Origin of the sequence: Fischerella major NIES-592 (assembly GCF_001904645.1) — a bacterium.
Classification (GTDB): domain Bacteria; phylum Cyanobacteriota; class Cyanobacteriia; order Cyanobacteriales; family Nostocaceae; genus Fischerella; species Fischerella thermalis.
Genome location: NZ_MRCA01000014.1, coordinates 1 through 57,671, shown reverse-complemented (window position 1 = coordinate 57,671; position 57,671 = coordinate 1). Strand labels below are relative to the sequence as shown.

Below are 57,671 nucleotides of genomic sequence, written 5' to 3'. Positions count from 1 at the left end.
AAGCCGCACGTTTAGCCAATGCACTTGAATTTATCGAAGAAATGCCCGAAGGTTTTGATACAGTGTTAGGCGATCGCGGTGTGCGGTTATCTGGAGGACAAAGACAACGAATTGCCATTGCTAGAGCTTTATTACGCAATCCCCAAATCCTTATTTTAGATGAAGCCACAAGCGCTTTAGATTCAGTAACAGAGAGGTTAATTCAAGAATCTCTGGAAAAACTTTCTGCGGGTCGAACAGTGATTGCGATCGCTCACCGCCTTTCTACAATTGCCAAAGCAGATAAAGTAGTCGTGCTAGAACATGGTCGAATTGTAGAACAAGGCAAGTATCAAGATTTACTCGAGCAACGTGGTAAACTCTGGAAATATCACCAGGCTCAGTACGAGTCTAATCAGGGTAGCTCTACAACTTAGTCTGAATTTAGTAAATCGCTGCTATTTATATGAATCCCTATATGGAGCAACTATCTACAACTCAAACTTCTCAATTAGAAAATCCTGGCTCCCAAACACAAACTCTCCTGCAAACCAGTATCGCTGCTGGACATTTGGGAGCAAATGCGATCGAATACAGCAAGGAGATGTCTGATGAGGAAGAACACGAACAATTTGAATGGGCTAGTCAAAAAATCTCCTTACTGATCGAAACACTCAAGCAAATACCCAACCGCAAACGGGTAGCAGACATTGGGTGTCGTACCGGCGGTCAAGCAGCCTACTACAAAGCCCAAGCTGGCGAGATTACCGAAATGCACGGCTTTGACATTTCCGAAGCACCCTTAGAGGTAGCGAAAAGAGCCGGTATCCTTACCCATGTTTGGGTGAGTGGAGAGTCTGCTTGTCCTGTAGAAGATAACTTCTTTGATGTGATCATTGCTGGTGACATTATTGAACACTTAATGGACACTGACGTATTTTTACAAGAATTGCGGCGTGTACTTCGTCCAGGTGGATATTTGTTGATTACTACTCCTAACATCGCTTGGTGGTGGAATCGTCTTCGTCTGTTATTTGGTAAAGTTCCTGCTAATATTGCTTCAGTTTCTTTTCGGACTTCTCTTGACCCAGCAGTAGACTGCAAGCATCTACGCGTCAGCGTGAATCGTGAATGGTTGTATCTATTCGCACAGCATAATTATGAGTGTGTATCAATCACTGGATACAACTATCCCAAATTATTGCGCTGGCCTTTTAACTTCTTTGATCATTTGCTTAAGCGCGTTCCCTCGCTAGCACACAGCAATCTTTTTGTGTTGAGAAAACCGCTTTCCCAAAGCTGCTAAAACAGGAGTTGCTCAAACCTCCTGTAAATTTTAGGAGGCTTGATGTAAAAAAGAAGTGCCTATATTGACATTTGCTCAAGAAAGTAGAGTTGGCTAGATACTGACTCTACTGATAAGTTAAAGCTTCACTGCTCCTGAAAATTTTGCTAACAAATTAACCCATCCATAAACTTTAAACCCTAAATTTATACAACTAAAATGTTAGTTTCCGTAATTATCTCTAACTACAACTATGCTCGTTACCTATCTGCGGCCATAGAATCGGTTTTGGCACAAACTTACACAAACTTTGAAATTATCGTGGTTGATGACGGTTCTCAAGATAATAGCCGTGATGTCATCAACCAATACGAACAGCGATCGCCACATCAAGTCAAAGGTATTTTTCAAGAAAACCAAGGACAAGGTGCTGCATTTAACACGGGATTTGCAGCAGCAAGAGGTGAGATCATTGCCTTTTTAGATGCTGACGATGTTTGGAAGCCCAACAAATTACAACGCATCGTCGAAGCATTCCAAGACTCAAATACAGTTGGTGTCATGCATCAATTGGAAAGTATCGATGCTCAAGACAAATTACTAGATACAAATTATACTAGAGGTCGAGTACCCAACATAGAATTAGCAAAATTGATCCTGGATACAGGTAATGCTTGGTTCTATCCTCCCACTTCTGCCTTAGCTTACCGCCGCAGTGCTTTAACAAAAGTAATGCCAATCGATACAAAAACTTGGCGATTGTGGGCTGATGGCTGTCTTGTTTATTGCACTGCTTTTTTGGGTAAAATTCAATACCTTAAAGAAGTATTGGGTAGTTACCGCCTACATGGTAAAAACTATCACGCCAGCCAGCAAAATCCGGTGTTAACTAGTGAAGAACAAGCAAGTTGGCAAGCGGCGATGGAGACCACAAACCAAGGGGTAAATGCCTTTTTAGAGCGTATAAATTACCCTGCTAGAGTAGACCTAATGCGGAATCTTGACTACCGACGTAGCCTCTATTACTGGCGAGGCAAATGGAGTACACAGGAAATGCTGGCAATTTCTGGTATAATAATACGCTATCCTTTCTACACTCCCACAGAGCGAGTGTACTTTCTTTTCAGATTTCTACTCAAAAGTATGGGCTTTTTAATGCGTCCGCAATCCCAGTTAGAAAATTTATCAGCTTAGTAGTTCAAGATACTGTATAAACAGCACAGGTAAAACTAACATCAGACTATTCACGAAACATACTTCAGTAATATTTACCAGGGACATCAGTAGTTCGTAGTTTGCTCACACACCACCCTTCAGCAAATCTTCACATTCTATGTCCAACGAACCAAATCCCTATCGTCCCAGAATCTTACCGCTCGCAACCAATCTCACACGCCCCCTCTGGTCAGTAATGGTTCCAACATACAAGTGATCGCTCAAATCAAAGCAGCCCTCACCTATAGTCACTCTTTTCGTGTTGTGCGATCGGCTTCTCGCTTATTCTTATTAAATAGCACACTTTTATTATTACGAAAAACCACACCTGATACTTAATTGCATACATAGTAAAAACAATGAATATCAATTCTCAATCACAAACTCCCTTGGTAAGCATTATTACCCCAACCTACAACCGTCCAGATTACTTAAAACAAGCTCTCAAAAGTGCTATCAGCCAAACCTATCAAAATATTGAAATCATTGTTTCTGACAATTGCAGTCCCGAAAATCCCCAAGCAATTGTGGAATCATTTAATGACCCACGCATTCGTTTCTCCCGCAATGAAACCAACTTAGGTATGCTCCCGAACACCATTAAAGCTTTTAAAATGGCACGGGGAAAGTATGTCGCAGCTTTGCTTGATGACGATTTATGGGAAGAAGATTTCTTAGCAAAACTTGTTCCTCCATTAGAAGCAAATCCTAATTTAGTCCTAGCTTTTTGCGACCATTATGTGATTAATGCTGATGGCACCATTGATTATGAACTGACAGAACATTGTTCGCAATTATTTAAACGGGCGGAGCTATCCGAAGGTATTTACCAACCTTTTTATAAACTTGGTTTAGTAGATCAAGCAGTAGCTTCAGCAATGGCTGCTGTCATTCGTAATGATGTCATAAATTGGGATAGTATTCCTCCAGAAGTAGGTGGCTCATGGGATGTTTATTTAACTTATTTGTGTTGCCGTACAGGTATGGGAGCCTATTATTATCCTCAAAAATTAACCAGATACCGCAGGCATGATCAAACAGAAACAATGCAAAGCGGTAGACTCAATTACCAAGCAAAAATCCGTAAATCTCAGGCAGACATGTTTTGCTTAGAGATATTTATGCAAGATGAAAATCTCCAAGAATTTAAAACCTATTTTCAACAGCAATGGGTAAAAGTCAGCACAAGTTTAGGAATTGGCTTAATGCGAGCTGAACAAACTAAACAAGCACGTCCATATCTTTGGCGTTCCTTGCGCCAACAGCTAAATTTACGGACTATAGCTGCATTAATGCTGAGTTTTACTCCTCCGAAAATAGCCGCTAAATTTTAAAATAATACGGAAATATATTCAGCTATTTGTATATCTAAAACATCCAGCTACTTACTATATATAGAGGTAAAATAAATGCGAGTTTCCGCTTGCGTCACAACTAGAAATCGCACAGAATCATTGGATATTTGCCTACAAGCACTGTGGAATTCTCAAATCAAACCCCATATAGTAGTCGTTTCTGACGATTCTACTGATCCTGAAGTACAACAGGCAAATTACCAAGTAGTGCAGAAATATCCAGGTACAACTTATATCCAAGGGCCTCGTCGTGGTGTCTGTGCCAACCGCAACAATGCAGTGAATGCCATTCCAGAATCGGAAACTGACTTTGTTGCTTTTGTTGATGATGATATTTTGGTACAACCAGACTTTTTTAGTTTGGCGATCGCAAGATATTCCCAAATGCCAACAGAAGAGAAAAATCTAGCTATCTTAACAGGTACTAGTAAAAACGAATACGTTCAATTTTTCCCAGCTAGACTCACATTCCAAGGGCATTTTTTACCCACCCATGATACTCCTCAAACCGTAGTTATTCACGCAACTTTATTCCCCAGACAATTTTTTACCCAAGAACAGTGGGATGAAAATATCTTTTTTGGTTACGAAGATGCTGAACTTGCTTTGCGAGCAATTAAGCGTGGTTACAAGATTTTATATTGTCCAGAGTTACAGGCAGATATTAATCCAGTAGAAAGCGTTTTAGCAAGCGGTACAATTGCTGCTGGTATTGGTGGAATTAACAATTATGATTTACATGTCGAAGCGGCTCGACTTTATATTGGCATCAAACGCTATAAAGATTTGTTCCCCAACCCTTTGAAATTAATAGCTTTTCTATTTATATACTTTTTACAAATGTCAAAGTACTTGTTAGAACATAAAGCTATTCATGCTTGGCCAGAAATTGTGCGTCGTTCTCATATCCAAAGATTATTACTACCGTCTGGAACTTAAAAATTATCAAGAAGGCAGTCCTAATGAACAAAATTTTATCGCCATCATGAAAAACCTCACCCCTTGCCCCTCTCCTTACTAAGGAGAGGGGTGGCGTAGCTGGGGTGAAGTGACTTTCAACTCATAAGGCATAAGGACAATCCTAAATATATTTCTGAGTTTCAAAAAAAGAAAAAATTGATGCATTGATATATTTTTCTAACTCAATTTTAGAGGATAGTTAAACATCGTGAAACTTTGCATTGTTACCCACAATGTTGTTAAAGGTAATGGTCAAGGTCGGGTCAACTATGAAGTTGTCTGGGAAGCAATTCGTCGGGGTTATCATGTGACTCTAGTAGCCAGTGAAGTGGCATCATCGTTACAGCAGCATAGCCAAGTGAGATGGATTTGTGTTCCAGTCAAAGGCTGGCCGACAGAAATTCTTCGCAATATGATTTTCTCTTGGCGGAGTGGTAATTGGCTGCGTCAACATCGGTCTGAGTTTGATTTAGTCAAAGCCAATGGTGCGATTACAACGGTTCCCGCTGATGTGAATGCAGTGCATTTTGTGCATAGTTCTTGGCTGAAATTCTCCAGTATGGGAACTATGCCTAAGTCTGCGAAGAATATATTAAATCCACGTTCAGTTGTATACGATTTTTACCAATGGCTATACACAGCGATGAATGCACGTTGGGAAAAATCAGCTTTCCAGCAAGCGCAGGTAGTTGTAGCAGTCTCTGATAAAGTCGGCAAGGATTTGTTGGAAATTGGTGTACCACCAGAACGCTTGCAAGTCATCGTCAATGGCGTTGATCTGCAAGAATTTTCACCCGGAGTAAGCGATCGCCAAAAATGGAACCTCCCCCAAGATGTGCCTTTGGCGCTGTTTGCTGGGGATATTAGAATTCCTCGTAAAAATCTGGATACGGTCTTACATGCCTTAGTCAAAGTACCAAATTTACATTTGGCCGTTGCGGGAATTACTGAAGGTAGCCCCTATTTGCAACTAGCGGCATCTCTGGGGTTAAATGAGCGAGTGCATTTTCTGGGACTTTGCCGTGATGTCCCGGAGTTGATGAGAGCAGTAGATTTTCTGGTCTTTCCTTCCCGCTATGATCCTTTTGGACTAGTAGTGATTGAGGCTATGGCTTGCGGTTTACCTGTAATTACTGCCGTGACTACAGGTGCAGCAGAATTGGTACAGCCAGAAGCGGGCATTGTACTATCAGACCCTAATGATACCGAAGCTTTAATACAGGCACTGTCATCTTTAACGAGCGATCGCACCTTGCGGAGTCAAATGGGTAAGGCAGCCCGGACTATTGCTGAACAACATAGTTGGCAGTTAATGGCAAAGAGTTACGTAGATTTATTTGAAGAGTTAGTTAAATCAATTTAAAGATCAAAAAAAGTAGTGCGAAATAGCACTGTTGAACATGAATATTAACTTGATATATTTCTAACAACAAGATATCTATATTAATGAACCATAAAAGGTACAAAAACGAAGGATTTAACAGTTGATTTTTGATTATTAAGGGGGTAGACAGTTATTTTCACCCTCTTTACTTTTAGCTAATACACTTCTACTTTTTAAAACATATTGCAATGCCAGAATTACCATCAGTTGCGATCTGTATACCTACCTATAACCAAGCTCAATATCTGCTAGAGTCTGTAGGTACTGCCGTAGCCCAAACCTATCCAAATGTAGAAGTTTGGGTTGCTGATAACGCTAGTACTGATAATACACCAGAGGTAATGGCACAGTTATGTCAACAATTTCCTCAAATTCGATATCATCGTCATTCAGAAAATCTGGGAATGACCCCGAACTGTAATTGGGTTTTGAGTCAGCCCAAAACTGATTATGTCATCCGCCTCGATTCCGATGACGCGATCGCACCTCGTTATGTAGAGACTTTAGTAGCTCTCATGCAGAAATATCCAGAAGCGGGCTGGGGTCATGTCGCCACTCAGGAAATTGACGAACGGGGACAGAAACGAACCATCCGCAGAGTCGCCAGAAAGCATGAATTTCAAAGTGCGGATGAAGCACTACAAGCATCAGTTTCGGGTCTGCGGACTGCTTCTAGCATTTTTATATTTAAAGCGCAAGCTTTGCGAGAAGTAGGGTTTTATGGCGATGGTAGCCTCAAGTACAGCGAAGACTATGATTTAGCCGTGAGAATGTCCGATGCTGGCTATGGTAATGTCTACTCGGATGATATCTTAGCTGAGTACCGCGTCTGGACAGATACCCAAAAAATACGTCCAAAGCGCAAAGGTGATCAACTACAAGCTTATATTTGGATTTACAACAAAAGCTTCATGCCTGCCTTTCAAAGAAGAGGTTGGGAGACCAAAGTTATTGATAAATGCCGGCAAAAGATGGCATTGATTCATGCTGCTGCTTGTTTTTCTCCAATTTTCACCACCGCAGAACGAGCAGAACTGATTGCTTTGTTAAAAGAATTGGGTGATTCACCAGCATTGCGGTTGCGTCTTTTAGCTTGCTCCTTTGGTCTTGGCCCGATGTTTGATTGGCAACATCACATGGAATTAAAGTTAAAAGGTATGATCAAAGGCTGGTTAAGTTGGCTCAAGAATTCTTCAAAAGTTAGCGCAGGTGTCAGCCCATGATGACAATCAGCGTCATGATTCCTACCTACCGTCGTCCCCAGGATTTGGCGCGGTGTCTGAAAGCACTAGAGCAACAAACTCGTAAACCCGAACAAGTTGTGGTAGTTGTGCGTGATACAGATACCGATAGTTGGTCTTTTCTCCAGGATTATCATCCCCAAGGCTTCAGCTTAGAAGCAGCAACAGTCAAAGTCCCTGGTGTAGTTGCCGCGATGAATGTAGGTTTAGATGCAGCCAGGGGAGATATAATCGCCATCACCGATGACGATGCTGCACCCCATCCAGATTGGTTGGCACGGATAGAAGCCCACTTTTTGTCTGATACTTGCATTGGTGGTGTTGGTGGTCGGGATTTAGTGTACGTAGGTAATGAACTCATCTACAAGGGCGAGTCAGAAGTAGTAGGGAAATTACAGTGGTATGGACGTGTAATCGGCGACCACCACAAAGGTATCGGTGCAGCGCGAGAAGTAGACGTACTCAAAGGTGTGAACATGGCCTATCGTCGTAGTGCGATCGCTCATTTACACTTTGATGAACGTATGCTTGGTACAGGAGCGCAGGTACACTTTGAATTAGCATTTAGCCTAGCATTGCGGAGTCAAGGCTGGAAACTCATCTACGACCCCCTAATCATCGTAGATCACTACCCAGCCCAGCGCTTTGATGAAGATCAGCGCAATAACTTTAATCACCTTGCCTGGAAAAACGCCGTCCACAATGAAACCCTAGCCCTATTAGAATACTTACCACCTTTGAGGCAAGTAGTATTCATACTTTGGGCTACACTTATTGGTACACGTAAGGCTTTTGGTTTGCTACAGCTATTGCGATTTTTGCCCAAAGAAAAAACCCTAGCATGGCAGAAATGGCTAGCATCTATGCAAGGACGCATCCAGGCTTGGCAGACTTGGCAGTCTCATCACAGCCTCACATCATCAGCTAAAACCCAGCAAGCTTCATGAAAGCAGAAGGCAGAAGGCAAAGAAGGCAGTGAAAAAACCTCACCCCCAGCCCCTCTCCTTAGCAAGGAGAGGGGGTGAGGTGCTTTCAACTCATAAAGCAGAAGGGAACCCCACCTTCCCCCTTTACCGACTTCTGTAAGAAGTCTATTATGTTGGAGAACCCCGGTGACTTACAGGCAGGCTAATTTGACTAGTTACGCAACAACAAGCTCAGAGCAACAACAACCACCACTACTGGGTTGGTTAGCAATTGTGGGGCTAGTGCTGGTTGTAGTAGTATCTACTTTCGCTGCTGGTGCGGCTGCTCGCCCAATTTATATTGTGGGTACTTTAGGTGTGGGGATTTTCCTGTATCTGCGGTATCCCCTCCTCTATATTGGCTTGGTTTGGTGGATGTGGTTTCTTACACCCTTTATTAGTCGCCTCATAGATTATCGCAGTGGTTTTGATGCTAGTCGCTTTATATTAGTATCACAATATTTAGTAACCCTCCTCACCTTACATACCACCTTAAAAAACCTGCCCCAATCTTCTCGTAAAGGTGGAATGCCCTTTGTACTAGCTTTTTTGGGTGTATTTTATGGCTTCTTAATCGGATTTGTTAAAACTACACCCTTCACCGCAGCTAGGGGTATGTTGGATTGGTTAACCCCGATTAGTTTTGCCTTCTTCATATTTATCAAGTGGCGAGAATATCCCCAGTATCGTCAAAGCATGATCCGTATATTTCTCTGGGGAGTTTTGGTGACAGGGATTTATGGCGTCTTCCAGTTTGTGACTGCTCCAGAGTGGGATCGATTTTGGCTAGAAAGCACAAAGCTGAAAAGTTTTGGAGATCCTGAACCTTTGAAAATTCGTGTTTGGAGTACGATGGCCTCGCCAGGGCCTTTTGCCAGCATGATGATGACAGGCTTGTTATTGCTATTTACTAGCACTGAATTTATGCGTATTCCAGCCGCAGCAGCTGGTTACTTGGCGTTTTTGCTGACAATGGTGCGGACTTTGTGGGGATGCTGGTTTGTAGGAGTCTTAACCCTGCTGTCTTCACTCAAACCAAAAATTCAAATGCGTCTGATGGTAACTGTTTTGGTTATGGCTATTTGTGTTGTGCCATTGACCACTATGGAACCATTCTCTGAAGCAATTGCTACCCGCTTAGAAACTCTTAGTAATCTCGAAAAAGACAACAGCGCTCAAGTCAGACAAGAGATTTATCGAGACGGTTTCACCAAAGCAATGACTAATATTCTGGGGAATGGCATCGGTAATACTTTCATTGTGAATGAAAAAGGTGTCTTAGAACCGATTGTCATTGATAGCGGTATTTTGGATATGTTTTTTACGCTGGGTTGGTTTGGCGCTATCTTTTATTTGGGTGGATTAATTTTGCTGTTGTTTCAGGTGTTTCAATTTACAGAACCAAGTTTTGATCCTTTTATGGCTGCTGCGCGTGCCATTGCTCTTGCTAGTTTTGCGAGTCTCCCACTTGGTAGTGCGATGCTCGGAGTTTCCGGTATGATGCTTTGGGGATTTTTAGCTATTGTCTTGGCAGGACACAAGTATTATGTGAAGCAACGAAATCCTCGGATAAATTAATCGCCTTTAACAGTGATTAGTGATCAGTTGGGAGCATCCCAAAATGTTTGAGTTTATTTGTAAACGCAGAGGGTCGCAGAGTGTTAATCGGAGCTACTTCGTTTTGTATTTGGAAAAATTTAGGATGCTCCCGATCAATGATCAATGACTGACAGGACTTACGCAAAATTGACAAAAAGCTTAATTTATTAAACCGCCAAGACGCCAAGAGCGCCAAGGGTTAGTAGACTGTGCGTAAGTCTTGACTGATCACTGATCATTGTTAACTGATAACTGATTGAAGCGGTTTACTTGTGGGCGATTTTTTGCCTACCACTATCATCGGTACACCACCAGCAGGTGTGGTAGCAACGCCACGACGAACGGGGTGTACAGGACGATGATCTACCAAATCTAGTTGCCAGTGTGACAAAATATTTGCCAAGACAAGCTTCATTTCAAACAGCGCAAAAGCCATACCTATACAGCGACGGCTACCACCCCCAAAAGGTAAATATTCGTAGGGTGAATATTGCCTTTCTAAAAAGCGTTCTGGTTGAAACTGCTTTGGTTGTGGATATATATCCTCACGATGATGGACTAAATAAATACAAGGCGCGAAACACGTACCAGGTTCAAAGTTGTAACCCATTAGCTGCAATGGTGATTTTAAAATGCGAGTAAAAGTAAACAGACCAATGGGATATATACGTAGTGTTTCTTGACAAACTGCTGTGAGATAGGGTAACTTAGCGACCTCGCTAGGATCTGGATGAGTACCGATGCTTTCCAGTTCTTGTAAAAGTTTTTCCTTGACTGTCGGTTGCTTGTGAATCCAATACAATGCCCATGCTAAAGCAGAAGCGGTAGTTTCATGACCTGCCAACAGCAGTGTCATCAATTCGTCGCGCAATTGTTGATCTGTCATTGTTTGTCCAGATGCATCATGCGCCGACATCATTAAACTCAAGATATCTTCACTAGATGAGTGGGATTGCTGGCGACGTTCTTGAATTTCTGCGTAGATAAGTTTGTCCACTTGCTCTCGCTGGCACAGAAAACGTCCCCAAGGACTCCAAGAACCCAAATCTTTTTGCAGTATCTTCAGAAACAAGAAACTCGATTTAATTGGTGAGTCAAAAGTATCGAGTATTTTGCTCACAAGTCGCCGCAACTCCTCGAAACGTTGTCCTTCATCCACACCAAAAACCGCGCGGAGAATAACTCGCAGGGAAATTTCTTGCAGGATGGAACGGGCGACGAAAGTCTTACCGATAGTCCAGTGATCAGTAACTTTCTCGGTGATGTCACAAATTAACTGACCGTAAGTTCGCATTCTCTCCCCATGAAAAGGGGGAGTCAATAAACGTCGCTGGCTTTGGTGGCGATCGCCATCCATTAATAACAGCGAGTAATCACCTACTAAAGGATGTAAAATCTGATTAGTTTGCCCAGCATCAAACAATTTAGAGTCAGCAGTCAAAATTTCTTGAATTGCCTGGGGATGACTCACAACAACTAATGGTGGAAATCCAGTTATCCTAGTTGTAAACCAGTCTCCATAAAGCTTGGCATTTTCTTCTAGAGTTTCTAAAGGACGAAGCAGTACATTGATGAGTTGTACTAGGGGTGGTATATGCGGGCCATCAGGGAGTTTCATAATAGCTTTTTAAAAAAGTTAAGATTTAGACAGTTTTACAACTGCCTAAACCTAAACTATCAAAGTTTATCCAGAAATAGCTTCTGGTATGCGAGACTCGACTTGACGCTGATTGCTCACAACCATTTGAATGGGGCGATCTGGCCCTGTTACCAAACCCCGACGCTTTGGTTTGACATCAGAGTTATCTAGCAATGCTAATTCTAAACGTGAAAGAATTGTTGCTAGTATTAATTTCATTTCAAATTGAGCAAAAGCCGCACCGATACAACGCTTTGCACCACCGCCAAATGGTAAAAATTCGTAGGGTGAAAACTGTCTCTCTAAAAAGCGTTCTGGTTTAAATTGCTTAGGTTGTGGGTATAAATCTTCACGTTGATGAGTGAGATAAATAGATCCCATCACTGCTGTACCTGGTTCTAATTCGTATCCACATAAAGATAGGGGTTGTTGAACTACACGGGCAAAAGTCAGCATTCCTACAGGGTAGATACGCAAGCTTTCGTTACACACAGCATTGAGATAGGGTAACTTTACAATACTACTAGAGTCAGAGCGATCGCTAACAGTATCAAGTTCTTGCAATAGCTTTTCACGTACCGCTGGCGATTTGTGAATCCAATATAAAGCCCAGGTCACCGCTGTAGCAGTAGTTTCGTGGCCTGCCACTAATAAAGTCATTAACTCATCACTCAACTCTGCATCGGTCATGGGTTGACCTGCTTCATCCCGTGCTGCAATCAATAAACTCAACACATCTGTGCGTGATGAGTCAGCTTGTTCTCGCCGTGCTTGAATTTCTTCCTGTAGAAGTTGATAAACTCGCGATCGCCGACGTAGGAACGTTCTCCACGGAGTTAATGGGCCTAAATCTTTTTGTAAAGCCGGAAAATAAATCATTAAAGCCCGTAAAGGCGAACTACCGGCGCGATTGAGCATTAAAGTCAAAAGTTCTTCTAATTCTTGGGCACGGGGACTATCATACAACCCGAATACTGCTTGCATGATGATCCGCATAGTGATCGCCTGCATGGCAGGATGGACAGTAAAAGGCAGACCTATTTGCCACTGGCTAATAATTTCTTCTGTAACCTTGGTAATTACCTGAGCATAGGTTCGCATTCTCTCACCATGAAAAGGAGGCATCAATAACTGACGTTGACGCCGATGCACTTCACCGCTGATAGTAATTACAGAATGTTTACCAAGAAAAGATTCAAATAACGGTTCACCAGGGGCTGCAAATTCTTTAGTATCGCTAGTCAACATCTGCTGTAGCGCTTGGGGATTGCTCACAAAAACTACAGGGCCTGTTAACTGTAATGTAAAAATATCGCCATAACGCTGAGTACAGTCTTCCATATACTTCATGGGACTACTAATCCACTGAAGCATTTGTACTAGCCGAGGGGTTTTTGGGCCATTTGGTAGTTTCATACGCTGTTTTTGCTGCATTGCTGCTTTATGCCACTGCTATCAAGTGTAGTAAATTCAGGGCTAATGCGAGTTTGGCAGATTCAGGTGTATGAGCAAGCGATCGCAAGCTAATAAAACATCACACTAGGCTTGATCGTGTAATGTAAATTTGCACTCAAATTAGACATTTTGCCACCCTAATGATTTCTAGAAAAAATACTTAAAACCGAGTGTAAATAGCTTCGTCATTCTCCCACCCAACCCCTTGACAAAAGCCATCTATCCAAGAAGTGAGCCTGGATTTTTGCTTAGCAGGTGCAGAATGGACATTATCTATAAGGTCTTGTTGTGGTATCTTTGCTAACTTGGGTTTGCTGTCCACCCTACTGGTAGCAATTGCTGTTCAACTATTAAAGGTACTTCACTGGGACGAACGCTACTGTACCAAACCATATCTGGCAATACCAACACCATTGGCCCATTGCCGCATTGTCCCAAACAACTGCTACCCATTACCGTTACATCAGAAGTAGATATAGCCTCAAAAGCCGCTAATACTTTGGCAGATCCTTGCTTACGACAAGTACGATTTTGGCAGACGCGAATACATTTCATTTTTAATAATTGGTTGTTGTTTGTTGATAGTTATTTGTTGATAGTTGGTTGTTGATTGTTCCAAACAACTACTGTAGGGTAGCTATCCTACCCACCAACAACCAACCACTACCTACTAACTATTCTGGTAAAAGTCCCTTTGATTGTAACCATTCACGGTTAAATATGCGTGACTGATAGCGGGAACCACTGTCACACAAAATGGTAACTATGGTATGTCCTGGCCCCATCTGTTTTGCTAAGGCCACAGCTGCGGCTACATTGATACCTGTAGAACCACCCATAAATAAACCATCTTTTCGTAGCAATTGATAAACAACCCGTAGGGCTTCTTGGTCATGGATTTGAATGGCATCATCAGCTGGTGCGCCTTCCATGTTAGCAGTGATGCGACTATTACCAATACCTTCTGTGATGGAATTGCCTTCCATCTTGATTTCGCCTGTTTTGATGTAGCTGTAAAGTCCGCTACCCATCGGATCAGCAACTACACATTTAATATCTGGATTTTTTTCCTTGAGAAACAGCGAGACACCTGCATAAGTGCCGCCAGTTCCAGTTGCTGCCACCCAGCCGTCTATTGTACCGTCTGTTTGTGTCCAAATTTCTGGACCTGTGGTTTCGTAATGGGCGCGACGGTTGGCTAAGTTATCAAACTGATTTGCCCAAATGGCATTTTCCATTTCACTGGCGACTCTACCAGATAATTTGACATAGTTATTAGGGTCTTTGTAAGGTACAGCAGGGACAGGACGAACTTCTGCACCTAACACCCTCAAAGCATCCATCTTTTCTTGTGACTGGGTATCAGGAATGATAATCAGGCATTTGTAGCCTTTGGCATTACATATGTGTGCCAATCCAATACCAGTATTGCCTGCTGTTCCTTCTACAACAGTACCACCGGGTTTCAGTAAGCCTTTTTCTTCGGCATCTTGAATAATATAAAGCGCAGCGCGGTCTTTCACAGAACCACCAGGATTGAGAAATTCGGCCTTACCAAGAATTTCACAGCCAGTTTCTTCACAAAAGCTATTCAGCCGAATCAGTGGTGTATTGCCAACAGTTCCTACAAAGCCGTTTTTAATATCCATATCTGAAATTTACCTGAGTTCTTCTTATAAAAATTTTTACTTATAGTGGTGCTGCTTCTAAGATACATTCTTCTTTTTGACTAAGTACTGTTGACTTTCTAATCCGGAATTTAAATACAAGCTGTTGAATCTACGTTCAGAAATAAACTGCAAGTACAAATAGTAATTGTACTGTTGACTTAGTTAATTTAGTAACTTAATTTACAATTAATCTACTGAAGAGAATCGACATAATGTTACTATTGTAAATGGAGTAAGTTAAGTGGAAAATCCAGAAGATAAATATAAACATCTTGAACGCATAGAGAGTCAACTTCAAGAAAAAGAAGTAAAACTACAACTCAGAAAATCAGATAACGAAGTTCATAATAGATAATTTGCTCAAACAAAAAGAAACTAGAGAAATTAATCGCGATGCAGAACTTAAGCGTTTGCAAACTCTAGAAGAAAATGTCTTTGAGCATTTGCAGAATGTTGAGTCTGCATTTAGTAATTTATTAACTTACTACAGCTAGGTTTAACCAATAATTTTACTTAGTGTCTTGGCGTCTTGGTGGTGAAGCAGTTATTTTTTAACCACAAAGACACTAAGACACTAAGGTAATAATTTATTTTCCTACTCAGCCAGGGAATGAGGAAAAGATAGATGAAAGATGATTATAAACTATTTGTAAACATTCTTAAATCTGCTGCTAAGTTATTAGATTTGCATCCAGGATCGCAACTAAATACTGATTAACGAAGCCTACAAAATCTTATTGGAAATTACGCCTAATGTGAATTAGTTTTTAAATTCGTAAACGCGCAAGCAACTTCCCACAGGGTACACAGTGCAAGGCGTAGACAACACAAACCCAACGCCAAAAACATCTATGTTCCATGAGTGTTCGTTAAACAAAATCAAAATCTGGACAATTGCCAAAAACCCGCGCCTTCTCAATGAAGGCGAGGTTCTTTCAATCAGTCCAATTATTTATTTGGTTGAGGAGTCATCCGCAGATAAGGCTTAATTTCCTGATAACCTTTGGGGAACTTTTCCTTCAAGACTTCTGGATCTTTAAGTGAAGGAACAATTACGCAATCATCACCATCTTTCCAGTCAGCTGGAGTAGCGACACTGTAGTTATCAGTTAGTTGCAGCGAATCAATCACTCGCAAAATTTCATCAAAATTGCGTCCGGTACTGGGAGGATAAGTCAGGGTAAGCCGCAACTTTTTGTTAGGGTCAATGATAAATACTGTCCTTACCGTCACGCTAGGGTTAGCGTTGGGGTGAATCATATCGTAAAGATCAGAAACCTTACGATCAGCATCTGCCAGGATTGGGTAGTTGAGTTTAGTGTTCTGTGTTTCTTCGATGTCTCCTACCCAGCCTTTATGGGACTCAACATCATCAACACTCAGGGCGATTACTTTCACATTGCGCCGATCAAACTCTGGTTTGAGTTTGGCAACGGTTCCTAATTCAGTGGTACAAACTGGTGTGTAGTCTGCGGGGTGGGAGAACAGCACTACCCAGCTGTCACCCGCCCACTCATAAAAGTCAATATCGCCATCTGTGGAGGCTTGGGTAAAGTTCGGTACTGTATCACCTAGACGGAGAGCCATGCTTGATTTCCTAGTGGATAAAAAAGGATACGTGTTCTATTTTGCCATGATGACATACAACACCGGTTCTCCGATAGGGCTATTGTTGTTCGCAACAAAATTTTAGGTAACTAAATAAAAATTTAGTCAAACTTTAAGTATAAATGTAAGTAATTTTAATATCCTTAATAGTCTCTGAGAAGATAAAATTTTAATTACCAAGTAATACCAATCTTTAAAAATCTTACTACACATCATTAATCCGCTTCACCGTGTCTAGTACTCTGTTAATCTAACTTTGAGGAATTAAATAAAAAACCACAGAGGCACACAGAGCCCAGAGTAAGAGAAAGCAGCTAGTTTAGCAATGTTTGCCAAGAAAAATGCTGATGGTAGCGATCGCACGCCAACCCTTGCTGAATAACAAGCTTCACTAAATAACGGTAATTTTGCTGATCCAAGAGATAAAACACCTACGCCTCCCAATACTACAACAGACCAGTGGAGGTAGATTTGATTTATCCACCAGACTCTACACCACCACAGGTATTGACGGTGAGAACACCGAATCAGTGAACAGTTACCAGTTATCAGTGATCACAACTTACTAATAACTGGTCACTGACTATCTACTACCTAGTTGATGTCATAATTTGAAATTGATTTACAATCAGGGCTAATGTCAACATACCTAAAACTGTCATCAACCCCGCAGGCATAAACTTACGTGTTTTAGCTAGTCTAAATGCAAAAACAACTATTAATATAGCTGTAACAATAGCTGCTAATGTCAAACCCCAGCTTTGACCTTGAAGTTGTACAAAAGCCGAAAAGATGAGTATTAGACCACTGATACTACCACTAAAAAGTGAAATATTACTACCAGCTGTTATGTAACCCAAAAAACCACCTAATATTGACAAGATGCCGTAAGCAAGGGCGGCAATAATACCTAAATTCATATACCTATGTAGATTTTGATTTTCCTACAAGCCTCGGCAGACAATTTAGCATAGCTGTTTAGCCAAATAACCCAATTGATTGATGGATAATCAAGTGATGTCTACGGCAAGCAATTCGTCTTACGCAAAGGTTCAATTTCTCCAACGTCAAGCAGCTTCTCTTTTACTCTACCAATCTGTCCTGCAAACAGAAGTAGGTGTAGCATTTGTTGATCTATTGCAAGCGATTCGTTACAGTGAAGCGGATGCTAGGAGTTGTCTGCAAGCTTACGGCATTTACTTTAGAGCCTTAGCGACAAAAAATCAAAACTGGGAAGAATATCTGATTACTCAAATTCTCAAAGCTGAGAATCCTTTTACCAAACAAGCTCAACAGCAAGAGTTTGAGAATTTACCGATTGCTTTGGTCGCAGCAGCAAAACATGATTTACTAGCACTACAACATTTGTACGAATGTAGCAGCGCTGTTTTGAGTGAATGGGTACAGAATATTGCTCATTTACCTGTCTCACCCGTAGTCTGGTATCTGGAAGAGGCTAGTACAGCAGCTGTAGAAACGCAATTTATTACTTATCTACAACAGTTAGAAAATTGGGCAGATGCTGTAGAAGATTTGGCGGCATACTATCGGCAGTATGGCACGGGATTATTCGCCCAGTACAAGGCCCTACGTTGGCAAAATGGGCAGTTTTTGGGAATACCTTATCCCGATCCAGTTAAATTAAGTGAACTTGTGGGCTATGAGTCGCAAAAAGAAGCTTTGTTGAAAAATACAGAATTTTTATTGTCAGGACAGTTAGCACTGCACGTATTACTATATGGTAGTCGTGGTTCTGGTAAATCCTCTTTAGTTAAAGCTTTACTGAATGAGTATGGAGAACGTAACCTGCGATTGGTGGAAGTGGCAAAATCTCAACTGCAAGATTTGCCAATGATCGTGGAACATTTACGAGGAGAACCACATAAATTTATTATCTTTGTTGATGATCTCTCTTTTGAAGAAGATGATGATGCTTTTAAGGCATTAAAAGTGGTGTTAGAAGGGAATTTAACGGCACGTCCCCAAAATATCGTGGTGTATGCGACTTCTAACCGCCGCCACTTAGTACGGGAGTTTTTCGCTGATCGACCTGCTCCGCGCGATCATGATGAAGTTCATGCCTGGGATACAATGCAGGAAAAACTTTCCTTTAGCGATCGCTTTGGTTTGACACTCACTTTTGAGGGAGCTGATCAGAAAACTTATTTAAAAATTATCCGGCATCTTGCCGATTTAGTAGGAATTAATATCAGTCAGTCAGATTTAGAATACAAAGCTTTACAATGGGCAACTCGTCATAATGGTCGTTCTGGAAGAACAGCACGACAATTTGTAGATTTTTTGAAAGCAGAGATGACTGTTAGCGCACTCCAAGTTAAAAATAAAAAAGAAAAATAAAGAAAAATGCTCAAAACCAGCAATATGCAATCAGCAATAGTAAGTAATCGACTTATTCTCGGTTTAGTTGCCTTTGGTGCGAGTTTTGGTCTTGGTTTAGTCTTTAGTTGGGATCTCAAAAACGCCTTTCTCACAGGCATCATCACCATATTTTCCACTTATCTCGCAGCTTTATTTATAGATAAGCGACGCCGAGCTAGTGAAATGTTAGTTCTAGATTCTCTCCACAGACGTATTAAAGAATTGGAGGGTTTGAAATCTCGTATCATTGCAGAGGTAAATCAACTAGAGTCTCATCACTCCTTATTGTATCAAGAATCTAATAAATTACAGAATCAAATAGTTGAACGCCGCAATCAAAGAGATAGTCTTAACCGAGAGTTAAGCAGTTGCGTGATCGAAAAAAAACAGTTGGAAGCACAAATCAGCCAATTGCATAATGAAATTCAAGAATTAGAAAAAGCAAAATTAGAACACAATAATTCTCTGTCCGCTATTAATGCCGAAAAACGTCGTTTGGAATTGATCTGTAGTGTATCTAAGGCTGAAATTAATCAGTTAAATAATCAACTGTGTGAACTTTTGCAGCAAAGGCAAGATTTAGAAAGTAATATCACTCTTCTAGAAAGGCTTAAACCCCAACTAGAAGAAAAATTATATGAGATGAGACTTCAAGTTCAAGAACTAGAAGCAGCAAATCAACAACAAAATCAATTGTTGATAGATAAAAAGCTAGAAGCAGAAAATATAGAAATTAATCTAAATTCCTTAAAAGCAGAAGTAACAGAACAGCAAAACCAAATTCAACAATTACAAAGTCAAATTTCCTTATTACAAGATGAGCGCGATCATTTACAAAGCCAAGTATGGCAATTATTACAACAAATAGAAAATTTAGATTCAAATAAAGTATTAGAAAAGAATCAAGAAGAAGATGTAGATGTATTTCCTTTTGCTGATTTACTGGACACAGTAAATGATATAGATGGGTCTAACATTTTAGAGGGATTATCATCAGAATGGACTAACTTTATAGCTCAAATGTCTGACTCTGAAATCCAGGCATTAAAAGCGATGATCGAAGATGAAAACCCTCACAGTGTTATTAAAAAAATAGCTGAAGCTAATATTACTATGCCAAATTTGTTAATTGATTCTATCAATGAAAAGGCTAATAATACGATTGGTGAATTAATCATTGATCCAAACGCGGCAACTCCAGAGATTTATCCAGAATATCAAAGTGATGTGAAAAGAGCGATCGCAACTTACAAAACCATTAACTAGGAGTGAAGTATTTGGGTGAGAATTATAGTGATTTTCTGAAAAAATTACTCAATAAAACCCTTACATAGCTGCTTTTTCCCAACACCCCTATTTCTTGACGTTACTCCAAATGAAAGCAAAGCTCACCTTCAAGCTAAAATACATGGAGGTGAGGTGAATTCACATGGCAAAGCTCAAAATCTCGAAAAAAGTCTCCACTGCTATCATCAATTCTCTTGGTGCGGGGGTTGTACCAAGGGTAGGACTAGAACATATAGCAGTAGGTCGGGAAAAAGAACTACAAAGCCTATTACAAAACCTCAATGACATTGCAGAAGGGGTAGCAGCTTTTCGCTTCATAATTGGGAACTATGGTTCAGGTAAAAGCTTCATGCTACAGTTACTTCGCAATCATGCTATGGAGCAAGGTTTTGTAGTTACTGATGCTGACTTGTGTTCAGAACGTCGGCTCGCAGGAACCAACAACGAAGGTTTAGCAACTTATCGAGAATTAATGAGTCGTCTCGCTACAAAAACTCGCCCTGATGGCGGTGCTTTAGTCGCAATTTTAGAAGGATGGATTAATAAAATTCAACAAGAAGTTGCCAAAGAAACTGGAATGCGTCCTAATGATCATGGTTTTGATGACCAAGTAGAAGAAAAAATTAGGGAAGTAATTAAGTATATAGAAGACTTAGTTCACGGTTTTGATTTTGGCAATGTGATCATTGCTTATTGGCGCAGTTATCGTCTAGATGATGATGATTTAAAAAATGCTGCATTGCGTTGGCTGCGAGGAGAATACAGCACTAAAACAGAAGCCAAAGCTGCTTTAGGAGTGCGAGTCATTATTGATGATGATAGTTGGTATGACTACATTAAGCTCATAGCTAAATTTACTGCTGAAATTGGCTATAAAGGACTTTTAGTAGTATTGGATGAAGCCGCAAATTTATATCAAATTCCGACAACTGTAACTCGCGAAAAAAATTACAACAGGTTGTTAGGAATATTCAACGACACCATGCAATGCAAAGCTGAACACTTAGGTATTTTTATAGGCGGAACAACAAAATTTTTAGAAGATCCAAATCGTGGACTGTTTGCAGATCCTGCTTGGCGAAGACGCACAAAAGAAAGTCGTTTTGTCACTCAAGCTGGCGTACAAGAATTTTTAGGTCCTGTGATGCGGCTCAATCCCTTAAGCCAAGAAGAAATTTTGTTGCTTTTGCAAAAAATAACAGAAATTCATGCCCTGAATTTTGGTTATACACAGAATTTAAAAAATGCTGATTTAAAAGCATTTGTACAAGAGATTGTCAGTCGCTTGGGTGCAGCAGCGTTACTAACTCCAGGCGAAATAGTTCGGGACTTTATCAGCGTATTGAATATTCTGTATCAAAATCCCGGCAAATCTTTCCATGAATTAATTCATGGTGCTGAATTTAAACCCACTGTTGTGGGTAAAGACTCCGATACAGATGATGACGTTGCAGAGTTTAGTCTCTAATGTAGAGATAGTGCGATCGCACTTTCAGTTTCAGCTGTCTGTGGGTTTGTTGGTTGGCGATCACCTACAACTTGAGTGATCTGCACTCATTGATTCAAAGGTTATGTAGACTACGTTTTTTATTTATAAATTATGCCAGAATATACAAGGTAAATAATAGTACACTATACACCCTATTGCTAAATTTAAAGTCTTGACGCCTCAATAGCTTTTAGTTTAGCCTTGATCCCTGAATGTTTTTAGCTAAGAACAAGCCTGAGTCAAGTTTTATTGCTGTGTATCACATTGTTAACAAAATAATTGAAAAAGATAACACGAAAATAAAAAAAATCTAAAGCAAAATCCTTCTTGGGGATCGCCATAACCTATATATAAATATGCTTTTTGGTACAAAACAGCATTGATATGTGTATGCAAAATTAGATCATGTGAATAAGCCTTAGAAGGCAACTATATATGAAAAACATTAAATACTTAACTTCTGCTTGTAAATATTGTCGGTATTACCAGCCTGAAGGACGTCGCGGTGGTATGTGTCAACAATTGGGAGCCCCAGTACAAGCTTCTTGGAAAGCTTGCTCTCTAGCATTACCACCCTTTGCTCCTTCTTGGGAGAGATTGGAAGATGTTTGGAGTTTACCAGATGCTACACCAGTCTTAATATCAGAAATAAATAAAACTGTGACTCTTGCAGAGGAAGTAGTTAATTGTACTTCTGAACAACCAAAAGTCAAGGTAATGATACATTAGCTTTTTGCGTTGAACTGGAAGTAGTCAAGTAGTAGAAGCACAACTTATTAATATATTCATCAAGGAAGAACAAAACTGAGACCCTTTCAAATTCGACTTTTCGGATTGTGGTGTAGAAAAAGTGAGTGGCTGCGGTGGAATTTTGGTAAGTCCAAATAAAATTTGCTTTTAATTGATTATGGGTCTAAAAATAACCTTGATATTGAAAAATCGCTCCTCTATCAAAGGAGCGATTTTGTGTAGTTTTAAAGAGTATATTTTGGGTTAGTGGTTGTTTGTTGATTGTTGATTGTTGATGGTTAGTAGTTAGTGGTCAGTGGTTATTCTATACTTCTCACACCCCCTAAACTCCCCATCACCCCATCACCCCACCTCCCCATCATTTACTGCTCCAGCTTTCTAATCTGAATGAGCGTATCCTCATAATAATTATTGTTGTTTTGTTGTCGATAAAGCTCTGCGGCTTGTTTAAAATCAGCCAGAGCGCCTTTTTTATCTCCTAAATCACGACGCGTCAGCGCTCTATTGTAGTAAGCATTGGCATACTTAGAATTAATTTTGATAGCTTGATTGAAATCGGCAAGAGCTTGTTGCAAATTCTTCAAGTCAAAGTAGGCTATACCCCGGTTATAATAAGCTTTGTCATAGTCGGGTTTATATTTGAGTGCCTGGTTGTAGTCAGCGATCGCTCCTTGTCTATCTCCCAAGTCAGCGCGAGTTAAACCCCGGTTGAGGTAGGCGTTGGCATATTTCGGATTAATCTTAAGTGCTTGATTGTAATCAGTTATAGCTCCTTGCTTGTCTCCTAATTCATAGCGGGTTAATCCCCGATTGTAGTAAGCTTTATCATAATTAGGACTAAGCTTAATCGCCTGGTTAAAGTCATTGAATGCCCCTTGTTTATTCCCCAAATCATAAAGGGTTAAACCCCGGTAAATATAGGCATCAGTGTAATCAGGTCTAAGCTTAATAGTTTGATTGAAATCATCTAGCGCCTTTTGCGTGTCTCCTTTTTCAGAAAGGGCTATTCCCCGATTGTAGTAAGCAAGGGCATAATTGGGATTAATCTTAATAGCTTGGTTGTAATCATCTATTTCTCCTTGTTTATCTCCTAATTCGTAGCGAATTAACCCCCGATTGTAATAGGCTTTGTCATAATTGGGATTGAACTTGATAGCTTGGTTATAATCAGCGAGCGCCCCTTGTTTATCACCTAATGCAGAGCGTGCCAATCCCCGATTATAGTAACCTTTGTCATAGTTGGGATTGATCTTAAGGGCTTGATTATAATCCGTCATTGCGCCCTGTCTGTCTTTTAATTCGTAGCGTGCTAAACCTCGGTTGAGGTAAGCATCTTCAGCGTTAGGATTAATTTTGAGTGACTCGTTATAATCAGCGATCGCTGCTTGGTAGTTTTTTAATTCATAGTAGACTAAGCCCCGGTTGTAGTACGCATCGTCATGTCTGGGGTTAATCTTGACTGTTTGAGTATAGTCAGCGATCGCCCCTTGTTTATCTCCAATATCAGAGCGGGCTATACCGCGGTTATAGTAGGCATTAGCATATCTAGGATTGAGACGAATTGCTTGAGTATAGTTTGTGATCGCTCCTTGATAATCTTTATTGCGATAACTATCGTAAGCTTTGATAAAGAAATCATCAGCTTTTGGCGCAGTGGGAAGAGTACTATTTCTGGTGTATGAACGCCCTCCTACATCTACCCCAACTGCTACCATTTTTTGCAAAGCCACGTTGATGGTTGTACCTATACCAATTTCTTGTTCGTCAGCCCTACCGTGAACACCTACCAATTCCCCTTTCTCATTTAGTACAGGACCACCACTCATACCATTGAGAGTCTTGTTTTCATAAATCAAGTTATAACCATCACGCTGGGCTGCACCGTTAGCGTTTACCTGTCCTTTGTTGAAAGAAAAGTAAGGGTTAGAAATAGCTGCTGTTTTGGCTGGAAACCCACCTACATATACAGTTGTGGTTGCTGTAGCTAAATCAGAGTCACCGATTTTGGCAACATTGTAAGGCTTGCTACTACTAAACTCGACTAGTGCTAAATCTAATCCTTGTAGGTGTTTGACGTTATTAACTGTATAACTTTGTTGATCAGGTGTAATTACTTGGTATTTTTTACCCTCCTTGACCACATGATAAGCAGTCAGGACTGTGTAACTGTTACCAGAACGTCTAATAATCACTCCTGAACCAGTAGCAGGGGGAGTTTGATCATCCACAATCTGCACTGTAATCTCTTTGCCTATCCTTTCTATTTCTTGAGAAGATTGGGCGGCTGCAATGTGTGGCTGCATCAACACGATAGATGCACCAATTAACATGGACGGAACTGTGTAAAAATACTTAAGATTCATAACCTAATGAATTTAAAGGTCTTTTTATTTACATATTCGCATTAAATAAAATTCTCGTGGTATAGGCAAGATATCTGTCTATAGTCAGTAGAAAATTCAAAATCTAAAACTGCGATCGCTTATTGATTCCTGTAGGTGCGATCCAAGAACCTCAAATCAATTTAATCTGAGTCTCAACTGCTCTTTAGCTTTAGCATTTATCGTAGCGATAAGTGACGCAATCTCTATCGAAGCTAGACGGTTTGCCTCATTGTTAAATTAATAAAACTTCATAAATAATAGAAGATGAAAAGAAGACTGCTTTTAGAAACAGGTGGCGTCATCATTGGGGCGCTGTGGTTGTCAAATTATTTAACCAGGAGACCAGAATTTATGGCTACTTCAAATAGTGAAAAATTTGAAATCAATAAAACCGAGGAAGAATGGCGCAAAACCTTAACACCGGAACAGTTTCGTGTGCTGCGTAAGCACGGTACAGAAAGGGCTGGTACAAGTCCCCTAGATAAAAATTATGCTGATGGCACATATGTATGTGCTGGTTGCGGACAGCCACTATTTACATCAGAAACCAAATTCAATAGCGGTACTGGCTGGCCAAGTTTTTACGCACCTATTGAAGGCGCAATTAGCACAACCGTAGACAGGTCATTTTTTATGACTAGGATAGAAGTGCATTGTAGCCGTTGTGGTGGACATTTGGGTCACGTGTTTGAAGATGGTCCTGCACCAACTGGTCTGCGCTACTGTATAAATGGTGTGGCGATGGAATTTGTTCCAGAAGCCTAAAATCTTGGTGTTTTTAAACGCAGAGTCACGCAGAATAGGCGCAGAGGCACGCAGAGTTTTTTGAAGTTCTGCAATTACACTTCAGCGCCCATGAATAATCTATCTGCGTCCATCGGTGTTCATCTGTGTACCTTGCGGGAAGCCGCCCTTAAGGGCGTCTACATCGGTGTTCGACATATAAAAACGATTTTTGTCACAGCTTTGCTTGTAGTAAGAATACTTATTACAAGCATTTTTTGCTCAAAGCTAATTCCAGATTAAGTTTTGAAAAACTTGCTTTTTCTTACAATTTTCATCGTTTTAAAGTTATATAAAAATTAAGTTGCAAAACTAAATCATGATTAATGGTTTAGTCAGCAAATTATCTCAGAGGGGAAAAAGAACGCGATTATGCAATTCATGTATCAATTCCAACTTGTAATTAATGATTGCCAAAGCAATTTAATTTGGTTGTCATCTGTCAAAAATAAGGAGGCAGATTATGCGGATTATGATGATTCAACCCAACTATCACTCTGGTGGTGCTGAAATTGCGGGAAACTGGCCACCTAGTTGGGTTCCGTATGTTGGTGGGGCGTTAAAGACAGCCGGCTTTAGCGATATTCGTTTTGTGGATGCTATGACAGATTACATTGCTGATGATGCTTTAGCTGAAATCATCGCCCAGCACCAGCCGGATGTTGTCCTAGCAACGGCGATTACACCGATGATTTACCAATCCCAAAAAACCCTGAAGATAGTTAAAGAAGTTTGTCCCCAAGCTAAGACAATCATGGGTGGGGTTCACCCTACCTATATGTACAATGAAGTTCTCAACGAAGCACCTTGGGTAGATTATATCATCCGAGGAGAAGGGGAAGAGATTACAGTTAACCTGCTGCAAGCCATAGCTAATGGTACAGATGAGCGCGATCGCCGTAATATCTTAGGTATTGCTTTCCTCGAAAATGGGCAAGTCGTCGCCACACCAGCCCATCCCCCCATCGCCGATTTGGATAGCCTCACCCCAGATTGGAATTTATTAGATTGGAGTAAATATATTTATACCCCTCTCAACGTACGGGTTGCTGTTCCTAACTATGCCAGAGGATGTCCCTTCACCTGCCGTTTTTGTTCTCAATGGAAATTCTGGCGTAAATATCGTTCCGCGACTCCCAAGAGATTCGTCGATGAAATTGAAACCTTGGTGAAAAAACACAAAGTCGGCTTTTTCATTCTTGCGGATGAAGAACCAACCATCAACAAGTCGAAATTTATCGCTTTGTGTAACGAACTAATAGAACGCAACTTAGGCGTTTACTGGGGAATCAATACACGGGTGACAGATATTTTGCGGGATGAGCAAGAACTACCACTGTACCGCAAAGCCGGACTGGTGCATGTTTCCTTAGGGACAGAAGCCGCAGCACAGTTAAAGTTGAATTTGTTCCGCAAAGAAACAACCATTGAACAAAACAAGCGTGCCATCAAACTGTTAAATCAAAACGGCATCGTTACAGAAGCTCAATTTATCATGGGTTTGGAAAACGAAACCCCAGAAACAATCGAACAAACCTATCAAATGGCCTTAGATTGGAAAGCAGACATGGTGAACTGGAATATGTTTACACCTTGGCCATTTTCCGAATTATTTCAAGATTTAGGCGATCGCGTTGAAGTTCGTGACTATTCTCAATATAACTTTGTCACCCCGATTATGAAACCAGAGGCAATGGAACGGGAGGATGTCCTCAAAGGAGTACTGCAGAACTACGCCCGTTTTTACCTACGCAAAACCTTTGAATACTGGTTTGTCAAAGATCCATTTAAACGCAAGTATCTTTTAGGTTGCTTAAAGGCATTTGTGCAAACAACTCTCAACAAACGCTTCTACAACCTCAAGCGAGTCAAGTATAATGGACTACAAACCAAGATAGAACTAGGCTTTGATGAGTCGAAAATACTCACCCGCGAACAAATTGCTCAGCGTCAGCAACAACATCCAGAACTGATGGCGGATGTCAATTTCACAGGTAACATTTCCGCGTGCGGCGCACCCAACGACCTGCCGAAGTATGATGAGTAATACCACTTAGCTACCAACGCATAATCCATCTGTGTCCATCGGTGTGTATCGGTGTTCGACTACTAAAAAATCTAGCGGTTGGCGATGTCATAAAGTAAAGGAAAAAAACGAACACAGATGAACACAGATGAACACCGATTCATTGCTAACGCATAATCCATCTGTGTGTATCTGTGTGTATCGGTGTTCGATTACTAAAAACGACTGTTGTCAAGACCATAACTCACATCAAAACCTAATTTGTAAAGGACTTGATTGTTTGTTTAATTGAGTTTCTGTGGCTGTGGAAGGGAGCGATCGCCTGCCACGATGGTATAGTGCACACCAGGATCGGGATTTTGGGTTAGTTGTTTGAGAATTTCCGAGTCTGGATGCATTTGCTCAAGAGAATGATTGTTGGTTTCGAGATATTCCAATAAATTCGCTACTACTTTTGCAGGCCAAGCGATCGCTGCTAGTTGATTTAAGCCAAACACCAAAATTGTGAACACTAAATCTTGTACGGCGGGCCAAGGAGAACCTGGGTTGGGTGTAACTACAATTTCCATACCTCCCCATCTCCCCAACTAACATCCAATTAAATTCCAAAAATACCCATCTGGTGCAACAAAGGAAAAACTAGGTTCTCCAAATTCGTTTTCGGCAATATTTGTAAATTTTTGTACATCACTAGCTTTAATGCGATCGCAAAACTGATGAAGTTCTCGTACTCTGTAGGTGTACAAACACATTCCCAAACTGCCTGGTTGTGCTGCTTCATAGCGAGAATCTAGATTTATAGAACCAGGAAAGCGAATAATATAAAGTCTGCCACTACGCGCTGCCATCATGTTAGTTATGGAAGAGCGCGGATCATCAAAGGCGGTGACAAAAAACCTTTCACCTGGCTGGAGATCAAAAATTTCTCGACTAGCTAGGGATGATTCATAGCTAGTCTCGACATCATCACGCACCCGCAACAAACCCAAAACTTCCTCATAAAACTTCAATGTTTCTTTGCTGTCATCTTGAATTACCATTCCCATGTGGGTAAACTGACTGGTCTTGAGAGGAGAATTGAGATCAATGCTGCCGTAATCAGGGAGTGTATAACCAAACCTTTGAAAAAAAACTTGTCGTGTGAATGGTTGTAGCAGCAGCATTTCTCGTACTCCCACCATCGTGTCAACAAAAGGACGGGTTTTCCTTTCCTTGTGATAAATAACTTCCCAATGGGGACGGGTGAACCAGAGCGGCCAACCAGCTGCTTTTGCCTCTTCTACGTGATTTAAGATATTTATAATGTCGGCGGTTAAAGTTGTTGCCCAACGATTACCCTTCACTTTCATTGATCCCATCTTTAACCCGTTATTTGTAGGGTTTTGCCAAATCATCAGACGAATCAAACCATGATCTGCATTCTGGTGGTAAAGGCGAATTGATCGTAAAGCTGAGTCAACACCATACAATTGCTGAGCTATCGTTGCTGATAATTTACCTTCTTCACCAATGCGATAACCAAATTGCTGCCAATACTGAATCGCCGAGATGGGTTCTGGGACGCCAATACATACTTCATAGATGCCTTCGATTATATTTTGTTGTCCCTGATTCATATTTTTATATACGTATGCAACAAATAGTTAAGTTGAATCAACCTTGAGCAAAGATACCTAGGTTTTTTTTAAAAGTTGGGCTATTTTGAGCTTTGAGGTGTCATTCTGATTGTCGCTGTTATCGACCACCAGCGAATTTTGAGGCAATGTGTTTTCCTTAGTTTCTCCATTTTCCCTTAGTATCTTCAACCTACGATTGTAAACATTAAATTTTTCTTATGCTAACTACTGGATTTTCCCTAAAGAAAAGGTTAAAAAAATTACAGATATGTTTTTCACAAGGATAAAATTTACGCATCTACCCTAAGAATGATGTTTTGGCTACTGAGTTCTCAACTATTTTTCTAACTATTATGAAAAAAGGTGGTTGCGGTGTATCAGGAATGTGGACATTACTATCTATGTCAACTAAAACTGGCCTGGCTGGATGCTACATCCAACTCTGCGATCGCCTTTGCGTATAACTTGATTCCGATCATAGTTGTTTATTCTGCTCGTAAGCGGCAAGATTTACCCTTTCAGTGGATATACCGTTTAATTACAACACTAGCTGTAATTGGTAGTACCATTTATCTGATAGAGGCTTGGATGTTCTGGCGCTCGCAGTATTGGTTGCTGGGATTACTCAAAGCGATCACGGCTTTTGGTTTATTGTGTGCAATGATCCTACTAGTGCGATCGCTTCCCAAAGTTCTGACTATTCCTAATTTAACAGAACTAAAGCAAGCCAATCACCAGCTTGAGTTGGAAATCAAAGAACGCCATTTTGCAGAAGAAGCGTTACGGGAAAGTAAAGAGCGCTTTCATAACGCCTTTGACCATGCAGCTATTGGCATGGCATTGGTAGGGTTAAATGGTAGTTGGCTACAAGTTAATCATTCTTTGTGTGAAATTGTTGGTTATTCAGAAGCAGAATTACTTTCTAAGACTTGCCAAGAAATCACCCATCCAGACGATTTAGATACTGACTTTGAATACGTGCGTCAACTACTGACTGGTGAAATTCGCTGTTACCACATGTCCAAGCGGTACATACACAAGCTTGGACACGTGGTATGGATTATGTTAAGTGTATCGCTAGTGTGCGACATCCATGGTCAACCCCTATACTTTATCACTCAGATTCAAGATATCACTGAGCGCAAACGGGTTGAACAAACTTTACAGCAGCAGGCTTATATTTTTGAAAATATCTCTGATGGCGTGATTGTAACTGATTTATCGGGTCGCGTGATAGACTGGAACCGAGCTGCCGAAAAGATGTTTGGCTACAGCAAAGCAGAAGTATTAGGTAAAAACCTCGGCATATTGCATAAACCAGAAGAGTCGGCTGTACTCACACAAAAAATCATAGACGAGTTGCACACTGCCAATCGTTGGGCTGGCGAAATAAATTTTGTTCGCAAGGATGGAACACAAGGGGTATGCGAAACAGTATTTGTACCACTGTATAACGCACATGGTCAGCCTACTGCCACCATTGGCGTCAACCACAACATTACAGAACGCAAACAAGCAGAAGCCGCTTTGCAACAAGCTAATGAGCAACTTACCTCTTGGGTACAGCAACTTGAACAACGCAACCATGAAATTGCTCTACTCAGTCAAATGAGTGATATTCTCCAAGCTTGTCTCACAGTTGAGGAAGCATATAAAGTAATTGCTCAGTTAATCCAGCCTTTGTTTCCCGAGACATCAGGTGGAGTGTTTATTATCAGTTCCTCCAAACACTTAGTCGAAGCTGTGACTACTTGGGGAGACTCAACTCTTGCGAGTAAAAAAGTATTTTCACCCAAGAACTGTTGGGCTTTACGACGGGGGCGATCGCATTTTGCCACAGCTGACGATCACAGTTTACACTGTAGCCACATTGAAGAAGACTTATTTGGAGGCGAAGCTCTTTGTGTACCAATGATGGCTCAGGGTGAGGCTTTAGGTATGCTACATTTCCATTCCCCACAAACAGGACAACTAACAGCAGCCAAACAACAATTAGCCTCTGCGGTTGCTGAACGTATCGCCTTAGCTTTAGCTAACTTAAGACTCACTGAAGCTCTACAACAGCAAAGTATCCGTGATCCTCTTACAGGTTTATTTAATCGCCGCTACTTAGAAGAATCTTTAGAACGAGAAATCAGCCGAGCCGAACGCAGCCAGAAACGAGTAGGCATCATTATGATGGATGTCGATCATTTTAAAAGCTTCAATGACAGATTTGGTCATGAAGCCGGTGATATCGTATTGCGCGAACTGGGTGGATTTTTAAGAAAACAAATTCGCAAAGCAGACATTGCTTGCCGCTACGGCGGCGAAGAAATTATGTTGATTTTACCAGAAACTTGTTTAGATGTTTGTCAAGAAAGAGCCGAGCGAATTCGGCAAACAGTGAAACATTTAGACATACAATATCAACGTCAGAAACTTGGCTGCATTAGTTTGTCATTGGGAGTAGCCATGTATCCAGAACATGGTTTAACAGGTACAGCAGTCATTGAAGCTGCCGATGCTGCTTTATATATCGCCAAAAAAACCGGACGCGATCGCGTCGTTATGGCTCAATCTCAGGTGAGTGTGTATTGAGTTCGTTCTTCCCAAAAACATCAAACTCACGAGTAAACCCCCACTCATCTAGATTCAATAAATCGAACACCGATAAACCATCCGTGTTCATCTGTGTGCATCTGTGTTCGTTCTTCCCAAAAACATCAAACTCACGAGTAAACCCCCACTCATCTAGATTCAATAAATCGAACACCGATAAACACCGATGCACACCGATAAACCATCTGCCGAGTTATCAATTTTTCATTGTTCACTGATAATTGATAACTATTTACTGATTTAAACCACCTCAAAAAGAATCTATTCAACAGAGAGTTTCTCTTGCAGTTTAAATTGTACTTAACCTCAGCGATGAGAAATTAAACAAACTCTGCGCCTTTTGGTGTTCCTGGAGGATAGGCTTTCCATTTGAGCTAAAAGTTTAGGATTGGTGGTGATACCCTTTACCCAACCCCTACGCTTGACAAAATGCCGTGACTTACACACCTACACCCTTTTTCTGTAATTGCAACTCTATGCGATCGCCTGATTTGGGTTCTATTACTTGGGTGGAAAGATTGTTTTTTGCTAGTAAAGAACGGAATTCTTCGATGCTTCCCTTGGTTTGCAAGAATTTTGTTAGGAATCCTATAAACTTCACATCACCTCCAGCTGCTGTAGGTAGCATAACTTGGGGTTGCAACCATTGAGCTAATTCTAAAGCGTTTTTACCACCCCTAATAAATGGCCCGACTATGGGCAAAGTTAAGTCAACAAGTGGAGTAATAACAACATCAATGGGGGCTACTGCTTTCAGCGAAGGGGAATGATATCCGTGTGGTTCGTAGTAAATAGTCAAGTTACTTGCTAATTCTTTGAGGAGATAACCATTTTCTACTAAAGTGGGGCCGATGGGCGAACCAGGAAATGCTTTGATTTCTACACTTGTATTTAAAGTAAAGGTTTCCCCATGAGTAAGCACTGTGATTTGGGTGTAACCTAGCTGCTGTACTATCTTGGCAGCGTTAGGAGAAGCTACCACTGGAATATTATGATCAAGTTGCTTAAGCGTTGGGGGATGGGCATGATCTTCTAGCCCCTGAGACAGCAATATTAGGTCTATATTCTCTGGTATGGGGTGATCTTGAGTTCGATAACCTTTAAAAAACCAATCTTGATTAGCGAAAGTTAACGTATCTACTAGCCAAGGATCAAGTAGTATCCGTTGTCCTCCAATTTCGATCAGCCAGCTGTTACTGTCTAAGTATGTCAATAGCATGTTAATTGCACGACTTCTATGAGATTAATACTTGTCTTTAATCTATTATGAATCGTGTTAACTGATTTAATTAACCTTAGGGTCATGGCACCTAGGTGACGAGTAAAAACGAGAAAATTTACTTAAAGAATATAAAAATTTCATTTGCCTACTTAATTTTGGCTGCAAACTATAATACTATTCAGAAAGTGCCAGGGTAGTACTACTATTATTGAAAGGAGCTACCAAAATGAGGATTGGATTTGAGAAATTTTTAGGTATTTGTTTGTTTTTGTTTGTTTAGTTATAGTGATATCTACTTATTTTCACTATTCCATCGGATTAGCATATCGTATATGAAACCTAGTATTTCAACGATGATTCAGTGAGCTTGAAACTCCTTGAATATTCAGCACTAAATATTTCTAAACATTGTAGACACCAGGCAACTATATCTGAAAAACTAGAATTTAAATCGGTTCAAAATATATGCTGAAATATGCTGATGAATTAAAGTTGAACATAGACTCAACTTTGCAAGAGTTACCCTTGTGGGAAGTAGAGGTTGATCTGAATTGTTTCGGCAGTGATTTAATGAAACCGTTTAAAGATGAGCCTCTATTACCAGGAGTAATGATAACTGATAATTATCGATATATTGGCATGATTTCGCGACGCAAATTATTTGAATATATTAGTCGTCCTTTTAGTTCAGAACTATTTTATAATCGCCCAATAGCAATGTCTCTAAAAATTGTTCAAATAGAACAGGGATTTGTGATATCTGAGACAACTTCTGTAATGGAAGCGACTTATTTATCTTTGCAGCGATCGCCCGAACTTGTCTACGAACCAATAATAGTCAAAGCAGCATCAGAAAAGAATCGGTTACTTGACTTTCACCAGTTACTGTTAGCCTATTCTCAAATTCATGTTATTACACTTGCTAATTTAGCACAAACACAAGAAAAAACAAAAATACCGGACAAAGATTTTCATGAACTTCAGCACCTCCAGATTCAATTATTACATCAAGAAAAAATCAAAGCCTTAAGGCAAATAGTTTCTAGCATAGCCAATGAAATCAACAACCCTGCTAATTTACTTGCCGGTAAATTAATTCACGCCAGCCGCTATATCCAACAATTACTCGAGGTAATTAAACTCTACCAACAGTACTATCCCCAACCAACAACCGAAATTCAACGAGTAATTAATCAATTTGAATTAGACAATCTTACTACCGAACTTTCTAATCTGACATATTCAATGAAAGCAGGTATAGATCGCATCAGACAATTTATCCATGCTCTACAAAACTTTTCGACAGAGGAATCCGAAAAAAAATCAGTCGATATTCATGAGACCATTGATAGTACATTAATTCTGTTGCAAAGTCGTTTCAAATCTAATGTACACGGTCAAAATATAACCCTGATTAAAGAATATGCAAAACTACCTTTGATAAAGTGCTATCCACAGGAACTGAACATAGCTTTTATGAATATTATTAGTTATGTGATTGATGCGTTGGAAGAAGTTAATGATTCATGGGTAAAAGCTAACAAGCAGGACAACACTAATTATTTATCCCCAACCATTCGTATTTGTACTCATCTATTGAACTCAAATATAGTAGTAGTTCATATTGCAAATAACGCTGTCGGTATCACAGAAAAAGTTAGTAAAAAGTTTTTTGATCCCTTGTTTTACACTAAATCTACTGGTAAATTAACCGAATTAGAATTATCTACGAGCTATGAAATAATAGTTGAAAAACATGGTGGTCAAATAGAATGTATTTCTGGCTTGGAACAAAGCACTGAATTTATCATTAAGCTGCCAATTTAAAACTTGACTTTGACATTGAGCATTTTAGGGATTAAAATCCAATCCGATATGATAATCTGAGATTTATTTTCTCTGTAGTTACTATGAATCGTGTGTTTCGGCGATATCATCGCCAAATTGCGATCGCTTTGTGTTTGCCTTTATTTTTGACAATGCTTACAGGTGTAGGCTATACCATTGTTGATGAATGGTTCGGTCAAGGGCTATTAGGTGCATTTCTCCTCAGTCTACACACTCTGGAAATTATTCATTTAGAAAAAATTTATCCTCTTTTGAATGGTTTAGGATTACTAGGATTATTAATTACCGGTTTAAGTATGACAGGTTTATTTCGCAAAAGTTCAGATAGGTGAGGGGAGATGGGGAGTGTGGAGAGTGTGGGGAGTGTGGGGAGTGTGGGGAGTAATGTAGAGACGCGATTTATCGCGTCTGGAAATGTGAGGAGTGTGAAGAGTAAAATAACTAACCACCAACCATCAACAACTAACCATCAACAACCAACCACTAACCAATGACAAATGACAAATGACAAATGACTATTAATTATGTCTTCTGGCATCTACGCGATCGCACATATCGGTGATTTTAAACTTTTTGTTGGGGAAGCCAGCAAACTCAGCCAAAAATGGCCGCCTATGCTTGTTCAACTCAATAGCGGTACATTTCCTCATGCAATGTTGCAGCAGGTATGGAACATAGAAGGTGGTAAGCGCCACTTTTCGTTTCACACAAAAGCAGAGATTATCAGTGATCAGGATATTTTGGGTGTAGAAGAATTTTTGGCAGAAGCTGCGAAATAGCTAACAGGAATTGTGTACAGCAGAACAATCCTTGATTTTGGATAAGTTGATGTGTCCAGGGAGGGGTTCCCGAGAGGGATTTTGACTGCGCCAGCATCCGAGTGCAGAGGTTGGCAGAGAATAGACATGACCAACTATAAATAATACTTAGTTTCTCAAAAATCTAATTGTAAAGGGATAGCGGTAATGCTGACCTTTATAAGCTTTAATGGAAGCAAAAATTACTAAAATTAATTGGACTAATAATAATATTGATACCAGTATAATTAACACTATTAATAAAGTATTTAAAGTAGATTCTAGTTGTTGAGAAGGCACATTGTTTGTGAGGGCAACACCACAGGTTGTAAAAACTAGAAATAAGGAAACTATGATTACAACTAAGGTATAAACTGTCAGCGATAGTTGAAAGTTTAATGATTCCTTGCCTTGAAAATCTATCCACGGGTCTTGTGATTTTTTCCATTGCCAAACTACCAGTGGTCCAAGGATATTCAACAAAGGCAGATATACGGGTATGCCAATAAATACTAAAAAAATTAGTGGAATCCACAACAAAGCCGAAAGATGACACAGCATCGCCCAAATACGTATTTGCTTGTTGCTGTTTTCTCTCATGGTTATTGACTTGATGTGGATTTATATAGACAACTTATCGGTGTATATATGTGTTCGCTTTTCTACAACTAAATATCTTGCTTTACAGAATGAATCCACATTAGAGGTTATATGTAAAAAAAGTCAAGACTCTAATCTAAGGATTTCTAGTTTATAGCTGCGGAAATCGCAATTTACTAGTATATATAGTAACCAACACAAAATGCTTATTGTCCTAGCAGGAGTGCGCTTTCATTAACCAGAGTGGTTGTTTTCCAAAGCTTTGCTTGAGGTGCAAAATCTTCTTGTAACCACAGCAAAACTGCACTCAGGCAAAGTTGATTTAGATAAGACTACTGAAAAGCCAAGCTTGGTTGGGGTTGAAGGCTGTGCAGAATTTCTCTATTTGTGCGATCGCAATTTGAAAACTGTCTGCTAGCTGCTACTGGCTACTAGCAAAGCTTTCCAAGTTTTTTGCACTGTGCGATCGCAAGTTTCTTTCTAACTATGTCTAATAATTTGAAATCAGGATGTTGCTATTAAAAAACTTAACAAACCAAGGCTTTATGTAGAAAGCCAAGATACTAGGAATATAAAGTTAGCAGACTATTTTTATACTGTTGATATCATGATATCAACTTCACAACGTTTAATTAGAACATTATATAATTTTTTCCGAAAATTACCATTGAACTCTTGTAGTATTAGCATAAACTTAGAGTTACCAGGTAAGTCTTATGTTCCCTCAAAGATTTCCTGCCTTAACTGGCAAAAAATGGTTTGTCAAATTGGCTTGGGTGATGGGGATTATTGGTGTCACAACCATGATTAGTTCTCCTGTGTTAGCTAGAAGATTCTATGGCTTTGCCTTTCTGCAACCTTCTGCTTATCGCAACTATCCTTATCGCAACTCCAACAGTACCATTGCTGATACTCTTGCTAAGGATGGGAAATATACCAATCTGGTTGATGAATTGAAAGAAGCTGGTCTTTTCGACACACTGAAAAAGCCAGGTTATTTCACAATTTTTGCTCCGACTGATAATGCCTTTTATTCTTTAGATAGTAATGTCTTTAAGCAATATAGCCAGCCGGAAAACCGTGTTAAAGTTTTGAAATATCACGTGATTGTTGGCGAAATCACTCCTGAGCAAATCAAAACTGGAGTACTCAAAACTCTAGAAGGTACAGAACTTAGAATTACCGAAGATGCTAATGGCGAAGTCAAGGTAAATAACGCTAAAGTCTACCAACCTGCCACACGTACCACAAATGGCGTGATTGTACAAATTAGCGGACTACTCATGCCCTCTGATGTTAACTTCTAAGCTTTAGCAAATTTTGCTTTATATTATTAGATCGTCCCCCAGCTTAGTTTTTCGTAAAGCTGGGGGATTTTTACATTTACTGCCAGTTGCCTACAACAACAAATGGTGCCCAGTAATGAGGATTGCTGTATTGCTGATCATTGAGCAAAGCAAGTTGTGCTTGTTGGAGTGCTTGCGCTTTGTTGATTTTCGTCTTTTTAGCTTGTTCTAACTGACTATACAAATGACCCATGAATTTGGCAGTACTGTCATCTTGCACTGACCATAATGTTGCCATTGTACTGCGCGCACCAGACCGTACTGCTACCCCTGCTAGTCCTAAAGTAGCGCGTTGATCACCAATTGCTGTTTCACAAGCACTGAGAACTAATAATTCTATTGGTCTACGGGAAGTTAGTGTGTTATTTCGTAGGAGATTACCTAACTGTTTAACGTTCATGCGTTGATCCCAAAATAGAATAAACGTATCGTCAGCGATCGAACTAAATTGAGCATGAGTTGCTAAGTGAATGATCGAAACATCAGAATTGAGAATTTGGTTTTGAACCTCTTTGGTAGTAAATTTTTCATTAAGGAGTAACTTTGTTGCTACTCCTAAATCTTCAATTTGTTTAAGCTCTTGTTTTACTTGAGGTAATCCTTCAAAACCTTCACGTGGTTCACTTATTCCCGCTGTGATGGCTTTGATATTAATGTCTGTTAGCGGTTTGGGGTTAATTAGCTGCAAACCAGGAGTTAAGGCGATCGCATATTTTTGTAATAAATATTGTTTGCCATCGTGCAGTACAGACATGGGAATATTTCTTAATTTTTCATCCAAAACAAACACCAAGGTTTTAATTTTGTTAGTTTCTAAGTCTTGCTGGAGAGGCCGAATAAGCCAATCGTATACTTTTTGGTAATAAGGCAGGGACTGTTCAAGGGTAGGTTCAGGAGATTTAAGAAAGGACTGTATTTGTTCTACAGTTTCTTCTAATTCTTGCTTTTTAAGTGTAGTACTGTAAAGACGTGGCGCTTGTTTTGGCAGGCTGAGAATTACTTCTAATCTTTCTACATTTGCATCTGATTGTTGTTGGTTGGATAAAATAATTGGATAAACAACTGCGGCGCTCGTGTCTAATTGATCGATTTGTTGGGGATTTGCTTCTACACAAGCTTCACGGAAAAAGTTATTGAGTTCAGCCAATTGTAGAGATTCCAGCACATTTCTCGCTTGAGTTAATCGTTTTTGGCTTTCCTGTTCTTTTTTATCTGCTTTTAAGGATTGAGCATACTCCAATTCTAGTTCGACTAGTTGGCGATAAACCGGTTCTACGCTAGATCGAAAAGAAAACTGGACTTCTGGATTAACTGCTACTAAATCGCTACGTAATGATTGCAGAGCATTGTAAGCTTTGGTGTAAGCAGCGATCGCATCTGGTATATCCCCTTGGGCTTTACGTATCCTGCCCAGTTGCCAGAAATACTGGTAGGATATGTAGGGTGATTCTAGGCTAGAAACTACATTCAAAGCTTGTCTAGTAAATTTTTCGGCTTGAGATAAATCCTCTTTACTACCTCTTTGCTCATACAGCGCACCACGATTTCCTAGTGCATAGGCTTCAGCTTGTTTGTCTCCTAAAATTTTGGCTTGGGTGGCGGCTTCGGCTAAAATCTTATCAATTTCGTCAAAACTTGGTAATTGCGAGTCTTGCTTTTGTTGGGAGTTTTCGAGTTGAATTAGTTCTGCTAAGCTTTGAGCATAGTTTATTTGCTCGTACACTCCTGTCCGACTAGGAGAAAATTTTAAGTCTTGAGGATTTAGAGATAACCAAAAAGCTTTTGCTTGTTGATATTTTTCGGGATCATATTTTGCCTGTTTTAACAAGAGGCTAAGCTGATTTAGTTGTGCTTGTTGTCGCGTAGTTGGTAAAGTGGTCAGCTTTGCTGCTTGGCTATAAGCATCTACTGCTTGTTGATAATAATTTTCTCTTCTGCGCCGCACCCTTTCATTTTCAGCTAAGGTTTTAGCTGTGTTACCTATACTGACATAAGTGGCTGCTTGCTCTTGAGGAGAATTTAATTTTTGGGCTAGGATTAAACTGCTGTCTAGGACAAGTTGAGACTGTTCTGGCTGACCAATAAAACGTAGTAATTCACCCAGACCTCTCAAGCCTATAACTTTGGTTACAGAAGGGGATTCACTGGTAATTTTTTGGAGTTTTGCTGTTAATTCTTCTGATGATAATTGGCTAAACTCTTGACAATCGCTAACTCCAAGTTCTTGATTAAATACTTCTAATAAAGTCTTGCAAGCACGGGGAAAAAGACCCATATCTTGCATAACTTGACTTTGGTTGATTTGATTTTGTGCTAACTTTGCAGGTTCTTTAATCTGACTGTAGATTTTGGCAGCTTCTTGCCAACTTTCAAGGCTTTGTGTAAATTGTCCGACTTCTTTTTGCAAATAGCCTTGAATATCTAAAGCCTGCGCCAAAATTTTCTGTTTGTCCTGACTTTGGGGCTGAGTTTGTAGCAACACTAAACTTTGTTGATTGGCTTTTGTAGCTTTCTCCCATTGTCCAAGTTGTTGATAAGTCAATGAGAGATTGCTCAAAGCCATTGCTTGATTTAAATTATCTTTTTGGGCAGAAAACACAGACACTGCTTTTTCCCACACAACTGCTGCTTCTTGCAATTGACCAGAACGGTATAACTGAGTAGCTTGCTTAACTAGCTGTTGTGCATCTGATTGAGTCTGCACAATTTGAGTTGTTTGTGAAACCTTAGCTATCACAGGTGGTGCTGTAGACGCAAAGATAAATAATAAAACCGCCAGAAATAGCGATCGCTTATGATAAATTCTTTTGACTTGATTAGTTAAATTACGGTTAAATACGCCTTTATTTGGTTTCATATTATACTCCCAATAACATTGTTAGTTGTTGGTTGTTGGTTAGTGGTTAGTAGTTAGTTGTTGGTTGTTGTAGAGACGTGCCATGGCACGTCTCTACAGTGGTTAGTAGTTGTTCACTACCCCTCACACTCCCCATCACCCCATCACCCCACCTTCTTCAAAATGGTGCAGGACAAGACGCACTTACTTGGTTTGTGCGCTGAGGATTAGAGGCATTAGGATCATAGGCTGTGAGAACCACCTGGCCTTTTTCATTAAATACCCATCCTTGGGCAGGAACAATTTGCTTACTTGTAGATTGGTTCGTAGGTTGATTAATAGTTGCACTCTGGGAATTGCTACTACTGTTAACAGGCTGTAGCAAATCAACGCGAATGTTGTCACTGCTCAAGTCATTGTTTGGGCTGGATGGCAAACCACCCCGTCCAGTGATGATAAATGAACTGCCAGAACCTTTCTGACAAGGATTCTGGGCGATTTGATTGCTTGGATCTGTGAGGTTTTCTGGTAATTCTACTAATCCTTGACTGGGGTCTACATCTGCGGTGTCGATTTGGACTGTACCACTGAACTGTGGTCCCAAGTCAGAAGAGGCTGTGATATCACTTTCTGGTGTGAGATTTTCCCGGAATTGAGTCCCAAAGATAGCATCAGCATTAATAATTACCCTCCCCCCAAAGCTTTCTTCAGCATTAGCACTGATATCACTATTTTCTAAGGCGACGAGGTTGCCGGTATCAATGGTGATATTTCCACCTGTGGCTGTACCTGTGGCATCAGTTCTGATGTTACTATTGCGACGCATAATTAAGTCGCGGGAGTTGAGGATAATATTACCTTGACCGCCTTTGGTGGTAGCGCTAATTAATGCCTGATTGTCTAGCCGGATGTCTTTAGCTGTCGTAATTTCTATGTTACCTGCTTGGCGATTGTCTACTTCACTATTGGTAATCAATTGACCACGGTTCACAAACAGAGACTTAGCATCGATTTTGATGCTACCTGCATTGCCATCGCCAGAGGTGCTGGCAGTAATTTGACCGCCATCACTTACAAACAGTGAACCTTTATAAATTTCAATGTTGCCGCCGTTACCTGTTCCTCCAGCAAGCACATTGCTAAAAATACCACTATCAACTCCGGTGATATTAATCCTATCTCTAATATTTAACTTTACGTTTCCAGCATTACCCTTGCCACCACTACGGATAAAGGTATTCAGTTCACCGCTGTTAGTCAAAAATAGTGATCTAGCGGTGATGTTGATGTCTCCGCCTTTACCTATGCCTCCTACTTCCACAGTGCTAAAAGCTGCACTGGGGAATCCTACAATGTTATCTTTGCCATTAAAAGAGACAGTATCTCTAGCTGTGATTGTGATATTACCTGCATCTCCTCTACCAGCAGTACCAGCAAAAATTTGTCCGCCATCGGTTACAAATAGTGAACCTGTGGTGATATCTATATTGCCAGCGTTACCTATTGCTCCTTTTTCCACACTGCTAAAAATCCCGCTACGGCTATAGACACCGTTGATGTCAAGTATGTCACTCACTCCCGAAATATCAATTCTATCGCTGACATTTAGTTTGACATCTCCAGCTTTAATAACCCTATCAGGTTGAGTACTAAGATTATTACGAACTGATGTATTGAGTTGGGCACCATTGGTCAATGATAGCGAATTCGCATTGATAATGATATCTCCACCTGTGCCTGTACTTCCTGCTTCCACACTACTGAAAGCTGCACTGGGAAATCCGAAAATTTTATCTGTACCATCAAAGGAGACAGTACCGTTGGGAGCATTAATGATTATATTCCCTGCATTTCCTGTGCTATAGGTGTTGGAATTTAGTTGTCCACCACCACTGATAAAAAGTGAACCTGTGGTGATATCTATATTGCCGGCATTGCCTGTGGAACCAGTCTCTACGTTGCTAAAGATAGCACTGCGAATGCCAAAGTTACCGATTCCTGCAATATCAATCCGATCGCTAATATTTAATTTCACATTCCCAGCATCACCTATACCACCAAGATTTATGCCATCTGTACCCCGAACCAAGGTATTCAGTTGACCTCCGTTAGTCAATGAGAGTGATCTGGCAGTAATATTAATATCTCCCCCCTTGCCTTGGCCTCCTGTTTCTACGGTACTGAAGGCGGCACTGGTGGTTAATCCCCGTTTTTCTGTACCATCAAAAGAGACAATACCATTTGGAGCATTAATTGTGATATTGCCTGCATCTCCTTTGCCAAAGGTGCTAGCAGACAATACTCCTCCATTCCTGACAAAAAGTGATCCTGTGGTGATTTCAATATCACCAGCATTACCTGTTGACCCAGGTTCTACACTACTAAAAATACCACTTTTGGCGTAACGACCATTGGAGGCAAGTATGTCACTTGCTCCAGAAATCTCGATCGCATCACTGATATTTAGCTTTATATTTCCGGCGTTAGGTATCTCAGTGGGATTGGTATTAATTCCATTACGGATAAAGGTATTTAGTTCACCCCCACCTATTAAGAAAAGCGATTTAGCAGTAATGTCGATGTCTCCACCATCACCAGTGCTACCAGTTTCTACGTTGCTAAAAATTGCACTTGGTAATCCTTGATTATCTGTACCGTTAAAAGAGACTGTACCATTTGGAGCATTAATAATTACATCTCCTGCATCTCCTTTGCCAAAGGTACTTGAACTTAATTGCGAACCGTCAGTTGCAAAAAGTGAGCCTGTTGTAATGTTGATGTTGCCAGCGTTGCCTTCTCCGAAAGTGCGAGACAAAAGATAAGAAGTACCTTGAAGGGTTATAGAATCAGAGATATTTAGTTCAATGTTGCCAGCATTAGGCAAACCTTTATCTCCTACAATTCCAGCAGTATTGGTAAATACTTGAGTACCATTTTGCAAGGAAAGCGATCGCGCATTAATGACAATATCGCCTCCCAATCCTGTACCAATTAAATCAACGCCGAAGTCATCTGAGCGACCAGCAACAGAAGTACTGATTCTAGCAGCATTAAATACAACATCTGCGTTGGCCGCATCAATGATGATGTCTCCTGCATTCCCAGATGCATAAGTAGCAGCTTGCATGATGGAACCGCTGTTTATAGAAACAGATTCAGAAGCTTTAATACGGATATTACCAGCATTTCCTGACCCAGTTGTGGAAGTAGCTATTTGTGCAAAATTTTCTAAAGTCAGTGATGGCGTATTGATAACAACATCATTGGCACTTCCAATCGCAAAAGGCCCCACTACACTACCAAAGCCGCTACCTAATTCTGGCAATCCTTGCAAGAATATTTTATCTGTAGCTGTAACATTTACTCTTCCGGCATTTCCTTGCCCAAAAGTTGCAGAACCGATTGCAAACCTACCAATACCTTCTAAGGTATTGGTGTTAATGATGACATTTCCTGCATTGCCAATTGCTGAGTTTTGGACTAAATTGCTGATTTCCGTAGAGGAGTCAGCATTACCCGTGATTGTAAACTTGTCTGTAGTATTAATGACAATGTCACCCGCTTGAGCATTAGGATTGCCAAAACCCGATAAGATGCCAGCAAACAGATTACTACCCCCAGAAATATCGAAATTACGGGCATTGATGGCTATGCTACCTCCTCCGTCACCAAGTACAGCTACTGTACTACCGTTGTTAATTGTGACATCTGCTCTAGTCACACCATTAGGAAAGCTGAAGCTGCCATCAGGATTCAATGCAACTGTTCCGGCTTGTCTGAGTCCCCCTAATTCAACTCTTCCTCCTGGTGTTAAGACTGTGCCGTTGTTGAAAATCACATCCCCACCAACCAAAGCAAAAGTTTCTCCTGGTTCTACTATCAAACCAAAAAAATCACCGTTGATATTTTGAACTACAGATTGATTAGTAATACTGCCAGGATTATCCCGAAATCGCAAGCCGATGGGAATATTGATCGTTAACTGGGGAACTGGTTGTGGGTTGCTAGCACTGAATTCAAAGTTGTCAAATAATACACTATCGGCTGTACTGCCAAAAAATGAACCACCACGCAAATCCAGAGTTGCATTCGGACCAAAATCAATCCCATTTGGATTAATTAAAAATAGATTGGCGTTACCTAAAACACCAAGAATACCTTGAATATTAGAGCGATTACCACCTGTGACTCTGGTAAGAATATCGGTAATCCCAGTCGGATTGGAAAAATAAGCTCCCCTACCTGCATCAACGTTAAAATCTTGGAAAGAATGAAATAAATTTGACCCGCGAGTTGCACCACCAGTAATTAAATCAATTCCATCAACAACATTAGGATTCACAACAGAACTTTCAGCACCTAAGCTGGTATCTGGGGTAAGTTGGGCTGTAGCTTTGTTTATAGGTGCAAAACTGCCCAAAGTAATTAAGGGCAAGGCGAACCAAATCAGCGATCGCCAATTATATTTTGTTTGATATTTTTGATTACAGACGAGCGATCGCTTTTGATTTTTTAGGTAGAAACTATCTAAAATCGGTAGCATTGAAACACCTTAATGATAATACTCTGGGCAATTTTTAACTTCCAACAAAAACTTATCAATTCACAACTGATAACTGATAACTGATTTAAAAAAGCGCAGGACAGGCTACAGTTGTTGTGGTATTGCGTTGAGGAATATTACCTGTAGGGTCATAGGCTGTCAGAACCACCTCACCTTTTTTGTTAAATATCCATCCTTGCGCAGGCATCATATCATGCCCACCAATGGGAAAAGTTTTTGGTTGATTAATGTTTGCACTCTGAGAATTTTCTCCAGAAGTAACAGGCTTGACTAAATCAACCTGGATGTTGTTACCAGTCAGAGTTTCATTAGGACTAGGTGGGAAACCACCCCGTCCTGTGACGATAAATTCACTACCTATACCTCTTTGACAAGGATTTTGGGCAATTTGATCTCTGGGGTCTGGTAAATTATTTGGTAATTCGACTAATGCTTGACTAGGATCAACATCTATGGTGTTTAACTGCACAGTACCACTCAAGCTGGCATTTTGTCGGGAAATAGCTGTGATATCACTCGTAGGTTGCTTTCTTGGGTCTAAATCTTGAGGACGTAACCTCTCCCAATCTTGACGAGTGCGTACAAATAGCCCAAAGATACCATTAGAGTTAATGACAACTTTTCCTCCCTGACCTTGGTCAGCATTAGCTATGATGTCGTTGTTACCAAAAGGTTGGGCAACTATAAAGCCTCGGTTCTTCGTGAGAGTGTTAATGTAAATATTGCCACCATTGCCATTAATAGCCTCAGTAGAAATCACACTTTCACCACTCATCAGTAAATAATCTTGCACATCAAGATAGATATCACCACCATTACCAGAACTGGCTTGTGCTGTTATACCTCCTTGATTTTCCAGACGAATAGTATCAGATGTGACTCTGACTTCACCTGCATTCCCAGTACCTTGACCATCAACGTTGATTTTCGCCTGATCTCGAATAGTTAACTTGGGAGTTTTCAGGATCACAGTGCCACCGTTACCTGTTGCCCCATCGCCAACAACACTAGAGATAGCACTGCCTTCTCCACTCAATTCTGTAGATTCAGAGGCTGTAATATCTAATGTCCCTGCTTGACTTTGGCTAAACGTACCTGTAACTAGCTGTCCTCCATCTGTGATTTTTAGCCGTCGTGTTTCCAGGGTTAACTTCGTACCTGGGCCTGTACTACTAGCTTGGGCGATCGTACCAATGGCAGTGGGAACAGGTGGTAGTGTTTCATCTATAACTACACTGCCTTGTATTTCTACCAAATCAGATGCTTTTGCCACAACATTCCCAGCAGCGCCTGCGCCATAGGTGTCAGCACCAATTTGCGCTCCACCACTAGCGATGATGCGTTTGGCTTGAATGCTTAAATTGCTACCAGTACCAGAACTTTCAGGCGAGACAGCAGTGTATATGGTACTGGGAACTGAATCATTGGTCGAGATGCCACTTACTTCCAAGGTGTCAGCAGCATTAACGTTGACGGTTCCTCCCGGTTGAGAACCCGTGAAAGCAAAAATAGCAGATCCATCGGTAAGTTTGATATTTCTCCCTTGTACTTGAATCTCTCCAGCACCTGCATCACTACTACTATCTATTGATGCTTTTTTAGTTAGGGAAATGTCTCGGAAGCCTGACACATTTGTGTATCCTAGTTGCCAGCCTTTATCTATAGGAGTGATACTGACAAAACTGGAACTATCGACACTTCCAACTTCAATTCTGCCGCCATCTGCGAGGAGATTTCCTCCTTCTAAATTGACATCACCCCCCACAAGGGCAAGAGTTTTACCGGGTTGCACTGCTAAACCTGGAGGAGTTGGGTTTCTGGTAAATTCTAAAAATTCTGGATTGAACTGGAGATTATTACCTGTTCCTTGAACAGTCATAGTTCCCGGATTATCCCGAAAGCGCAAGCCGATGGGAATGTTGACAGTCAACTGTGGTGGTGGTTGTGGGTTGCTGGCGCTAAATTCAAAGTTATTGTCAAACACAAAACTATCAGCAGTAGTTGCCAAAAATGAACCACCCAAATCCAGAGTTGCATTTGCCCCAAAGAAAATTCCCTTGGGATTAAGCAAGAAAAGATTAGCGTTACCTAAAACACCAAGTTTCCCCAGAATATTTGAGGGATTACCACCTGTGACTCTGGTGAGGATATTGGTAATCCCGTTGGGATTGGAAAAATAAGCTCCCCTACCTTCACCAACGTTAAAATCTTGGAAAGAATGAAATAAATTAGAGCCACGAGTTGTACCACCTGAGATGCGATCGCTTGGTAGATTATTAATCACATCTGGATTGACTACAGAAGTTTCCGCACCTAAACTATTATCTGGAATGATTTGTGCTGTAGCTTCACCTACAAACGACAAAATAATGAAAGTAGGCAAAAATAAAGCTACGTAATTTCCGAATAAATAATATTTTGTACATAGCATAGTAGAAGCCTTCTTATTTCAGGATATTGATAAATGTGTTATTGGTGATTATTGCTAATCAATTAGGTAATTGATAACTGATAACTGATAACTGATGACTGTTCACTGAAGAACAAGCCCCAGTCGCTTGAGAAGTACGTCCCAAACTAGAAGCCGTAGGATCATAGGCTGTCAAAACGACTTCACCTTTTTTGTTAAATACCCATCCTTGAGCGGGGACAATATTTCTGGTGGTAGGCTGAATCAGCTGCGATTGTTTGATAGTCAGATTTGGGGAATTACTATTACTAGCAACAGGTTCCACCAAATCAACGTGAATATTATCACCGCTCAAGTCATTGTTCGGGCTGGATGGCAAGCCACCCCGTCCAGTGACAATAAATGAACTACCCGAACCTTTCTGACAAGGATTTTCGGCAATTTGATCTGTAGGATCTGTAAAATTTTCTGGTAATTCAACTAATCCCTGACTGGGGTCTACATCTGCGGTGTCGATTTCAACAGTACCACTGAAATCAGGCCCTAAATCAGAAGAGGCAGTAATATCGCTTTCTGGTGTGCGTTGCGATCGAAACTTAGTACCAAAAATGCTTGCGGCTTTAATAATTACTCTGCCTCCAAAGCTTTCTTCAGCATTAGCACTGATATCACTATTTTCTAGGGCAACTAAATTACCAGTTTGAATGTTGATATTACCACCTGTCGCTGTACCTGTGGCGTTTGTTGTGATGTTGCTGTTGCGGCGTAAGAATAAATCGCGGGAGCGAAGGTTAATATTACCTTGACCACCTTTAGTCTCGGCTGTAATTAATGCACCATTGTCTAACTCAATATCTTTGGCGGTTGTAACTTCTATGTTACCTGCTTGCTGATTTTCAACATCACTTCTGGTACTTAGTCGAGCGCCATCAAGCACCAATGAATTAGCATTGACTTTAATGTTGCCTGCATCTCCCTGTCCAAAAGTACTGGAACTAAGCTCAGAGCCTTTAGCTAGAGAAAGCAATCCTGTAGTAATATTGATATCTCCTGCATTTCCCTGACCGTAAGTAGAAGAGTTTATAATTGTCCCCTCTTTGAGCAAAAGCAACCCCGCAGAGATACTAATATCTCCTCCCTCTCCTACCGCTTTCGGTTCGACTGTGGTAGTAATTTGACTGGGAACTTTACGACCATGACCAATAGAACGTTCACCTTCAAGAATTACAGAATCACGAGCTTCAATGATAATATTGCCTGCATTCCCTCGGTTTTCTGTATCAGCAATTAGTGCTGCGCCATCCTTAAGTATGAGGGAGCCTGTTGTAATTTTTATATCGCCACTATTACCTACACCCCTTCCCTCAGAGACTTTGCTGTTAATAAAAGAATTTGATAAATAAACTTGATTTTGAGCGTTTATAAATATATTCCCTGCATTTCCTCTTCCCCTTGTGTTGCTGTCTAGTTCAGCACCATTAGTAAGGAATAGAGAGCCAGTGGTAACATCAATTCCACCACTATTACCTCTACCTCTATCTAGTACAGTAGTCAGGATACTACTAGGAAATCTACCTTCACTACGTCCATCGAAAGAAACGGTATCACGAGCTACAATCTTTACCGTTCCAGAATTTCCCCGCCCTTCTACACCAGATTGTATTTGAGCGCCATTGGTGACAAAAAGGGAACCTGTGTTAATATTTATGCCCGCAGTATCACCAACAGCACCGAAAAATACGTTGCTGGATATAAGACTATCTTTACCATCCAACGAAACAGTATCATTGGCATTGATATTCACACCACCTCCGTTTCCCCTGCCAAAAGTGCCGGAATCTATTCGGGCCTTATTATTTATAGATAGCGAGCCTGTTGTAATATTTATATTGCTTGCATTTGCTGTTGCTGTTGGGTAGACTTGACTGAACAATCCACTGGGAAAAAATAAACCATCTGAGGAAATGTGATACCCACTCAACTCTAGGGACTCTGAAGCGTTCACCACCAAGTTACCTCCGGATTTCGACCTCAGAGTACTTGCTTCAATCTGGGAACCATCGGTAAGGGTGACGCGCTTACCCCTCACCTGTATATCACCGCCACCTTCCCCACTAGCATCAACTGCTGTTTTTCGCGATAGTTGAATATTGCCAAAGTTTGGCACACCATCATACTCCAAAGAAAATCCTTTATTGGTTGGAGTAAATTTGACGAATCCATCTCCAGCAACACTACCTAATTCTATTTGTCCACCAGCAGTTTTTAATGTTGCCCCTTCTAAATTAACATCACCACCTATCAAAGCTAAGCTTTGATCTGATTGCACTCGTAGCCCATCTGTTGTATCAATTAAATCGGATGTTCGCCTAGTTCCTTGACCTTTTCCTTGAACAGTAATAGTTCCCGGATTATCCCGAAAGCGCAGGCCAATGGGAATTTTGACAGTCAACTGTGGTGGTGCTTGCAGATTACTGGCACTAAATTCAAAGTTATTATCAAACACAAAACTATCGGCGGTAGTTGCCAAAAATGAACCATTCAGATCCAGACTGGCATTTGGCCCGAAGAAAATTCCCTTTGGGTTGAGTAGAAATAGATTGGCGTTACCTAGAACACCAAGTCTCCCTAGAATATTCGAGGGATTACCACCTGTGACTCTGGTGAGGATATTGGCAATACCATTAGGATTGGAAAAATAAGCTCCCCTACCTTCCAACACATTGAATTCTTGAAAAGAGTGAAACAGATTTGACCCACGAATTGCACCACCTGAGATGCGATCGCTCGGTATACCATTAATCACATCTGGATTCACAACAGAATTTTCTGTTCCACCCAGATTGCCATCGGGAACAATCTGTGCTGTGCTTCTACTTAAAGGTGCAAGACTGCTGCAAGTGACTAAGGATAGGCTGAGTACCAGTATCGAAATTGATTTCATGATCAGCCCCACAAATAAATGACTTTTGACTAACTTGAAAGTCACCTCACCCCGGCTACGCCACCCCTCTCCTTACGAAGGAGAGGGGCTTGGGGTGAGGTTTGTCGTACCTGGCGGTGAAACCTTTGTTTTGACCTTTAAAACGGACTGTAATTAATCGAGAAATACAATCCTTGTTCCTGTAATGTCCGGTCTCTGTCATCTACATCGATGAGAGGAAAAGCGTAGTCAATACGGGCGCTGAGTGTGTCACCCATCTGCCATTGCAAACCTAAGCCTGTACCAATCAAGGTATTGGGATCGGGGGTGGAAGTTGAGTTTTCAGAGTTATTCCAGCCAACACCAAAATTGATAAAGGGTACAATTTGCAAAAGTCCTTGAATTTGTCTGGCGCGCAGGATGGGAAATCTCACTTCGGCTGAGGCAAACACGCCGTTATCTGTTAAAAACTCATCTTGTCGATAACCCTTGACAGTTTGCAAGCCTCCCAAGCGAATTTGTTCGATGGGTACAAGAGGTCTAGTTGCTAATTGCATTTCTGAACGCAACACCAGCAAGGTATCTGGGGCTAATAAGCGCACATACTGTCCTTGTCCTCGCCAAGCAAGATAGCGGCTATCTGGGGGATCGCTGTTGACAGTAGCACCAAGCCACCCTACACCAAGGCTAAATTGCGATCGCAATGCAAAGACTTGTTGTGAGTTGCGTTGTGTGTATTCCTGGAAAAACCGGACTGTGGAAAGGCGTGTTCTACCTTCCTCATCTGCACCCGCTGATAAGGGAAATCTTTCTCCCAATAATCTGCTTTCACTTTGCTGTCGGGAAAAAGTTAAACCTAGTGCCAATTCTTGACTGGGATTTTGAATGATTGGCTGCCGTAAATTCAAATCAAAGTAATAATAATCACCTGTGATATCAATCCGATCAAAGGGTGGTTCAACTACCCCTACAGCCGTTCTGCCTGTTGCAAAACCAATGGTACCATTGCGAGGATTAATCGGGAATGTATAACCCACGTCAAAAGCGTTACTACCTTCGCTGTTGATAAATTCAAAGGAAAAGCGATCGCCAAAGCCTAATAAATTACCTTCGCTGAGGCTAACACCCCGACGAAAAGTGCCAACACTCGGATCACCAGCATTATCTGCAAAGATATCTATTCTAAAAGAATCTGCCTCTACAACTCTAACTTCTAATAAGCTTTGATCTGGACGTGAACCTGTAGATAATTCCGCAGAAATATTGGCTATCAAAGGGTCAAGCTGTAATAATTGCAGTGCTTCTAAGAGTTTTTCTCTATTTAAAGGTTTAGAGGTTGCTAGAGCAATGCGACTACGCACATACCCTGGTTTTAACCGCCTCGTACCTGTGACTCTAATATCTTCTACTCCACCTTCAACAATCCGAACCTTAACAACAGCACCTTCTGGTGACAAAGTTTGTTCGGCTGGGATCACCGCGCCGGAATTAATGTATCCCTCCTTGATATATAAGTTAGTAATGTTGTTTTCAACCTGTAAAAGTTCAGCAAAGGTTATCGGTCGGTTAAGAAATTCGGCTGTTTCTTTGCTTAATTGTTCATCACTAAATGCTGTGTTTCCTTCAAACTCGAATCTCTTAATAGTAATAGTTCCGGGAATTTCTGGACGCTGTGGAGATTCGGGTGGTGGAGATGGAGTTTCTTCTAAAGGAGGCGTAGGTGATGGTTGCGGCGTTGGAATTGGCTTTGGTGGTGGTGCAGGAGGAATAGGAGCAGTGGGACTAGGAAGTTGCGATAAGATTAAAATTTTATCCAACTCTCTGTTTTTCTCACTTCCGACTAGTTCATATGAATTAGAAGCATCGGGAGGATATAATTTGAACCCAAAATCAGGATTGAAAGAATAACCTTCGTTGCCAATTTCTGTTTCATGATCCTGCCTGATTTGGCTTTTCACAGCAGCTGTGGTATTTTCTAGCTGGAGTGTGTTGACCTGTGTTTCGTGATTTTCTAAAGAAAAGCGCTCAGGATTGGGAGGCTTAAATGGTAAGTTTCCAGCCGAAGCTTTGACAGCGGAGAAAGCTATTAAAACTTCCAACAAGAAACAAACAGTTAAATTCAGTTTCAAAGTGTGGTGGTGCATTAAAACTTGATTAACTTTTATTAATTAAACTTAAATACCATAGAACATGGTTTGTAGCATAGAGAATTATAATAAAATTTAACGAGGTAGTTTAGGAAGCTAAAAGGAAATATAGGTAGTTATAAGATATTGCTTTAAATGAAGGAATATATATTAAGATGACGGAAGGCAACAACAAGCTATTATGTGGCCGCTACCAAATCATCCAAGAATTAGGCAGGGGAGGCTTTGGAGTAACCTATCTGGCTACAGATACATTCTCTAATGTATTATGTGCAATCAAGAAACTCGACCCTCTCAATGCCGATCTCGAAACAGCTAAAAGATTCTTTCACCGAGAAGTTAATATTTTAAATACTTTACAAACTAACCAGCAAGTTCCTAAGTTTTTTGACTATCTCGAAGAAAACAACAATTATTATATTGTTGAAGAATATATAGAAGGTACATCCCTAGCTGACCTAGTTGGTCAAAAATGGTCAGAACAGACAGTAGTTAATTTCTTGCAACAAATCTTATCAGTATTAGCATATTTACATGCAAAGAATATTATTCATCGTGATGTCAAACCCTCTAATTTGATTATTAGAAAGGGAGATAAGAGATTTGTCTTAATTGATTTTGGCTCTGTCAAAAAACTAGAGAAACAATATCCATCGTTGCAATCCTCAGTCACACAAACAATGATTGGAACTCCTGGATATGCTCCTTCAGAACAAATGGCAGGTAGACCACGTTTTAATAGTGATATCTATGCTTTAGGCTTAACGGCAATTCAACTATTAACTGGGATGCACCCAAGAGAATTAAGATGGGACGAAAAAGATTATATTCTTTTACCTAGCGATATTAAAATTGATGATTCTCTTGCTGTTATTTTAACCAAAATGGTTCATAATAACCCAGATCAGCGCTATCAAACAGTAGATGCTGTGATTGAAGATTTAAATAAGACGAAAATTAGTTCACCACCAACTCAACCACCAACTTACTACTCATCCAATCGTCGAGGGGTGCTTGCCAATACACGATTGATAAAAATTTGGCAAATTCCTATTGTCTTAATATTATTAGCAGGAATAATAGCTTGCATAGAATTTATTCATCCATTTATAAGACCTGTATACTATTTACATGAAGCTAATAATTTGCTTGATGAACGCAAAGGAGATGCAGCTCTAGATAAATTTAATTACCTCAAAGAAATCCAGCCCAACTCCGCTGAAGTTTGGAAAGGACGAGGGGATGCTTTATTTATTTTAGGACGAGATTTCGCGGCATTACAATCTTATAATAAAGCTATTTCTCTCCAGCCAAAAGACCAAAAACTTTTAGTTAAAATTTTAATTAATAAAGGAAAAGTTTTATATAAACAACGAAATTATCAAGAAGCATTAAATATTTATGAAAAAGCACTAAAAATTGATAATAATCCAGAAGCTTTGAGCGGAAAAAGTTTATCTTTATTAGCATTGGGTCAAAAACAAGAAGCTTTGCAGTATTTGGATCAGCTAAAGCAAATTAGACCTGATGATCCGAGAATTTGGCAAGAAATAGGTTTTGCAATCGAACAATCGCAAGGACGACAAGCTGCTAAGGAATACTTTCAAGAAGCTCTTTCATCTTATGATGATATCCTCAGGGTTAAAAAAAATAATCCAATATATTGGACTGATAGAGGTTCAATATTACTTAAACTAAGTCGTCCCCAGGATGCTCTTGATTCTTATGAACAGGCACTCAAACTAGATAATAATTTTTATGAAGCGTTAATTGGTAAAGGTAACGCTTTAAATTTATTAGGAAAACCTAGTGAAGCTCTCTTTGCTTTTAGACAGGCTAGTAAAGTTCGTCCACAAGATTATTTAGTTTGGTTTAATCAAGCAATTTTACTCACACAAACCTTAAGAAATCACGAAGAAGCTATTAAAGCTTTTGATCAAACAATTGCATTGAAAGACGATTTTCATCCAGCATGGGTGGGTAAAGCACTAGCATTATTAGAATTAAAACGCTCTCAAGAAGCTTTAGAAGCTATTGAAAAAGCTAAAGATTTGCAACCAAAAGACCCAGATATTTGGGATATTCGAGGAGAAATTTTAAAGGAGTTAGGAAAACAACAAGAAGCAAATAATTCTTATTTCCAAGCTGAAAGACTTAGGGGTGGGATGCGTTAACTAAAACCTAATCTTAAAGTAAGCGATCGCAATCTCTGCAATAATTCTAGAGAAGAAATATGACGTTGCTGAAATTGGTCATGAATTGTGTTTGTCTACATTTTGTAGTAGCAATGCTACGTCTGGTCACACCCGTAAATTGTAAATTCATATTTTGATTCAGCAACGCCAGAAATATATTATGGATTTGCAGATAATCCAGAGGTAGTTCCCTGTTCCCTCTTCCTCGTTCCCTTTCAAGGGTATGATGCGTAATGAAAGTATGATCTGGCCCAATAGAAATAATGACGCAGACAGTATCAATCAATAATAACCAGCGGTTGCAACTAGAGCCTCTTTCCACACCAGAACGCTTGCTGTTAGGCCCTGGCCCTTCAAATGCTCATCCTGCAGTTCTGCAAGCGATGAACACTCCTCCACTCGGACATCTCGATCCAGCTTTTCTTGCAGTCATGGATGAGATTCAATCGTTGCTGCGTTACGTATGGCAAACAGAAAACCCCCTTACCATCGCTGTTAGTGGTACGGGGACAGCAGCAATGGAAGCAACTATTGCTAATGTCGTAGAACCAGGCGATGTAGTGTTAGTAGGTGTAATTGGTTACTTTGGTAATCGACTTGCAGATATGGCTGGACGCTATGGTGCTGATGTGCGAACCATTACCAAGCCTTGGGGACAAGTCTTTTCCTTGGATGAATTGCACACTGCTGTACAAACTCATCGCCCAACTATTTTGGCTTTAGTTCATGCTGAAACCTCCACCGGCGCGTGTCAACCTCTCGAAGGTGTCGGAGAGTTGTGTCGTGAGTTTGGCTGTTTGCTGCTCATAGATACAGTTACAAGTTTGGGTGGTGTTCCCATCTTTTTGGATGAGTGGGGAGTTGACCTAGCTTATAGCTGTAGCCAAAAAGGCTTGGGTTGTCCACCTGGTGCTTCTCCTTTTACGATGAGTCCCCGCGCAGTTGAGAAATTGCAACAGCGGCGAACAAAAGTGGCTAATTGGTATTTGGATATGACGCTGTTGCATAAATATTGGGGTAGTCAGCGAGTTTATCATCACACCGCACCCATCAATATGTATTATGCACTCCGGGAAGCACTGCGTCTCATTGCCGAAGAGGGAGTGGAAAACAGCTGGCGACGTCATCAAGAAAACGTAGAATATCTCTGGCAGTCATTAGAAGATATTGGATTGTCCTTACATGTACAGCGAGAGTACCGTCTACCCACTCTTACAACAGTCCGCATTCCCGAAGGAGTCGATGGTAAAGCGATCGCACGCCAGTTACTCTTAGAACATAACATTGAGATTGGTGGCGGTCTTGGCGAATTAGCAGGTCAAGTCTGGCGCGTTGGACTGATGGGTTTCAACAGCCGTAAAGAAAATGTAGACCGACTCATAGAAGCTCTGCAACAAGTTTTGCCTAAATAGAATAGGCAGATATGACGAATTTTTGGGGAAAGGGTAAAGGTTTGAAATTTGCTATATCTTCCTTGCCTTACCTTTCCCCTGAGTTAGACTGAAATTAGCAGTGTATCCAGACAGCAAGATAATGGACTGAACACAGCTGCACAGTTACATCAAGATTGCTGAGCCAATAAATCCGAGTATTGATTCATGTTGCATCGCTTCTCAAAACAGGGAATGATTTGTATTACTCAACCAAATCACGCTTGGCTTTCAGGTCAATTAGCGCAAATCTGGGGTAATGAACAGTTTGATGATTTTGTCCACAGAAAAGAAGTTTGTTTTGGTGCAGAACAACATGATATCGGTTGGGTAGTTTGGGAACAATCTCCTACACTTAATCCTCAAACTGGTTATCCCCATCATTTCACGGAACTTCCTACTCAAGAACATAATTAGAAAGTAGTGGTTACAGTTTTTTACATATCTAGCCTCTTTTGCGTTGTTTGATTGGTTTTTTTGCAGTTTTTGATTTACCACGTGTTACCTTCAACTCAGTCTTTGACTGAGGCTGTGGAGGATGATGTTTTGGTGGCCGACATCGTTCACAAAACAAAGGTCTAGAAGGATAGCAAGTGCGTTCAACTACCAGGTTGCATCCTTTACATACAAAACGATAGACTCTTTGCCTAATGATGCGAGTGTGGGCTTTCACAAAAACTTCTTTGCTGTCCACCTGTCTATATCCTTTCAAAAAGAACGAAACTACTATGGCTGATTTATCTGAGATTCTTAGATTACTAGAAGCAGAACGCGATCGCTACATTTTAGAAACTGCTGATTTAGAGCGTCGCCTATCTTTTATTCGCAACCAGATGAATGTTCTAGAAGCTCTTATTTCAGGGTACGCCCTAGAAGAGAAAATGAGTCATCTCCAAAAGAGTTTACCTGAATCATCTACACAAGCATATTTGGAGGGTAACCTTCATTCCCTTGAGGAAGAGGGAGAACCCAAGGCGCTTGAGCAAGAACAAGAATTAGATAATAAGACAAATTCACTCGTAACCACATTGTCATTGTCATCTACCTCAACGTTAAATTCCAAAAATTCTAAATCTACTACTCCCATAACGGAACAACCAGACATTTCCGATATTCCCAAACTGACGACTCCCAGAAAACCTGGAACTTTACCTTTACTACCTGAATTTCAAGAATACTCCATACAAAATGCAATCTTGATTTTGATGCGCCGTCGACCAAACCTACATTTTCATATTGATGCTATTGTACGGGACTTATATGGCGATAAATTAACACCAGAACAGTTAAAAACAGCAAAAACAAATGTTGGTAAAATGCTTTCCACTGGTGTGCAGTCTGGTATGTGGTATCGGGTGTTACAAGGACACGGCGTTTATACATTGAAATATGAAAAAGGAGTTACCAGCAAACCGCTACATAAAAAAAGATGATTTAGTATTAACTCATGCAGCTACTCCAGGTTAGTGCGTAAGCAATGGGCGCTGAATTAAAATAAGAATTTACAATTTACGGGGTGACCAGACGTAGCAATGCTAAGTCTGGTCAAGGATTTGGCATATAACTACAAAATATATACAAACACAATTCATAACCAAATTTAGCAACACCACTTTTTTTATCAAGTTTGCGATCGCTTTAAATGCCTCAAGAGGATCACCTACTGGAACTCCAGTAAATGCA

The 57,671-nt window shown here is 40.5% G+C and carries 41 protein-coding genes and 3 pseudogenes (1 of these 44 running past the window's edge); 27 read left to right on the top strand and 17 right to left on the bottom strand.

Features of this window, described 5'->3' with window-relative positions:
• The 9 genes from hepA to NIES592_RS19755 all read left to right on the top strand — a co-directional run.
• Window positions 1-416: the end of a heterocyst formation ABC transporter subunit HepA gene (hepA, locus tag NIES592_RS19795; protein ID WP_062249771.1), read on the top strand. The gene continues 1,432 nt to the left of window position 1, outside the view; 416 of the gene's 1,848 nt are visible here — the last part of the coding sequence; its start codon lies beyond the left edge, outside the window; it ends in the stop codon at window positions 414-416.
• 41 nt (window positions 417-457) lie between these two features.
• Window positions 458-1,285: a class I SAM-dependent methyltransferase gene (locus NIES592_RS19790; protein WP_073556702.1), complete on the top strand. Its 828-nt coding sequence runs from the start codon at window positions 458-460 to the stop codon at window positions 1,283-1,285.
• 198 nt (window positions 1,286-1,483) lie between these two features.
• Window positions 1,484-2,458, top strand: coding sequence for a glycosyltransferase family 2 protein (locus tag NIES592_RS19785; RefSeq protein ID WP_073556671.1), 975 nt, complete (start codon window positions 1,484-1,486; stop codon window positions 2,456-2,458).
• Window positions 2,459-2,838: 380 nt separating this feature from the next.
• Window positions 2,839-3,813 carry a glycosyltransferase family 2 protein gene (locus tag NIES592_RS19780; RefSeq protein WP_073556670.1) on the top strand — a complete coding sequence of 325 codons (975 nt, stop codon included), beginning with the start codon at window positions 2,839-2,841 and terminating at the stop codon, window positions 3,811-3,813.
• Window positions 3,814-3,888: 75 nt separating this feature from the next.
• Window positions 3,889-4,773: a glycosyltransferase family 2 protein gene (locus NIES592_RS19775; RefSeq protein ID WP_062249781.1), complete on the top strand. Its 885-nt coding sequence runs from the start codon at window positions 3,889-3,891 to the stop codon at window positions 4,771-4,773.
• Between the two features lie 229 nt (window positions 4,774-5,002).
• Window positions 5,003-6,157 carry a glycosyltransferase family 4 protein gene (locus NIES592_RS19770; RefSeq protein ID WP_062249783.1) on the top strand — a complete coding sequence of 385 codons (1,155 nt, stop codon included), beginning with the start codon at window positions 5,003-5,005 and terminating at the stop codon, window positions 6,155-6,157.
• Between the two features lie 209 nt (window positions 6,158-6,366).
• Window positions 6,367-7,401, top strand: coding sequence for a glycosyltransferase family 2 protein (locus NIES592_RS19765; RefSeq protein WP_062249785.1), 1,035 nt, complete (start codon window positions 6,367-6,369; stop codon window positions 7,399-7,401).
• Window positions 7,398-8,366, top strand: coding sequence for a glycosyltransferase family 2 protein (locus NIES592_RS19760; RefSeq protein WP_073556669.1), 969 nt, complete (start codon window positions 7,398-7,400; stop codon window positions 8,364-8,366). The genes NIES592_RS19765 and NIES592_RS19760 overlap by 4 nt, the downstream gene beginning before the upstream one ends.
• Before the next feature lie 165 nt (window positions 8,367-8,531).
• The gene (locus NIES592_RS19755; RefSeq protein WP_073556668.1) at window positions 8,532-9,962 is read left to right on the top strand and encodes a glucose-6-phosphate isomerase; all 1,431 of its coding nucleotides are present in this window, start codon (window positions 8,532-8,534) and stop codon (window positions 9,960-9,962) included.
• A 262-nt stretch (window positions 9,963-10,224) separates the two neighbouring features.
• Here the strand turns inward: NIES592_RS19755 and NIES592_RS19745 are convergent, their stop codons facing one another.
• From NIES592_RS19745 to NIES592_RS19730, 4 genes are all read right to left on the bottom strand, one after another.
• Window positions 10,225-11,601, bottom strand: a complete 1,377-nt coding sequence (locus tag NIES592_RS19745; protein WP_073556667.1) for a cytochrome P450 — start codon at window positions 11,599-11,601, stop codon at window positions 10,225-10,227.
• Between the two features lie 66 nt (window positions 11,602-11,667).
• Window positions 11,668-13,038, bottom strand: coding sequence for a cytochrome P450 (locus NIES592_RS19740; RefSeq protein ID WP_178379593.1), 1,371 nt, complete (start codon window positions 13,036-13,038; stop codon window positions 11,668-11,670).
• A 339-nt stretch (window positions 13,039-13,377) separates the two neighbouring features.
• Entirely contained in the window at window positions 13,378-13,632 is a 255-nt protein-coding gene (locus NIES592_RS19735; RefSeq protein ID WP_073556665.1) for a (2Fe-2S) ferredoxin domain-containing protein, read from the bottom strand.
• Between the two features lie 119 nt (window positions 13,633-13,751).
• The gene (locus NIES592_RS19730) at window positions 13,752-14,726 is read right to left on the bottom strand and encodes a cysteine synthase A (RefSeq protein ID WP_009459751.1); all 975 of its coding nucleotides are present in this window, start codon (window positions 14,724-14,726) and stop codon (window positions 13,752-13,754) included.
• Between the two features lie 377 nt (window positions 14,727-15,103).
• Between NIES592_RS19730 and NIES592_RS25400 the strand changes: the two genes are divergently transcribed.
• On the top strand, window positions 15,104-15,241 hold the full coding sequence (locus NIES592_RS25400) for a hypothetical protein (RefSeq protein ID WP_178379591.1): 138 nt from the start codon (window positions 15,104-15,106) through the stop codon (window positions 15,239-15,241).
• Window positions 15,242-15,695: 454 nt separating this feature from the next.
• On the opposite strand, the gene NIES592_RS19725 is transcribed toward NIES592_RS25400, so the two are convergent.
• Window positions 15,696-16,334, bottom strand: a complete 639-nt coding sequence (locus NIES592_RS19725) for a peroxiredoxin (protein WP_009460350.1) — start codon at window positions 16,332-16,334, stop codon at window positions 15,696-15,698.
• Window positions 16,335-16,665: 331 nt separating this feature from the next.
• Here NIES592_RS19725 and NIES592_RS26025 point away from each other — a divergent pair.
• Both NIES592_RS26025 and NIES592_RS26345 read left to right on the top strand, forming a co-directional pair.
• A pseudogene (locus NIES592_RS26025) lies at window positions 16,666-16,809 on the top strand (DUF3370 family protein); the annotation flags it as partial.
• Between the two features lie 5 nt (window positions 16,810-16,814).
• Window positions 16,815-16,889, top strand: a complete 75-nt coding sequence (locus NIES592_RS26345) for a DUF3370 family protein (RefSeq protein WP_143168388.1) — start codon at window positions 16,815-16,817, stop codon at window positions 16,887-16,889.
• A 56-nt stretch (window positions 16,890-16,945) separates the two neighbouring features.
• Here NIES592_RS26345 and NIES592_RS19720 read toward each other — a convergent pair whose 3' ends face one another.
• Window positions 16,946-17,275, bottom strand: a complete 330-nt coding sequence (locus NIES592_RS19720) for a TMEM14 family protein (protein ID WP_062249805.1) — start codon at window positions 17,273-17,275, stop codon at window positions 16,946-16,948.
• Window positions 17,276-17,357: 82 nt separating this feature from the next.
• Between NIES592_RS19720 and NIES592_RS19715 the strand changes: the two genes are divergently transcribed.
• The 4 genes from NIES592_RS19715 (at window position 17,358) to NIES592_RS19700 (ending at window position 22,239) form a co-directional block, all read left to right on the top strand.
• Complete coding sequence (locus tag NIES592_RS19715; RefSeq protein ID WP_062249807.1) at window positions 17,358-18,713, top strand: ATP-binding protein; 1,356 nt, start codon at window positions 17,358-17,360, stop codon at window positions 18,711-18,713.
• Window positions 18,714-18,737: 24 nt separating this feature from the next.
• Window positions 18,738-20,000, top strand: coding sequence for a tellurite resistance TerB C-terminal domain-containing protein (locus NIES592_RS19710; RefSeq protein WP_073556701.1), 1,263 nt, complete (start codon window positions 18,738-18,740; stop codon window positions 19,998-20,000).
• A 163-nt stretch (window positions 20,001-20,163) separates the two neighbouring features.
• Window positions 20,164-21,489: an ATP-binding protein gene (locus NIES592_RS19705; protein ID WP_073556664.1), complete on the top strand. Its 1,326-nt coding sequence runs from the start codon at window positions 20,164-20,166 to the stop codon at window positions 21,487-21,489.
• 456 nt (window positions 21,490-21,945) lie between these two features.
• A complete protein-coding gene (locus tag NIES592_RS19700) occupies window positions 21,946-22,239 on the top strand; it encodes a hypothetical protein (protein WP_062249811.1) in 294 nt (97 codons plus the stop codon).
• A gap of 383 nt (window positions 22,240-22,622) precedes the next feature.
• Here the strand turns inward: NIES592_RS19700 and NIES592_RS19695 are convergent, their stop codons facing one another.
• Complete coding sequence (locus NIES592_RS19695) at window positions 22,623-24,590, bottom strand: tetratricopeptide repeat-containing S1 family peptidase (RefSeq protein ID WP_073556663.1); 1,968 nt, start codon at window positions 24,588-24,590, stop codon at window positions 22,623-22,625.
• Window positions 24,591-24,908: 318 nt separating this feature from the next.
• Here NIES592_RS19695 and msrB point away from each other — a divergent pair, with 318 nt between their 5' ends.
• On the top strand, window positions 24,909-25,409 hold the full coding sequence (msrB, locus tag NIES592_RS19690; RefSeq protein WP_305887805.1) for a peptide-methionine (R)-S-oxide reductase MsrB: 501 nt from the start codon (window positions 24,909-24,911) through the stop codon (window positions 25,407-25,409).
• Between the two features lie 481 nt (window positions 25,410-25,890).
• On the top strand, window positions 25,891-27,474 hold the full coding sequence (gene bchE / locus NIES592_RS19685) for a magnesium-protoporphyrin IX monomethyl ester anaerobic oxidative cyclase (protein ID WP_062249817.1): 1,584 nt from the start codon (window positions 25,891-25,893) through the stop codon (window positions 27,472-27,474).
• Between the two features lie 240 nt (window positions 27,475-27,714).
• On the opposite strand, the pseudogene NIES592_RS19680 reads toward bchE, so the two are convergent.
• Window positions 27,715-28,034, bottom strand: a pseudogene (locus NIES592_RS19680) (hypothetical protein); the annotation flags it as partial.
• Window positions 28,035-28,040: 6 nt separating this feature from the next.
• On the bottom strand, window positions 28,041-29,069 hold the full coding sequence (locus tag NIES592_RS19675) for a VOC family protein (RefSeq protein WP_009460339.1): 1,029 nt from the start codon (window positions 29,067-29,069) through the stop codon (window positions 28,041-28,043).
• A gap of 372 nt (window positions 29,070-29,441) precedes the next feature.
• Here NIES592_RS19675 and NIES592_RS19670 point away from each other — a divergent pair, with 372 nt between their 5' ends.
• Complete coding sequence (locus tag NIES592_RS19670; RefSeq protein WP_073556662.1) at window positions 29,442-31,649, top strand: PAS domain S-box protein; 2,208 nt, start codon at window positions 29,442-29,444, stop codon at window positions 31,647-31,649.
• Window positions 31,650-32,109: 460 nt separating this feature from the next.
• Here NIES592_RS19670 and NIES592_RS19660 read toward each other — a convergent pair whose 3' ends face one another.
• On the bottom strand, window positions 32,110-32,889 hold the full coding sequence (locus NIES592_RS19660; RefSeq protein WP_062249827.1) for an MBL fold metallo-hydrolase: 780 nt from the start codon (window positions 32,887-32,889) through the stop codon (window positions 32,110-32,112).
• A gap of 468 nt (window positions 32,890-33,357) precedes the next feature.
• Here NIES592_RS19660 and NIES592_RS19655 point away from each other — a divergent pair, with 468 nt between their 5' ends.
• The 3 genes from NIES592_RS19655 (at window position 33,358) to NIES592_RS19645 (ending at window position 35,519) form a co-directional block, all read left to right on the top strand.
• Complete coding sequence (locus NIES592_RS19655; protein ID WP_073556660.1) at window positions 33,358-34,719, top strand: sensor histidine kinase; 1,362 nt, start codon at window positions 33,358-33,360, stop codon at window positions 34,717-34,719.
• A gap of 83 nt (window positions 34,720-34,802) precedes the next feature.
• Window positions 34,803-35,072 carry a hypothetical protein gene (locus tag NIES592_RS19650; RefSeq protein ID WP_062249831.1) on the top strand — a complete coding sequence of 90 codons (270 nt, stop codon included), beginning with the start codon at window positions 34,803-34,805 and terminating at the stop codon, window positions 35,070-35,072.
• A gap of 192 nt (window positions 35,073-35,264) precedes the next feature.
• A complete protein-coding gene (locus NIES592_RS19645; protein WP_062249833.1) occupies window positions 35,265-35,519 on the top strand; it encodes a hypothetical protein in 255 nt (84 codons plus the stop codon).
• Window positions 35,520-35,666: 147 nt separating this feature from the next.
• Here the strand turns inward: NIES592_RS19645 and NIES592_RS19640 are convergent, their stop codons facing one another.
• Window positions 35,667-36,137 (bottom strand): DUF4870 domain-containing protein, encoded by a 471-nt coding sequence (locus NIES592_RS19640; protein WP_073556659.1) that lies wholly within the window; start codon window positions 36,135-36,137, stop codon window positions 35,667-35,669.
• Between the two features lie 206 nt (window positions 36,138-36,343).
• Window positions 36,344-36,436, bottom strand: a complete 93-nt coding sequence (locus NIES592_RS26340) for a hypothetical protein (RefSeq protein ID WP_371915112.1) — start codon at window positions 36,434-36,436, stop codon at window positions 36,344-36,346.
• A gap of 417 nt (window positions 36,437-36,853) precedes the next feature.
• Here NIES592_RS26340 and NIES592_RS19635 point away from each other — a divergent pair, with 417 nt between their 5' ends.
• Window positions 36,854-37,444: a fasciclin domain-containing protein gene (locus NIES592_RS19635; RefSeq protein ID WP_073556658.1), complete on the top strand. Its 591-nt coding sequence runs from the start codon at window positions 36,854-36,856 to the stop codon at window positions 37,442-37,444.
• Between the two features lie 76 nt (window positions 37,445-37,520).
• Here NIES592_RS19635 and NIES592_RS19630 read toward each other — a convergent pair whose 3' ends face one another.
• The 5 genes from NIES592_RS19630 to NIES592_RS19610 form a co-directional block, all read right to left on the bottom strand.
• On the bottom strand, window positions 37,521-40,340 hold the full coding sequence (locus NIES592_RS19630) for a CHAT domain-containing protein (protein ID WP_073556657.1): 2,820 nt from the start codon (window positions 40,338-40,340) through the stop codon (window positions 37,521-37,523).
• 157 nt (window positions 40,341-40,497) lie between these two features.
• On the bottom strand, window positions 40,498-44,862 hold the full coding sequence (locus NIES592_RS19625; protein ID WP_073556656.1) for a two-partner secretion domain-containing protein: 4,365 nt from the start codon (window positions 44,860-44,862) through the stop codon (window positions 40,498-40,500).
• Window positions 44,863-44,947: 85 nt separating this feature from the next.
• Window positions 44,948-47,314, bottom strand: a complete 2,367-nt coding sequence (locus NIES592_RS19620) for a two-partner secretion domain-containing protein (protein ID WP_073556655.1) — start codon at window positions 47,312-47,314, stop codon at window positions 44,948-44,950.
• Between the two features lie 58 nt (window positions 47,315-47,372).
• Window positions 47,373-50,237, bottom strand: coding sequence for a two-partner secretion domain-containing protein (locus tag NIES592_RS19615; protein ID WP_073556700.1), 2,865 nt, complete (start codon window positions 50,235-50,237; stop codon window positions 47,373-47,375).
• Window positions 50,238-50,374: 137 nt separating this feature from the next.
• The gene (locus NIES592_RS19610) at window positions 50,375-52,360 is read right to left on the bottom strand and encodes a ShlB/FhaC/HecB family hemolysin secretion/activation protein (protein ID WP_073556654.1); all 1,986 of its coding nucleotides are present in this window, start codon (window positions 52,358-52,360) and stop codon (window positions 50,375-50,377) included.
• A gap of 158 nt (window positions 52,361-52,518) precedes the next feature.
• Between NIES592_RS19610 and NIES592_RS19605 the strand changes: the two genes are divergently transcribed.
• The 4 genes and pseudogenes from NIES592_RS19605 (at window position 52,519) to NIES592_RS19585 (ending at window position 57,421) form a co-directional block, all read left to right on the top strand.
• A complete protein-coding gene (locus NIES592_RS19605) occupies window positions 52,519-54,537 on the top strand; it encodes a serine/threonine-protein kinase (protein WP_073556653.1) in 2,019 nt (672 codons plus the stop codon).
• 284 nt (window positions 54,538-54,821) lie between these two features.
• Entirely contained in the window at window positions 54,822-55,970 is a 1,149-nt protein-coding gene (locus tag NIES592_RS19600; protein ID WP_073556652.1) for an alanine--glyoxylate aminotransferase family protein, read from the top strand.
• A 186-nt stretch (window positions 55,971-56,156) separates the two neighbouring features.
• Window positions 56,157-56,399, top strand: a pseudogene (locus NIES592_RS19595) (DUF3891 family protein); the annotation flags it as partial.
• Between the two features lie 317 nt (window positions 56,400-56,716).
• A complete protein-coding gene (locus tag NIES592_RS19585; RefSeq protein WP_062249856.1) occupies window positions 56,717-57,421 on the top strand; it encodes a hypothetical protein in 705 nt (234 codons plus the stop codon).
• The last annotated feature ends 250 nt before the right edge of the window (window positions 57,422-57,671 follow it).

Excerpts from the sequence above, each read along its gene's own strand:
- NIES592_RS19600 (WP_073556652.1), top strand. The coding sequence starts at position 54,822 with ATGACGCAGACAGTATCAATCAATAATAACCAGCGGTTGCAACTAGAG.
- NIES592_RS19725 (WP_009460350.1), bottom strand. The coding sequence starts at position 16,334 with ATGGCTCTCCGTCTAGGTGATACAGTACCGAACTTTACCCAAGCCTCC.
- NIES592_RS19645 (WP_062249833.1), top strand. The coding sequence starts at position 35,265 with ATGTCTTCTGGCATCTACGCGATCGCACATATCGGTGATTTTAAACTT.
- NIES592_RS19720 (WP_062249805.1), bottom strand. The coding sequence starts at position 17,275 with ATGAATTTAGGTATTATTGCCGCCCTTGCTTACGGCATCTTGTCAATA.
- NIES592_RS19640 (WP_073556659.1), bottom strand. The coding sequence starts at position 36,137 with ATGAGAGAAAACAGCAACAAGCAAATACGTATTTGGGCGATGCTGTGT.
- NIES592_RS19620 (WP_073556655.1), bottom strand. The coding sequence starts at position 47,314 with ATGCTATGTACAAAATATTATTTATTCGGAAATTACGTAGCTTTATTT.
- msrB (WP_305887805.1), top strand. The coding sequence starts at position 24,909 with ATGAAAAGAAGACTGCTTTTAGAAACAGGTGGCGTCATCATTGGGGCG.
- NIES592_RS19710 (WP_073556701.1), top strand. The coding sequence starts at position 18,738 with ATGCAATCAGCAATAGTAAGTAATCGACTTATTCTCGGTTTAGTTGCC.
- NIES592_RS19715 (WP_062249807.1), top strand. The coding sequence starts at position 17,358 with ATGGATAATCAAGTGATGTCTACGGCAAGCAATTCGTCTTACGCAAAG.
- NIES592_RS19700 (WP_062249811.1), top strand. The coding sequence starts at position 21,946 with ATGAAAAACATTAAATACTTAACTTCTGCTTGTAAATATTGTCGGTAT.
- NIES592_RS19760 (WP_073556669.1), top strand. The coding sequence starts at position 7,398 with ATGATGACAATCAGCGTCATGATTCCTACCTACCGTCGTCCCCAGGAT.
- NIES592_RS19775 (WP_062249781.1), top strand. The coding sequence starts at position 3,889 with ATGCGAGTTTCCGCTTGCGTCACAACTAGAAATCGCACAGAATCATTG.
- NIES592_RS19735 (WP_073556665.1), bottom strand. The coding sequence starts at position 13,632 with ATGAAATGTATTCGCGTCTGCCAAAATCGTACTTGTCGTAAGCAAGGA.
- NIES592_RS19765 (WP_062249785.1), top strand. The coding sequence starts at position 6,367 with ATGCCAGAATTACCATCAGTTGCGATCTGTATACCTACCTATAACCAA.
- NIES592_RS19655 (WP_073556660.1), top strand. The coding sequence starts at position 33,358 with ATGCTGAAATATGCTGATGAATTAAAGTTGAACATAGACTCAACTTTG.
- bchE (WP_062249817.1), top strand. The coding sequence starts at position 25,891 with ATGCGGATTATGATGATTCAACCCAACTATCACTCTGGTGGTGCTGAA.
- NIES592_RS19615 (WP_073556700.1), bottom strand. The coding sequence starts at position 50,237 with ATGAAATCAATTTCGATACTGGTACTCAGCCTATCCTTAGTCACTTGC.
- NIES592_RS19745 (WP_073556667.1), bottom strand. The coding sequence starts at position 11,601 with ATGAAACTCCCTGATGGCCCGCATATACCACCCCTAGTACAACTCATC.
- NIES592_RS19780 (WP_073556670.1), top strand. The coding sequence starts at position 2,839 with ATGAATATCAATTCTCAATCACAAACTCCCTTGGTAAGCATTATTACC.
- NIES592_RS19675 (WP_009460339.1), bottom strand. The coding sequence starts at position 29,069 with ATGAATCAGGGACAACAAAATATAATCGAAGGCATCTATGAAGTATGT.
- NIES592_RS19790 (WP_073556702.1), top strand. The coding sequence starts at position 458 with ATGGAGCAACTATCTACAACTCAAACTTCTCAATTAGAAAATCCTGGC.
- NIES592_RS19630 (WP_073556657.1), bottom strand. The coding sequence starts at position 40,340 with ATGAAACCAAATAAAGGCGTATTTAACCGTAATTTAACTAATCAAGTC.
- NIES592_RS19610 (WP_073556654.1), bottom strand. The coding sequence starts at position 52,360 with ATGCACCACCACACTTTGAAACTGAATTTAACTGTTTGTTTCTTGTTG.
- NIES592_RS19660 (WP_062249827.1), bottom strand. The coding sequence starts at position 32,889 with ATGCTATTGACATACTTAGACAGTAACAGCTGGCTGATCGAAATTGGA.
- NIES592_RS19585 (WP_062249856.1), top strand. The coding sequence starts at position 56,717 with ATGGCTGATTTATCTGAGATTCTTAGATTACTAGAAGCAGAACGCGAT.
- NIES592_RS19785 (WP_073556671.1), top strand. The coding sequence starts at position 1,484 with ATGTTAGTTTCCGTAATTATCTCTAACTACAACTATGCTCGTTACCTA.
- NIES592_RS19650 (WP_062249831.1), top strand. The coding sequence starts at position 34,803 with ATGAATCGTGTGTTTCGGCGATATCATCGCCAAATTGCGATCGCTTTG.
- NIES592_RS19605 (WP_073556653.1), top strand. The coding sequence starts at position 52,519 with ATGACGGAAGGCAACAACAAGCTATTATGTGGCCGCTACCAAATCATC.
- NIES592_RS19695 (WP_073556663.1), bottom strand. The coding sequence starts at position 24,590 with ATGTTAATTGGTGCATCTATCGTGTTGATGCAGCCACACATTGCAGCC.
- NIES592_RS19625 (WP_073556656.1), bottom strand. The coding sequence starts at position 44,862 with ATGCTACCGATTTTAGATAGTTTCTACCTAAAAAATCAAAAGCGATCG.
- NIES592_RS19740 (WP_178379593.1), bottom strand. The coding sequence starts at position 13,038 with ATGAAACTACCAAATGGCCCAAAAACCCCTCGGCTAGTACAAATGCTT.
- NIES592_RS19705 (WP_073556664.1), top strand. The coding sequence starts at position 20,164 with ATGGCAAAGCTCAAAATCTCGAAAAAAGTCTCCACTGCTATCATCAAT.
- NIES592_RS19730 (WP_009459751.1), bottom strand. The coding sequence starts at position 14,726 with ATGGATATTAAAAACGGCTTTGTAGGAACTGTTGGCAATACACCACTG.
- NIES592_RS19635 (WP_073556658.1), top strand. The coding sequence starts at position 36,854 with ATGTTCCCTCAAAGATTTCCTGCCTTAACTGGCAAAAAATGGTTTGTC.